We start from the raw sequence: 54,990 nt of genomic DNA, 5'->3' as shown, positions 1-54,990 counted from the left end.
CCCGATGATCTTGAAGTAGGTGAAGTCGGTCTGCCACATCTCGTTCGGCCGCGTGGTTTTCGTGTGGAACTGATCGGCAGCCTTGATCACGACATAGGCCGGGCTGGTGATCAGGTCGTGGGCCTTCAACAGGCGGTAAACCGTGGATTCCGACACGAAGTAGCGCTGCCCTTCGGTGAAGCGCACGGCCAGTTCCCGGGGGCTCAGCTCAGACTGTTCCAGCGCCAGCTCGATGATCTGGTCGTGGATGCCCGCCGGGATGCGGTTCCACACCCGGCTCGGCGCCGATGGCCGATCTTCCAACGCCTCCGGCCCGCCTTCGAGGTAGCGATCATACCAGCGGTAGAATGTCCGACGAGGGATGCCGAGTTGGTCCAGCGTGCGCTTGGCCGACAGGTGCGACTGCTCGACGGTTCTGATGATCTCGAGCTTCTCGGATGCGGGATATCTCATTCGTCGTTGCCCCCATCCGCGACCATGCTTTTTTTGAGCAGACGGTTTTCCAGTGTCAGATCGGCCACGCATTCCTTCAGGGCCCGGGCTTCGCGGCGCAGGTCCTGGACCTCTCCGGTGGTCGCGGCACGGGCGGTGTCGCCGGCCAGGCGGCGCTTGCCAGCTTCCATGAACTCCTTCGACCAGGTGTAATACAGGCTCTGGGCAATGCCTTCCTTGCGGCATAGCTCGGCGATCGAGGGTTCGAATCCCTTCGCCCGCTCCAGTTTTCCTAGTAATTCCAGCCACTTACGCCAAAAGGCGGCGTAATATGCCGCGTTACGTCGAGCCGCATTTCGTCTCGCGTAATAAGGACGTAATATGATGACGGCGAGCCGACGGGTGTGTCTAGGAAAGGATTGGCGCTTAGCGTGCTGCAACTACCGGATCGGGGCCCAAGCGCGCAGTAGAATGAGTCGGTCCCTCCGATCGGCTGGGTTGCGTCAAAATTGCTGGAGTGGAACGCCAACGGCGTGACCCCTTCGGAAACGGCTGCCCGGCCGAGGCGGAAGAGGACGTTGTCATGTTCTCCGGCAGCGATTTCCACCCACTCCAGCCAAGCGGTTGCGGAGCAGATAGATGTTCAAATCGGTATAGATACGCCGAACCGGGCGGAATATCTAACGCACGGGGAAATCGGACAGGTCTAGCGCGCGTCTGCGATGATCGACTCGCTTCCACCGACGATGTCGGCGGAAGCGTGAAGATGCCCGCGGTTTACGACTCTGCTCGTCCCGGCTCGTTGGGCGCTTCCGGTGACGAGCACCTCATCCGTTCCGGGCTGGACCTGGATCCAGATTTTTAGAATTCTGATCCCTTACGATGTGAATCGCCGGGCAATGTGGCAACCTGTTCACGAAGTCGTCGAGAATCGGCGCCCGGGCGCCAGCGAGCAGCATGGTCGCCCGCCGGTTCAACAGAACCGCAGCCTTGCGTGCCGCGCGTCTTGTCGTGCTGATCATTAGGGGGTGCTCGCAGATAGGCTGTCGTCGTACTGCAAATGATCTTCCCGCAGGTCGGCTTCCCGGCTGCCATAGCGGGCATAGAGGGTCGGAAGTACGAAGAGCGTGAGCAGGGTCGCCGAGATCAGTCCCCCAATCACCACCGTCGCGAGCGGCTTCTGCACTTCGGCGCCCGCGCCGGTCGCGAGCGCCATCGGCACGAACCCGAGGCTGGCGACGAGCGCGGTCATCACGACGGGGCGAAGGCGCATGAGCGCGCCTTGCCTTGCGGCTTCGGCCCGCGCCATGCCCGAGCGCATCAGTTCCTGGATCGACGACACCATCACGAGGCCGTTGAGCACCGCGATACCCGAGAGCGCGATGAACCCGACTGCTGCCGAGATGGAGAAGTCCATCCCGCGCAGGAACAGTGCTAGCACGCCGCCGATCAGTGCCAGCGGAACCCCGGTGAACACGATCGCCGCATCGCGCGACGATCGAAGCGCGCCATAGAGCAGCAGCAGGATCAGGATGAAGCAGGCCGGGACGACGAGCTGAAGCCGGTCGCGTGCGGAGGCGAGATTCTCGAACTGGCCGCCCCATTCAAGGTAGCTGCCGGCGGGGAGGCGAACATCCTTAGCGATGCCGGCCTTGGCGTCGGCCACGACGTCGGAGATCGCGCGGCCGCGGACGTTGGCCTGGACGACGACGCGCCTCTTCCCGTTTTCGCGGCTGATCTGGTTCGGTCCCTCGACGATACGGATATCGGCGACGCTCGCAAGCGGCACGAAGGCGCCGCCCGCCACCGGGACCTGTACCTGTTCGAGCACCGACAGGTCAGCGCGCTGCGCGTCGGACAGCCGGATGACGATCGGGAAGCGCCGGTCGCCTTCGAAGATCGTGCCGGCCTCGCGGCCGCCGATCGTTGCGGTGACGACATCCTGCACGTCACGCGCGCTGACGCCGAGCCGCGCCATCGCGTCGCGGTTCGCCCGAATGTCGAGCATCGAGAGACCTTCGGTTTCTTCGACGCGCACGTCGCTCGCGCCTTCGGTCTTCCGCAAGATTGCGGCGACTTGCTGCGCGGTCGCGTTCATCGCGTCGAAGTCGTCGCCATAGACCTTGATCGCAATGTCACCGCGCACGCCCGCAATCAGCTCGTTGAAGCGCATCTGGATCGGCTGAGTGATCTCATAGGCATTGCCCGGGATCTTGTTCAGTTCCTTCTCCAGCCGCTCGACGAGTTCGGCCTTGGGGAGGCTTGGGTCGGGCCATTCTTTGCGAGGCTTGAGGATCACGAAATTGTCGGTCGCGTTGGGCGGCATCGGATCGGACGCGAGGTCCGCCGTGCCGGTCTTCGAGAAGACGATCGCGACCTCGGGCTGCCTTGCGAGCATCCGCTCGATCGGCACTTGCATGGCCTGGCTCTGTTCGACGGACGTCGAGGGCACGCGAAACGCCTGGATCAGGAGATCTCCCTCGTCGAGCTGCGGCAGGAAGACCTGGCCGAGTGAGAAGAAGGCGAGGATCGCGATGACGAACCCCCCGATGCCCGCGCCGAGGGTGATCTTGGGCTTGCTAATCGCGCGGTCGAGACCCGGCTCGTAGCGTTGCTTCAGCCACGCCATGATGCGGCCCTCTTTTTCTTCGACCCGCTTCGAAAGCCAGATCGCGATCGCGGCGGGGACGAATGTGAGCGAGAGGATGAAGGCGAAAGCGAGCGCGATGATCACGGTCAGCGCCATCGGGATGAAGGTCTTGCCCTCGACCCCGCTCAAGGTGAGCAAGGGCACATAGACGAGGATGATGATCGCCTGCCCGTAGACAGACGGTCGCACCATCTCGCGCGCGGCCGATGCAACGGTCGCGAGACGTTCCTGGACGGTCAGGATGCGGCCGTGGCGATGCTGGAGGTCGGCCATGCGCCGCAGCGCATTCTCGACGATGATGACGGCGCCATCGACGATGAGGCCGAAGTCGAGTGCGCCGAGGCTCATCAGGTTCGCCGAGACGCCGGCGCGCAGCATGCCGAAGCTGGTGAGCAGCATCGTGATCGGGATGACGAGCGCCGCGATCAGCGCTGCGCGGAAATTGCCGAGCAGCAGGAAAAGCACGACAATGACGAGCAGCGCACCCTCGGTCAGGTTCTTGCCGACCGTCCAGATCGTCGAATTGACGAGCTTGGTACGATCGAGCGCCGGCTCGATAACGACATCGGGCGGCAGCGAGGCGTTTACCTCCTTCAGCCGGTCTGCGACCGCGGTCGCGACCGTCCGGCTGTTCTCGCCGATGCGCATGACCGCGGTGCCGACGACGACTTCGGTGCCATTTTCAGAGGCTGAACCCATGCGAACCGCCTGTCCGGTGCGGACCGTCGCCACCTGGTCGAGCGTGATCGGAACGCCCGCGCGCGTTGCGACGACGGTGCGTGCCAGCTCGGCGGTGTCGCGGACCAACGCGTCCGAACGAACGGCGAGCCCTTCGCCATTGCGCTCGACGACGCCGCCGCCGACCGCACTATTGTTGCGTTCGAGGGCTTCGGCGAGCTCGGTGAGGCTGAGGTCGAGCGCGGCGAGGCGCTGCACGTCGGGAACGACCAGATACTGCTTCGAATAGCCGCCGATCGCATCGACGCCCGCGACGCCGGGAACCGTCCGGACGAGCGGCGTGACGATCCAGTCCTGCGTCGTGCGAAGATAGGTCGACTTGTCGGCCTCGGTGACGAGCCGTTCGCCTTCGGGGGTCACATAGCTGCCGTCAGGCTGGAGGCCGGGCTCGCCGGCCTTGTGCGCATCGTCTTTGCGGTGCGCGAGGCGGACCGTCCACATATAGACGTCGCCGAGACCCGTCGCGATCGGCCCCATCTCCGGGCGAACCCCGTCGGGTATATTCTCGGTTGCCTCGTTGAGGCGTTCGCCGACCTGCTGGCGCGCGAAATAAATGTCGGTCGAATCGTCGAAGACCGCGGTGACCTGCGCGAAGCCGTTGCGGCTCAGCGACCTTGTGTGATCGAGGCCGGGGATCCCCGCGAGCGCGGTCTCGATCGGGAAGGCGACCTGCTTCTCGACGAGTTCGGGCGAGAGCGCGGGGGCGCGGACGTTGATCTGGATCTGGTTGTTGGTGATGTCGGGAACCGCGTCGATCGGCAGGCGCGACAATGCTGTCGCCCCGATTATGGCGGCGATGGCGGTGAGCAGGACGACAAGCCAGCGCTTTTCGACCGCCCAGGTAACGATACGAGCGATCATGGCTTAGTCCTCATCGCCTGCTTCGCCCTTGCCGATCTCGGCCTTGAGCGAAAAGCTGTTGGTGATGGCGATCTGCTCGGTGCCCTTGAGCCCGGAGCGGACGATGACATTGGCTCCCGCGCGGTCGCCGAGCACCACGGGGACAGCCTCGAACCCGTCCTTGGTACGCACGAACACGACGCTCTTGCCCTCGACGGTCTGGATCGCGGTCGCGGGAACGCTGATCGAGCCGACGCCGCCGCTCGCAGCCAGCGCGACCGAGGCGGTCACGGCTTCGCCGACGCGCCATTGGCCGGCGCGATTGTCGAGGATCGCGATTGCGGGCACGAGCTTCGTGGCCGGATCGAGCGCGGGCGAGACGAAGCTGATCTTGCCGGTCGCCTGGCGTCCAGGCGCGCTCACCGAGACGACGGCGCCGGGCCGGATACGACCGGCGTCGGCGGGCTGGAGGTTCAGCGAGAGCGAAACGCTCGAGAGGTTGGCGATGCGATAGAGTTCTGCATCGGCGGGAACCGTCTGACCGAGCACCACGCTGCGCGCGATTACCTGGCCCGAAATCGGCGCGGTAATGGCAATCCGGTTGAGCTGGCCGCCGCCGCCCCCTGCGGCGGATACCTGCTGCTGCGCGAGTTGATAGGCGATCCTGGCTTCGGTCGCGGCCGTGCGTGCCGCAATCACATCCTGCTCGGGCGACACGCGCTGTGCGAACAGCCGCTCCTCGCGTGCGAGATTGGAGTTGGCAAGCGCTAATCGGGCACGCGTGGCCTGCACCTCGCCCTGGAGCTGCGCGGCCTCGCGGCTCTCGACAATCGCAAGCGTCTGCCCACGGCCGACGCTCTGTCCGAGATTGCGGTTGAGCGCGACGATCCGCCCGCCGATCGCGGCCGACACGGCCTGCGTTCCTTGCGGATCGCCTTCGATCGTTGCGGGCAATTGCAGCGCGCCGGCGCTGCCGATGGTCGGGCTGCCGAGCGCGATCCCCGCGATCTTGATCTGCTCGTTGGTGAGGGTGATCTTGCCCTCGTCGGCATGGCCGGCCTCTTCCTCGCCATGCTCGTCGGCGGGTTTGGCGGTCTCGCCGCCACCGCAGGCGGCGAGGAACAGCGGCAGCGTCGCGGCGAGCAGCAGCTTTCGGTTGATAGTGATAGTCATCGGGTCAATTTCCTTCGAGCGGCGCGGGAGCCGTCAGGCGTTCCAACCGGGCCTTGGCGAGTTGATAGGAGGCGAGGGCTTCGATCGACGCGGAGCGCATCTCGGTCAGCGTCCGTTCGGCATCGAGCAGTTCGAGCTGTCCGAACTTGCCCTCGCGGTAGCCGATGCGCGCAATGCGCGCGGCTTCCATGGCCGAGGACAGAGCGGGGCCGCTCGCGACGCGCGCCGCCGCGGCCGCATTGGCAGCCTCGACTTCGGCGTCGCTGATCTTCTGCTCGATATCGAGCGCGGTGACGCGGCGCTGCGCGTCGGCACGCCGCCGTTCGGCATTCGCCTGGTCGACCGCGGCGCGTCCGTTGTTGAACAGCGGCAGCGGCACCGAGACGCTGAACACCGCAGCGACATCGTTGGTGGCTTCGAGCCGGCGAACGCCCGGCCCGACGGTAAGATCGGGCACGCGCTGCGAACGCGCCAGTTCGACGCCGGCATCCGCGGTGGCGAGGTCGGCATCGGCCGCCGCCAGCGCGAGCGTGCCAGCCGCCGATACAGGGCGGGGCGGACCCATGGTGCCGCTTCCGGGGCCGCCGAGTACCGCGACATCGAGCGGGCCGGTGACCGGGCGGCCAATGCGGCGCGCGAGACTGGCGCGCGCGGCATCGGCGAGGCGGCGCGCTTTCTCGGCCTCGGTTTCGGCGGTCAGGCGCGCGACTTCGGCGCGTTCTTGTTCGAGCGGCGAGGCGCGCCCCGCTTGCACTCTTATGGTCGCGGCGCGCGCCGTGTCGCCGGCGATACGATATTGGTCCTCGGCAATCGCGACACGCACTTCGGCGGCCGAGGCCTGGATATAGAGTTCGGTGACCTGGAACCGGATATCGGCCTGCGCAATCGCCTGCGCGATTTGCGCGCGGTGCGCCGCCGCATCGGCAACCGCGATCCGGGCCTGCCGCTTGCCGCCGAGTTCGAGCGGGATCGCGACGCTTGCCGTGATATCGGCGCCATTGACGCCATTATAGGGCCCGGTGCCGACGAAATTCTCGACTTCGACCGAAAGCGCTGGGTTGGGGCGCAGCCCCGCGACTCGGCGGGCTGCGCTTGCGGCATCAACGTCCGCCGCTGCGGCTTCCGCCGCGGGCGCGCTGCCGCCCGCGAGCGCAACCGCCTCGTCGAGCGTCAGGAGCGGTCCTGATATCTGCCGGCTTTCGGTGCCGACCTCCTGTGCCTGCGCTATCGCAACGCACGATGTGGCTGCCACGAGGGCAACAACGATCCTGTACATAATTCCATCCTCGATTGAGCCGATAGATCGCCGCGCGAATGCGCGAGCGCGTCAAGACGTCAGGCGAGGGGCGGGTCGAGAAGGGGCGGCAGGACGCGCGATGGTCGCTGCACGACCGGCGCGGCAAATAGTGGCCCACGCGCCGGGGCCAGCGGGGCTTCGCTGACCGTCTGATGCTGGTCCGGCGCCATGGGGCAATGATGATGGCCGCTATGGGCGAATTTCTTTGCCGGTTCGCCCGGCACTTGCTTGCCGCCGTCCCTGTCCAGCGAATAGGCGGTGCCTTGATCGGCAATATGCGCGGACGCGGGCTCACAGAATTGCAGGGTGCAAAGCAGCACGCCCACAATCACCAGCAGTCGCATCATCGCACCAGCCATAAAGCCCCCTATCGACCCGTCATCTGTTTGTCGCGGCGTGACATCGCGGCGGCCAGATCGGATGGAATCGCCATGGGTTGGAACGCGCTGACCCGCGCCCGCCCACTATTGCCTGCCGGGATCCGGCCCGTCAGCGATCCCAGAGGGACGAGGGCCAGCCGGAAAATCTGCCCCGCCGCTTCGCGCCAGTCGCCGAGCGCCATCGCGAAACCGAGCATGTGGCCATGCGACGACAGGTGAATGCCGAAGAAGGGCTGCGCAACGATGTGCGCGCGCTCGAGCGCGCGCCAGGCCGCGGGATAATCGCCGGCCCGCCGCGCGGCCCGGTAATGCGTCATCTCGGCGGCGATCAGGCCGGCAGCTTGACGTCGATCCAGCATGCTCGCGACATTTCCCTTTGCGTCGATTCGCCGGCCTTATGCACCCTGTAGCAACTACAGGGTCAAGCCTGACCACGAATCCCTTGTTCCGACAGTTGGCGCAGCTCGGTCCGCGCGCTGCGAAGAATTTCATAGGCCGAATGCAGGAAGAGCGCTGCAATGATGGCGGCCACTGCAAGGTCGGGCCAGGCCTGGCCGGTCCATGCGACGAGACCCGCAGCGATGATTACCGCGACATTGGCGACCGCGTCATTGCGGCTGAACAGCCAAACAGCGCGGACATTGGCGTCGCCTTCGCGAAACCGCGAGAGGACCGCCGCCGAGGTGAGATTGACGAGCAGTGCAACGAAGCCGATGCCGCCCATGAGCTCGGCTTCGGGCGGAACCGCTGTCAGGGCGCGCCACAGCGCGACGCCGATGACGCCGAGCCCGAGCGTCAGCAGGAACAGGCCTTGGGCAAGAGCGATGCGGGTGCGGGCGAGCGCCGTCCAGCCGATCGCGACGAGGCCGGCCAGCGTGATGGTGCCGTCGCCGATGAAGTCGAGCGAGTCGGCCTTCAGCGCCTGGCTGTTGGCGATGAATCCGCCGACGATCTCGATAGCGCCGAAGCCGAGATTTAGGATAACCACGATCCAAAGAGCACGGCGATAGGCCGGGTCCTTTTCCGCGCGCACCGGGTCTCCCGTGCAGCCGCAGCCGTCGCCGTTCTCGGATCCCTCCGCCATCGCGTCTTCACTCCATGGTGGTGGCGCGCTCTTCGCTTTGCCGCCTTCAACTTCGGACGAGGACCGCCTATACATCCTCCAGTCACTGGAGGATCAAGCATAATATGACCAAGCGGCTCGCGATCGGCGACCTTGCCCGGGAGACCGGGACCAAGGTCAACACCATCCGCTTCTATGAAGAGATCGGGCTGCTGCCCGAAGCCCTGCGCACCGCTTCGGGACGGCGAAGCTATGATGCGGCCGACCTTCGGCGGCTCGCCTTCGTCCGCCACGGCCGGCAGCTCGGTTTTTCGATCCCCGAAATCCGCTCGCTGCTGGCGCTTTCGGATCAGCCCGACCGCGATTGCGGCGAGGCTGCGGCGATCGCGCGCGCGCATCTTGCCGATATCGGCATCCGCATCGCGCGGCTCGAAACCTTGCGCTCGGCGCTGACCGAGGTCGCGACCTCCTGCGAGGGCGGCCGGGCCGCCGAATGCCGGGTGATCGAGGCGATCGCGGGCACCGAACTCGCGCTCCAGACCGATTGATCGATCCGACCGGACGCATCCGGGTTCGGGGAAGGAAGGGGCTGGCGCGCGCGACGACTGGCTTCGCCGCGCGCGCCGGCGGATATTATGGCGCCTTGTCGAGCTTGGTGATCGTCCCGGCCTTACCGTTCCAGTCGAGCTCGAACGCGACCTTGTCGCCGACCTTGATGTCCTTCAGCAGCTCGGGCTTTGCGGCGAAGCCCATCGTCATCGGCGGCCATTCGAGTTCGGCGATCGCGCCATGATCGAGCGTGACCTGTCCCTTCGCGCTATCGATTGCGGTCACGGTCGCCGTGCCCTTGCCATGTTTGGTTTCGGCGGGCATCGCCATGGTTCCGGCGTCATCGGCCATCGCGGCCTTTTCTTCGGTCTTCGGCGCTTCGCCCTGCTTGCCGCAGCCGGCAAGTCCTGCGCTGAGCGCGATGCCCAGTGCGATGGCGGTCAAATTCTTCATGTCATTTCTCCTTCGGGTTGAACGGGATGGGCCGCGCGCCTGCGCATCAGCAGATAGGCGGCGGGAATGATGAGCATCGAGAGCAGCGGCGCGGTCAGCATGCCGCCGATCATCGGCGCGGCGATGCGGCTCATCACTTCGGAGCCGGTGCCGGTCCCGACGAGGATCGGGAACAGGCCCGCGAGGATCACCGCGACGGTCATCGCCTTCGGCCGGACGCGAAGCAGCGCGCCCTCGCGAACCGCGGCCAATATGTCGCCATCGCCGCGATCGGCGAGCGCATGCTTGAGGTAGATGAGCATGACGACCCCGAACTCGGCGGCGACGCCGGCGAGCGCGATGAACCCGACCGCGCTCGCGACCGACTGGTTGTAACCGAGCAGATAGAGCAGCCAGAGCCCGCCGGTGAGTGCAAAGGGCAAGGTCGCCATGATGAGCAGCGCCTCGTCCCAGCGGCGGAAGGTGAGGTAGAGCAGGATGAAGATGATCGCGAGCGTGACCGGCACGACCACCTTCATCCGCTCGGTCGCACGAACGAGGAACTCGAACTGCCCGGTGTAGGAGATGCTGACGCCGGGGGGCAGCTCGACATCGCGCGCGATCGCCCGCTGGATGTCGTGCACCAGACCCTGCAAATCGCGGCCGCGGCTGTCGACATAGATCCAGGTCACCGGGCGGCCATTCTCGCTGCGCAGCATCGGCGGCCCGTCGCTGACCTTGACGCTCGCCACCGTCCCGAGCGTGATCTGCTGGCGCGACGGCGTCAGGATCGGAAGGGCCGCGAGCTCGCCGATGCTGTCGCGCATCTCGCGTGGATAGCGGACGCTGATCGGATAGCGCGCGAGCCCCTCGACCGTCTGGCCGATCGTCTCGCCGCCGATCGCGCCCGCGACGATCGCCTGCACGTCGGCGACGTTGAGACCATAGCGCCCCGCGGCGGCGCGATCGATGTCGACGTCGATATAACGGCCGCCAGTCAGGCGCTCGGCCAGCGCCGAGGCGACGCCGGGGACGGTCCTGACTACGCCCTCGATGCGCTTCGCGGTGCGGTCGATCTCGGCAAGATCCGAGCCCGCGACCTTGATGCCGACCGGGCTTTTGATCCCGGTCGCGAGCATGTCGATGCGGTTGCGGATCGGCGGGATCCAGAAATTGGCGAGCCCAGGGACCCGGACCCGCGCGTCGAGCTCCTCGATCAATTTCTCCTCGGTCATGCCGGGGCGCCACTGGTCCTTCGGCTTGAAGCGGATCGTCGTCTCGAACATCTCGAGCGGCGCGGGGTCGGTGGCGCTGTCGGCGCGGCCCGCCTTGCCGAACACGCTTTCGACCTCTGGCACCGTCTTGATCAGCCGATCGGTCTGCTGGAGCAGGCTCGACGCCCGCGCTGCTGAGATGCCGGGAAGCGCTGAGGGCATGTAGAGGAGATCGCCCTCATGCATCTGCGGCATGAACTCGCCGCCGATCTGGGTCATCGGCCAGAGGCTGGTGGCGAAGACGAGGCCGGCGATGAGGAGCGCCTTTTTCGGCCGTTCGAGCACCCAGTCGAGTGCCGGGCGATAGGCGCGGGTCAGCCAGCGGTTGACCGGATTGGCCTGTTCGGCCGGGATCTTTCCGCGGATCAGCCAGCCCATCAGCACCGGGATGAGCGTGATCGAGAGGATCGCAGCGGCCGCCATCGCATAGGTCTTGGTGAAGGCGAGCGGCGCGAAGAGCCGCCCTTCCTGGCCTTCGAGCGTGAAGATCGGCAAGAAGGAGAAGGTGATAATGAGAAGGCTGAGGAACAGCGCCGGGCCGACCTCGGCGGCGGCATCGGTGATGACGCGCCAGCGCTCGGCGCCCTTCAATTCCTCGCCCGGATGATCGCGCTCCCAATGTTCGAGATGCTTGTGGGCATTTTCGATCATCACCACCGCCGCATCGACCATCGCGCCGACCGCGATCGCGATGCCGCCGAGCGACAGGATATTGGCGTTGAGCCCCTGCAGCCGCATGACGATGAAGGCGATGAGGATGCCGAGCGGCAGGGTCAGGATGGCGACCAGCGCCGACCGGGCGTGCCACAGGAACAGCGCGCAGACGAGCCCGACGATGATGAATTCTTCGACGAGCTTCGAGGTGAGATTGTCGACCGCACGATCGATCAGCCCCGAACGGTCGTAGGTGGTGACGATCTCGACCCCCGGCGGCAGGCTGCGCTTGAGCTCGGCGAGCTTGGCGCGCACGCCGTCGATGACCTCGCGGGCATTCTTGCCCTCGCGCATGACGATCACGCCGCCCGCGACCTCGCCCTCGCCATTGAGTTCGGCGATGCCGCGCCGCGTGTCGGGGCCGATCTGGACCGTCGCAACATCGCCGACCGTCACCGGGATGCCGCCGCCGGCGGTGCGGATCGGGACGCTGCGGAAATCGTCGAGCGATTTCAGATAGCCGCCCGCGCGCACGATATATTCGGCCTCGGCGAGTTCGAGGCTGCCGCCGCCGCTTTCCTGGTTTGCGCGCTTGAGGGCGTCTGCCACGTCGGTTGCGGTCACGCCGAAGGCGGCAAGCTTCTGCGGATCGACGATGATCTGATATTGGCGCACCATGCCGCCGATGCTCGCGACCTCGGCGACGCCCGGCACTGACTTCAGTTCGAAGCGCAGGAACCAGTCCTGGAGGCTGCGGAGCTCGGCAAGATCGTGGCGGCCGCTCTTGTCGACGAGCGCATATTCATAGATCCACCCGACCCCGGTCGCGTCGGGGCCGAGGCTCGCCCGCGCGCCGTCGGGGAGCCGGCTCTGCACCTGGCTCAGATATTCGAGCACGCGGCTGCGCGCCCAATAGGGATCGGTGCCGTCGTCGAAGAGCACATAGACGAAGCTGTCGCCGACGAAGCTGTAGCCGCGCACGACGCGCGCGCCGGGCACCGAGAGCATTGTCGTCGTGATCGGATAGGTGACCTGATCCTCGACGATCCGCGGCGCCTGACCCGCATAGGTGGTGCGGATGATGACCTGGACGTCGGAGAGATCGGGCAGGGCATCGACCGGCGTCGTGCGCACCGCGGCGATCCCGAGCAGGGTCAGGATCAGCGCCGCCGCGACGACGAGCCCGCGCGCCGCGACCGAAGCGCGAATGATCTTCGCGATCATTGCGCGGGCTCCAGCGGACGGACGGTGAGGCCGGTCAGGCTCGCCTCGGAATCGAGCAGGAACTGGCCCGACGCGACGACCTTTTCGCCGGGAGCGAGCCCCTGCAATATCTCGGTCTTGCCACCACCTTCGCGTCCAGTGATCACTTCGGCGGGATGGTAGCGCCCGTCGCCCTTCTCGAGCATCACGATGCTGCGCGTGCCGGTGCGGATCACCGCTTCGCTCGGCACCAGCAGCGCCGGTTTGGCATCGCCCCCGAGCGCCACCACCGCGAACATGCCGGGGCGGAGACGCCCGCCGCGATTGGCGAGTTCGACGCGCACCGTCAGCGTCCGGCTGTCGGCCGATGCAGTGGGCAGGATCGCAATGATCCTGCCGGTGAATGCTTCGCCGGGAAAGGCGGTGAGCGTCGCGGTCGCGCGCTGGCCGACCTGTACGAGTCCCGCCTGCGCTTCGGGGAGCGCGGCGTTGAGCCACACCGTGCCGAGCCCCGAGATTTCGGCGAGCGTCTGCCCCGCGGCAAGCGTCACGCCCGCACGCGCGCCCAGCGTCTGGACTACGCCGCCGATCGGCGCGCGGACGGTCATCCGGCCGCCGGTGCGTCCGGTCCGGTCGACTTCGACAATCACGCCTTCGGGCATGCCCATCAACCGCAGCCGCTGCCGCGCCGCCGCAGTGAGGTCGGGACGTCCGAGTTTCTTGACGCTCAGATATTCGGTCTGCGCGCCGCCCCATTCGGGCAATTGCAGGTCGGCGATCGGCGTGCCGGCGCCGATGACGTCGCCGGGCGCGAGGCGATAGACGCGCTCGACGAATCCGCCCGAGCGCGCCTGGACGATCGTGACGTCGCGCTGGTTGAAATCGATGCTGCCGTTGACGTCGAAGGTCGCCGCGAGGCTGCCCATTTCGGCCACGACCACCCTTATGCCGAGGCTCTGCCGCGCGGCAGGATCGACCGACACGCCCGGTGCCGCGCCGCTGCCCTCGTCGGCATATTTGGGCTCGAGCTGCATGTCCATGAAGGGCGACTTGCCGGGCTTGTCGAATTTCTGGTTCGGGAACATCGGATCATAATAATAGAGGATCTTGCGCCCGCCGCTGCCTGCCGCTTCGCTTGGCGCATCGCTCTGACCGCTCTGTCCCAGCCAGTAACCGCTGCCGCCCGCGATCAGCACCGCGGCCAATATTCCGGCGCGCCAACGCGCCGCTGATGTTGCATCGGTCATCGACCTGCCTCCCCATAAATAGTGTTGATCCGGATCGCGTCGCGCGCGACCTCGGCTTCGCGAGCGAGCGCATCGACTTCGGCCTCGGCGAGCGCGAGTGTCGACAGGAGTGCGGTCCCGAGATCGAGCTTTCCGGCGGCGTAGCTGGCGAGATCGAGCTCGGCGCGCTTCTTCGCGAGCGGCACGAGCCGCGTGCGCGCATTGGCGAGTTGTTCATGATGCATGCGGTGATCGGCGAGATCGGCGTCGAGCCCCGCCGCGATGTCGCGCTTGGCGGCCTCACGGTCGAGCCGGGCGCGCGTCGCCTCGCTGGCGCGCGCGGCGATCTTGGGATCCTGCCGCCTTTTCGAGAAGAAGGGCAGATCTACGGTGACGCCAACCGTGACGAGGTCGCCAAAATTGGGCTCGCGCCGCCCATAGGCCGCGTTGACGCTCCAGTCGGGGCGCTTGTCTGCGCGGGCGAGACCGGTCTCGGCATCGGCGGCGAGGGCGCGGGCATCGAGCGCGCGCAGCCTTGGCAGGGCGTCGATTCCGGAGCGCAATCCTTGCTCGTCGATCATTTGCGGCGGCAAGTCTCCCAGCGTGTCGGCGGCTGCGTCGCCGGTAAAGCGCGCGAGCTGCGCGCGGGCGCGGGCAATCTCGGCGGCGAGTGCGCTGCGGCGATCATTGATCGCGGCGCGAAGCTGATCGGGTTCAAGCGCCTGTGCCGGGCGCGCAGCGCCGCTGGCCAGCCGCGCGGTCACCGTCGCTTGAAGGTCTTCAAGACCAGAATCGAGCAGGTCGAGTTCCTTGAGACGCTTCTTGGCGTAGTAAAGGTCGACCCAGGCAAGCGCGGTCGCGAGCCTGATATCCTGCGCGGTGACCGCCTCGTCGGCGCGGGCGATTCCGATGTCGGCCTGCGCACGCGTTGCGCGCGCGCGGCGCTTGGCGGGGTTCGGGAACTCCTGGCTGACGCCGACGACCTGCATCGTGAAGTCGTCGCGATTGAACCGGCCCGCGTCGGGCCCGGTCACCGGGAAATCCTGCAGGACGATATTGAGTTTCGGGTCGGGCAGCCGGTCGGCGGCGATCGCCGCCGATTGGGCAGCATCGATGCCGGCTTCGCGACCCTGCAATTCGGGCGCCTCTGATGCCGCGCGGTCGAGCGCCGTATCGAGCGTCATCGGCTCGGCATGTAGCGCCGCGGGCGTCGGGATAAGCAAAACTGCCGCAAGATATATGCGCATATGTCCCCCTCTTTCGAGTCAGGCGGAAATGTCCCCCGGCACGTCGGCCGGGGGACGGAAGCCGTCAGCCCTTGGAGGGCGACATGCGATGTCCGGGCATGTCGTGCATGCAGCCCGCTGCGTCGGTCTTCATCATGGTGCAGTCGCAGGCCGCCATATTCATTGATGCGTCTTTGACCCACACGCGAACGCGCGGGTTGATATTGGACTTGTTCGGTCCCGGCACCTGGCGGGTCTGCCATTCATAATGACCGCCGCTCGCGTCCTGCGCGGACACGGGAGCGGCAAGGGTTGCGGCCGCGAGCGCGGCAACGACAAAAATCGTCTTCATGGTGAAATTCCTCGGTTGAAAAGCTGGGAGACACGCGCCGGGGAGACCGGCGCGCATCGCGCGTTTCAGCCGCGGAATAGAGGCGGTTCGGGCTCGGGACCGACGATTCGGCCCGTCAAGCGAACGGCAGGCCGCGCGTCTACCGGCGCCGGCCGATAGGCGGCCGCCTCCAGCGAGGCGGCGGGCGCCGCGACCGCCAGCGGCAGCGCGCAGCCCATCTTGGCGATGCAATCGAGGGTCAGGCCCTTGCAGGGTGCGCTATCTTGGGACTTGTCGATTCCCATCATCTCGGCGCATTCGTCGCTCATCGCCGCGGTAGTCGTAGTTGCGGCTGCCGGGATCGCCGGCGCGGAGGCGAACGCGGCTTCCTGTGCCAGGAGGCCGAGGACGGCTCCGACAAGAAGCAGGAAGGTGAGCCAGCGTTTCACGGTAAAAGCATGATCCTTGTCAAACTTGGCGTCAATTCGAAACTGGAGGAAGATCCCGCCGACCTGTTCGCCGGCGGTCCCCTCACGGTTACACCGGGCCCGGTTAATTATGGCCCATCGTCATGGCAGCGGGCGCGAGCAGCATCCACAGCGCCATGGCGATCATCATCAGATTCTCGGTCAGCGATATGAAGCCCAGCGGCACATTGCTGTCGCCGCCGACGCAGGCGCATTTAAGTTCGCGCTTGTCGATATAGACCGCCTTGAAGACAGAGACGGCGCCGATGCTCCCTATGAAGAGCGCGACCGGGATCGAAATCCAGCTCAGCGCGCCGGAAATCATCAGGATGCCCGCGAGCGCCTCGGCGAACGGATAGATGGTGGCGTAGGGCACCCACCGCTTGGCGAGCAGGTCATAGTTCAGGAACATGCTCGAGAAGCTCTCGATGTCGCGGAGCTTGAGGAAGGCAAGCAACGCCATGCTGAACCCGATAAACCATTCGGCGGCACGGATTGTGAAGGGCGTGCCCGACACCGCTTGGCTGGCGGCCAGCGCCATCAGCGCGGTGATAGAGAAGAGCGCGATGACGGGCTTATAGGTAAGCGCCTTAGGATCGCGGACTTTCAGACCGAGATGGCGCCTCAGATCGTCAAGACCGCCGATCCGCTCGCCTTCGATGAAGGTCTGCGGCGTCGTCGCGACGCCATGTTTCGCCTTGAAGGCGTCGGTTTCCTCGCGGGTCGTCAGCCAGACATCCTCGACGTCATAGCCGCGGCTGCGCAACAGATGCAGCGCCTTCAGGCCATAGGGGCAGATATGCTGCTCCATCACCATGCGATAGATGGTCGCCCGCGGCTTGCCCGAAACCGCCGCACCAGTGTGCGCTGGCGCGCTTTCGTTCGCGCGCTGAACCTGCATATTCATCGATTCGCCTTTCTTGATTCCCGATCGCTTCCCGCTATATAGGCTCCGTACCATAGTACGGAGTCAAGGCCTTGCGTGACATGACCATCGGCCAGCTTGCCCGGCAGGGCGGCGTCAATGTCGAGACGATCCGCTATTACCAACGCCGCGGCCTGTTGCCCGTTCCGCCTCAGTCGGCCAGCGCCCCGTCGGAAGGCCGAGTCCGGCGTTACGACGAGGCGGTTCTGCGCCGTCTGCGCTTCATCAAATCGGCACAGGCAGCGGGATTTACGCTCACCGAGATCGCCGAACTGCTCGAACTCGACGCGTCGAGCGATCGCGCGCGAGCGCGCGAACTGGCCGACGCGCGCATCGCGGCGATCGAAAAGACGATCGCCGAACTCGATGTGGCGCGGCGCGCGCTCATGGGCCTGTCGCGCCAATGCGCTGCCGCCGACACGCTCCACTGCCCGATCATAGCGGCGTTCGAGCAGATCTAGCCCGACTGGTCTTGGGGGCGGATGGTGCTGACGGCCCGTCTCACCTCCCTCAAACTGGTGTCAATCGGTCGCAAATGGTTCCAGCATCCCGGCTACAAGCGATGGGATGGTAACTCCGGCTGCGACATCGAGCTGAAGGCTAGCGCGGATCGCAGCCGCAGTGTCTCGCCGCTGCCGCGTCCGGAGTTGCGACGGCCGTCCGAAGTGCCTGGGTCAGGCGCCATCGAATCTCCGCGGCTAGGACCGGCATCAGAGCGAACAAATAGGCTTCCACGAGGAGGACCTGACCATAGGGTCAGGCGAGTGATTGCGTCACGTGCACGGCGCCGACCAAGGCTCCGATGAGGAGCAGAGCGAAAAGCGCCGCTTCTGGATGAACGTAGGAGCCTTGGGGCGTTCCGGATCAACTTCATCTTGGCGATCTGAACAAATCGGGGAGCCCAATTCCGTCGGTTTTACGTCCCCCGAACCATTTTTGAGGGATGAGTCGTTCTGGTGCGTATTCAATGTCAGTAGGGGATGTTGGGTGCTTGAACCCGGAAGCCGTAAGCAGCGGTTTCCGGGCATGCATATTTTTGTCCTCGACTTCCCCGAAACTCATTTGGGCTGCGCGAAAGGGCAGCTCTTCGAAACAGGGGAAGCATAATGAACAAATTATACTGTTATTCGTCGACGAAGCGCGCAATGCAGCGAAGCTCGATGGCGGCGATTGCGATGGCGGTCGCGTTTCCCGTGCAGGCTCAGGAAGCCCAGTCGGACGGCCTCGCCGAGATCATCGTAACGGCCGAGAAGCGCGAGGAAAATCTGCAGTCCGTTCCCGTCTCGGTGACAGCCATGACCGGCGAGGCGCTTACGGCAACGGGCATATCAAACGTCGAAGACCTGCAATTTTTCGTGCCCGGAGTGTCGATCACCAACGATTCCATGGCGATCATCAATATTCGTGGAATTGGCACCTCGGCGTTCGGCGTTGCGACCGACCCCAGCACGACAGTCCATTATGACGGCGTCTACATCTCGCGCCCGACCACAAGCTATCAGGATTTGTTCGACGTCGAACGCATCGAGGTCCTGCGCGGACCGCAAGGCGTTCTCTTCGGTCGCAACTCCGCCGGCGGCACACTCAACATCATTTCCAAAATGCCTACGGAGGATTTGACTGGCGCGCTGGGACTCACAGTCGGAAATTACGAGAAGCGCTCGCTGAGCGGCACGATTTCTGGACCGCTTGGAGCGGGCGTCCGAGGCCGCCTCACTCTGCTTGCCAACCAGCGTGACGGCATCTACCGCGACGTCGTCTCGGGACGGCGATACCAAAACGAAGATAATCTCGCTGGACGACTGACGCTTGCGATTGACGCGAGCGACCGTCTTGAGATCGTGTTGCGGGCGGATGCTAGCCGTGATCGCGAGACCGGCGCGCGGTCTGTCCGGCCCTTTTATCCGCAAGGCTTCATCGATGCGGGTGCGACGATCCCGGCCAACGACAAAGAGGCCGCACTCGACCGTCTGCCGCGTTACGATGTCGATGCCTGGGGCGTGTCTTCGACCATGAACTGGGACGGCGGCCCGGTCACGCTTCGCTCGATCACGGCGTTGCGCAAGAGCAAGGTCGTCCAGGCGCTCGACGTTGACTCGACTGACCTCTTCCTCCGCGATATCGAATTTTACGAACGTTCCCGCAGTTTCACGCAGGAGTTCCAACTTCTCAACAACGATGCGGACAAGCTGCGCTGGATCGTCGGAGCATTCTATCTGAATGAAAAGGGCAACGACGAAATACGGATCATCGAACCGGGTCGTCGGCTCGCGATCCCGGAAAACAATACGACGAATGCATTCGCGCTCTTTGGACAAGCAAGCTACGAACTCATCGACCGCCTGCGATTGACCGGAGGGCTCCGATATTCTTACGAAAAGAAGGATTTCGGATATCGTGTCCTGCTGAACGGAAATCAGGTCGATGCCGGTCAGCCCAAATCATCCTGGATCGCCTGGACTCCGAAAATTGGGATCGATTACGACATTGCCGATGACGTCATGGCTTATGCGTCGGCAACCCGCGGGTTCAAATCGGGTGGATTCCAGCTGGGAGACGGGCGGCCTTTCCTCCCGGAGTATGTCTGGAGCTACGAAGTCGGCCTGAAGTCGACGCTCCTCGATCGCCGGCTTCGAGCTAATTTTTCGGCCTTCTATTATGATTACACCAATCTTCAGGTGGTCGAGTATAATAATGGCGTTGCCAGTACCACCAACGCCGGCAAGGCGACGATCAAGGGCGTTGAAGCGGAACTGATGGCACGGCCATTCGATCGCCTGACGCTTACATCCACGATCGCTTATCTCGATGCGCGCTACGATGTCTATTTTGACGACGTCGGCGCCAGCCTCAAGGGCAAGCGGCTGCCGAACGCGCCGAAGTGGAACATCACTCTCGGCGGAGAATATAAGGCCTCCCTGGGCGGCGGAATGCTGACATTACGGACCGATATCTCCTGGCGCGACAGCGTCTTTTTCAAGCCCAGCAACAATCCGCTTTTTTCCGGAAACGCCACGACCCTTATAAATGGGCGTGTCGCATGGCAGCCGGCGAGCGAAGCGTGGGAAATTGCGCTTTATGGCCGAAATCTCACCAACGAGCGCTATGTGAGCTATAGTACGATCGGGACGGACGCGACGGGTGTCTCGAACCCTACTCTTCCGCTCTACATCTACGGCGAGCCGCGCCAGTACGGATTGCAGCTGCGCTACTTTTTCTGAGGTTCCTCGTCCTGCGAGGTCCCCCGGCGACTCCCCTACGGTCGTCGGTCCCCCTGGGCGCTTGCGCCCGGGGGGAATACTTCCTCTGAACGCAGGACATGATATGTCCCTGTTCTCACCGGCGCCGTTACTTGAACGGCCCTGCTGATGGCACGATGAGCCGGACAGTAAGATGGCACGAACAGATACGGGCTAGTCCCATCCTGAACGTCGGTAGCGCGCGCGATTTCGATGCCCGGCTTTCCCTGTGACGCCGCGAGGATGCAAAGACCAACTGCTTTCGGAGGCCTACGCGTCGTCGGCTGCCTCACGGCAATGGATGGGAGATCGCCTTGATCGCCTTCAGGCCCGTACCGAAGCGGGCAATGGCGACCCTGTTCTGTTCGAGCTCGGCGTAGGGCAGGTAGGAAATGTCGAGATCACCGATCCGGCTGAAAGCCGGGCGTCGGAGCTGAGCGCGGACATCGGCTTCTCGCGCATCGGGTGCAACCAGGAAAAGTGGCGTCGACAAATGAAGATTCTCGCTGCTCAGCGCGAGATCAAGCATGCGGACAATTCCGGAATAAATGGATGTCGAATGCTCGACTTCGAATGCCGCCGCGACCGTAGCCGTCGATTGCTCGAGCCATAAGATGTCGATCAGTCTTATGGCATCGCTTCCTTGAGCGGTTGCGATGGCATGCGGCAAGCTATCGAGGCATCGAGACCCGAGCGGTACACCCTCATGAAGGCGCCCCCGGTCATTTGCCGCTACCCAGACGTCATATCCAAGTGCAAGGCCGAGGTCCCGAAGCCAGGATTGGACTTCGCTATGCGTCCGGTCGCTCTCTTTCTGATTTGCAAGCCCCTTATCGAACTTGTCGGACTGTGAGCGCGTTTCATTCAGCAAGGCCATCCAATCGCGAGCATTTTCGCTCGAACCGCTGAGCGGTGGGGCTGGAAACCGTCCCGATCCGATATCGAACAGCAGCCCTCCTATCGCGCCCAAATCGTTGGAGAGAAGATCCCGGTAGCAATCGTTGAGATCCAGAATGCCCGCGCGCATCGCGAGAAAATGCTCCCAGCTGCCAAGCTTCACATTCGCACCCGTCAGCGCGTTGTAGCCCTTTACGATTGCCGTATTGAACGGAGGCACAAGGGTGGGATGCAGAAAATAGAGAATGTTGGCTACCGCAGGACCCAACCCCTTGATCTTCTGTCTGTCGATTGCGAGGATCCCGGCGACGACCTCCTCGGCGGTATCGCAACAGGAGCAATGGTGAAGAAGTCTGCCAAAAGCTCGTTGATTGTCGGCGTTCTCGTAGATGTCCGGGATTCGGAGTTTGGGCTTCCACAAGAAAGCATGATCCGCACCTTTGAAAATCTGTCGTTGCTCGGCGATTGAATGAACAATGATCTCCAATGACGAGCCCCGATATGCCGCTCCGAAGGTGCCGGCCTCAATTTCGGCGACGACCTGCGAGATTCCTCTTCTGATCGACCGAAAATTCTTCAGTCGTTCCTCCCACAGGAACCAGCTTTGATAGGTCGAGCCGGAATCGCCGCGCCAGCGCTCGATCAGTTCGCGAACAAGATCGCGCTTCATGTTTATAGCCCCCGCTTGATCCATTCCGAATTGCTGTTTTCCACCTGCGGCTTGCCGGCCAAGACAGTTCGCTCGATCCGGCCCTTAGCGAAAGGCGAAACCTTCCGTCCCACCGGCAAGGTGGGCGGGAATGGAAGGTCGAAACGAGCCCGTTCACGCCCGGCGCTGCATAATTGTCGACGACCTCAGTGCCCTGCGTGTTCGCCCGCTCCGCTTGGTTTCTGACTCGCGCCTTCCGCCTCTGTCATGCCCTTCATCATCGCGTCATGGTCCATTGGCGCATTCTGCGTAATAGCCTGATATTGTGCCGGCGACAGGCCAGGGAGTTTTCGGACAAACGCGACCATATCCCAGATGAGACGATCATCATGCGTTTTCCCCCAGGCCGGCATGGCGGTCATCTTGATGCCATGCTTGATGATCCAGAATTGCTCCGCAGCCGAACGTTCCGAACCTTTGAACAAGACGGGCGCTTGCGGATACAGCCCTTGACTCATTTCGGTCTTTTCCATCCCGGGCGCGAGATGGCAGCCGCTGCACATCTCGGTATAGAGACCTGCGCCCGACGCGATCCGCGCCGGAGCCGCCAAATCTGCCGGCACCGCGATCGATCCGGATCGCGCTGCGATGGACTTCTCCCTGAATGTTTCGATGACGCTGTAAGTCAGCCGGTTATGGGGGGCATCGGCCGCTATATTATATAGGCCGAGATAGACGGTGATCGCACCCGCGCCCGCTATCAGGGCAACCGCCAGCAGCGTGAACGTCACGCTCGGCATATGCTTTCGGAAATCGAAAGTTCGAAATCGCTCCATTATCTATCTCCCGCATAACAGGCCTTGAGCTTTGCAGCCGAACGCAATGCGGCGGCTGTGCAACAGATGATACGCACCCCAACAGCTTTGCCCTTGTCACAGACGAGGCAGGCGTTTCCGTACTTGCCGCGACGAGCCATTTCAGGGTGCCCACACCCGCTCGGGCTCATGCGTCCTGCTAGGTGTGGGTTCGGAGAGATCGTGAGGACTAGCCCCTTTTTTGCCCGCTCAGATGCCACCCGCCGGCCGCACCTTCGGCTTGCGTGAGGAGCTGTGGAGATTGAAGATCTGCCACTTTCCGTTGTCCTGTTTGAGGACACTCGTAGCGACGCCATCCCGTTCGATGGTCTCGCCGCTCGCGAGCACAATCGAGAAGCTGTAGGTCTCGGTTGCGATCGCGATATTTCCTTCGCCGCGAACCGAAATCTTGTAATTGCGGAAGGTGAAGGATTTGAATTCCTTGAGTTCGGGACCCATGTGATGGTCGCGATAGTGGGCGAAGTTCCCTTCAACGCCGCCGGACTCGAATATCTGGGCGTCTGGCGAAAAGAGGGCCTCGACGCCGGTCAGGTCCAGTTTCTCCATCGCCGATTTATACTGCGCGAGCGCTGCCGCCGCGCCCTGATAATCCGCAGGCTCGGTCGCCTGAGCCGGGACGGCCACCAGCATGGCCAATGCGATTGCTGTAATCGTCAGTCGTCTCATATCATTTCCCCTTGTTGTGCCGACACTTCACGAGTGCCTCCGGTGGTTTCGATCAGATTCTGGCAAAGCGCAGCCGCAAAGAATTGGCGATGACGCTGACCGAGGAAAGCGCCATCGCGGCGGCGGCGATGATCGGCGACAGCAATAGCCCGAAGATCGGGTAGAGCACGCCCGCCGCTACCGGAATGCCCGCCACATTATAGGCGAAAGCGAAGAAGAGATTCTGACGGATGTTCGCCATCGTCGCATGGCTGAGATGCCGCGCCCGCACGATGCCCAGAAGGTCGCCGCGCAGTAGCGTCACACCCGCGCTTTCGATGGCGACATCGGTTCCCGAACCCATCGCGATGCCGACGTCGGCGGCGGCGAGCGCGGGGGCGTCGTTTACCCCGTCGCCGGCCATGGCGACGATCCGGCCCTCTTCGCGCAGCCGCTGCACGACCGCACTCTTCTGGTCGGGGAGGACATCGGCCTCGACGTCGTCGATGCCGAGGCGCCGCGCGATCGCCTCGGCGGTGACGCGATTGTCGCCGGTTAGCATGATGACCTTGATTCCGGCTTCGCGCAGCGCCGCGAGTGCGTCGCCCGTCGTCTCCTTGACCGGATCGGCGATGGCGATGACGCCGGCCGCCTTGCCGCTGACCGCGATGTAGATCGCCGTTGCACCGTCTGTACGAAGCCGGTCAGCCGCCTCGGCGAGTGCGCCCAGATCGACGTCATATTCTTCGAGAAAGTTCGCATTGCCGAGGACGATCGCCTTGTCGTCGACGACCCCGACGATGCCCTTGCCGACCGGCTGGTCGACTCCCGATGGCTCGACGAGCGCGAGGGCGCGGTCTTCCGCCGCTTTGACGATTGCGGCGGCCAATGGATGTTCGCTGCTGCGCTCAAGGCTCGCGGCAATCCGGAGGAGGTCGTTTTCCTCGAACCCTTCGGCGACTTCGATGGCGACGACCGAGGGTCTGCCTTCTGTCAGCGTCCCGGTCTTATCGACGACGAGCGTGTCGACCTTCTCCATCCGCTCAAGCGCCTCGGCATTTTTGATCAGCACGCCAACTTCGGCGCCGCGCCCCACGCCGACCATGATGGACATTGGCGTCGCGAGGCCGAGCGCGCAGGGACAGGCGATGATGAGCACCGAGACGGCGGCGATAAGGCCATAGGCCATGGCGGGCACGGGGCCCAGAAGCGACCAGACAACGAAAGCGGCAATGGCGACGACGATGACGCCGGGCACGAACCAGCCCGAAACGGCATCGGCGAGACGCTGGATCGGCGCGCGGCTGCGCTGCGCATCGGCGACCATCTGTACGATTCGCGCGAGCATCGTGTCGCGCCCGACCTTCTCGCTGCGCATGAGCAGGCCGCCCGTTTGATTGATCGTTCCGCCGACCAGCGCCGCCCCGGCCGCCTTGGTCACCGGCATCGATTCGCCCGTGACCATCGATTCGTCGACCGTGCCGCGGCCTTCTACGACGATGCCATCGACGGGGACTTTTTCGCCCGGACGGATGCGTAGCATGTCACCGACCGCGACGTCCTCGAGCGCGACCTCCTCGTCGCTTCCATCGCTGCGGACGCGCCGGGCGAGCTTCGGTGTGAGGTCAAGGAGCGCGCGGATCGCGCCGCTCGTCGTTTCGCGGGCCCTGAGTTCGAGCACCTGCCCGAGTAGCACCAGCACCGTGATGACCGCCGCCGCCTCGAAATAGACCGCGACCGAGCCATCATCGGCGCGGAACGCAGCCGGAAAGATTTGGGGGACGATCGCCGCGATCATGCTGTAGCCCCACGCGACCCCGGTCCCCATCGCGATGAGGGTGAACATGTTGAGGCTTTTGTTGCGGATTGAGAGCCACGCGCGCTCGAAGAAGGGCCAGCCCGCCCATAGAACGACGGGAGTCGCGAGCAACATCTGGGTCCAGTTGTTCGTCTGGCGACCGACAAATTGATGAAGGCCTGTCAGATGGCCGCCCATTTCGAGCGCAACCACCGGGAGTGCGAGAAGGAGCCCGATCCAGAAGCGCCGCCGCATATCGCGATATTCTTCGCTGGGGCCGCCCGATGCTGTCGGCATGACGGGCTCGAGTGCCATGCCGCAGATCGGGCAGCTTCCGGGGCCGGCGCGCTGGATCTCGGGATGCATCGGGCAGGTCCAGATGGCGCCTTCGGGTGCATCGGCTGCGGCCGGCTCGCGTTTTGCGGCATAAAGATCGGGATCGGCCTCGAATTTGGCGAGGCAGCCTGCGCTGCAGAAATAGTGATGCTTGCCGCTATGCGTCGCGATATGAGGTGTGGTGGCCGGATCGACCATCATGCCGCAGACCGGATCAGTCGTGCTCCCGCTGCCTTTTTCTGCGCCCTGATGATCGTGCATCGCCGCCGCTCCCGTATGTGTCGGATGCCCGCCTCGCGGCGGGGCGGTCCGAACGCCGCCGACCGTGTTCGCCGCTGGCGTCTTTCCTGGCGGCTCCAGAATGGAGCCGCTCCTATCGATACGCAAGAAAGGCGATTATCCCTCGGATTTTCTTTGCCCCGCGCCGTCAGGTCCCGGGCTTGCCGGCCTCGATGATGGCGATCGCACCGGTTGGCGTGCTAAATGTCTCGAGCTCGCGAACATCGCGAAAGCCGGCGTCTTTCATCAGCACCGGGAGCACTCCATCGGCGTTGGGCTGGGTGTCCTGGACGCCATCGAGCTGCTGGATCGTGAGGCGGAACAACAGCCGCATGAGGCGGCTGCGCTGTTTCCCATAGTCGGCCACATAGAGTTTGCCGCCCGGCGCGAGCACCTGCCAGGCTTCGCGTAGCAGACGTGCCTTTTCCTCAAGCCCGACCTGATGGAGGACGAGGCAGATCGCAATCTTGGCAGGCGGGGGCCAGTCATCGATCGCGGAAGCCGCAAAAAAGCCAACGCGAAACTCCGGTGGTGGAACAATCCGCGCGGTCTTGGTTCGGGCAATTCGCGTCGCGGCCTCGTCGGGGTCGATACCAAGATAGCGGACGCCTCGGCTGTGGCGGGCGATCGCCAGCGCGAGATTGCCCGTACCCGAACCGATGTCGAGAATGACCTCTCCTTCGGCGAGCGCCATATGGTGAACGAGACGGTCGCGCCACACGCGCTCGCGCGTCGTCACCGCGACGCCGAAATCATAAAAGGGCGTCAGGAAGTGATAGCCTGCCGCTGGCGTGTAGGAACTCGCTACGGGTGTCGGGTCGGGCATGACCGTCTCCTTTCGACGCTTTGGCTTGCGCTGGATTGCGACCACGCGCCGGTCTCGACGAGACGCTTAGGGGCAAGCAGGCGCGCCAGTCTTGAATGTTTCGCCGGAGCTAGGCGCGTCCGGCTCAGGGCACGATTTCGAAAGCGAAGGCGCTAAGGCCAGCCGAAGGTGTCACGCCAAGCCATTGGGCGCAGCGGCGCGTGAAATGCGACTGATCGGCAAAGCCTCCAGCCGCCGCGGCGTCGGCGAGACCTCCGCCGCCGACCATCGCCCGCACCGCGCGTTGAAGCTGAAGCCATTGCAGCAATTTGGCCGGAGGCACGCCGAAGTCGCGGCTGACGATTTCGCGGAGGCGCGAGGGCGAAAGGCAGGCGACGTCGGCTAGAGCGCGCGCGGTCGACAAATCGTCAGGGGCCGCGAGCGCTTCGGACAGGCGGGCATCCACCGGACGCGCCTGCGAGCGGTCGAGATAGTCGGACGCCCAGCGCTTCGCGTCCGCGCCGCTTGCGATGTCGCCTAGTCCGGCTGTCTCTACCGGCGTCAACAGGACAGGCGCCGATCCGGCGGACAGGCGTGCGTCGGCAAGAAAAAGCGGGTCGAGATAAAATGACCGCACGAGGGCGCCCGGCGGCCCGAGGCGGTGCCGCACCTGCGACGCTATCGCAATGGCGTGTCCGGCGGGAACTATCGTGTCGGCATCACTGGAAATTTCGAGGTCGCGTTCGATGGCGAGGCTGATCTGGTGCGCCACATGGTTGTGGGGACGGCTGCTCCCGATGCGCGCGTCAATGAGCGCCCAGCCGGTCCCGAGCATGATCGAACCCGACCAGGAGGCGGTGCTTGGGGTCAAACCGGATCGGCGTTGACGAAGGGTTCGAGCGTACCGAACCAGGCAACCAGCGCGAGTATAGCGAGTGCGGCCGACGCTTCGATGATCAGGCTCCTGCGCATGGCGGCGAGCGCTGCGTCCGGATCGGCGTCAGTGCTATCGACATCGGAGCTTGCGACGAGTGCCGCGAGCGCAGGCGTCAGTCGCCAGCGGTTGGCGGCCGCGAGCGCCAGCATCATTCCGAACAGCAGGAGCTTGGCAAGGAGCAATTGTCCATAAGTCGACCCGAGAGACCGGCCGAGATTCTCGGCGCCGACGATCATCTGGCTATTGATGAGACCGGTGGCGGCAATGACGAGGACGCAGATCGTGCCGACGCGCGAAAATTGATCGAGGCTCCGCGCCGCAATTTGGAGTCCGCCCGGCCATTCGCGGAGGCGTTGTGGTGCGATCAGCAGCAGGAAAGCGCCGATCGCGCCGATCCAGACCGCCGCTGCAATCAGGTGCAATATGTCACTGACCCGGTGCACGGTCCCCGCAGTGCCCTCGGTCGCGCCCGCATGGCCCGACCAGACCAAGGTCGCGACGGCGACCGAACCGGCAAGGGCGAGTATGGCGGCTGCGATTGTCGGTCGGCGCGTCATCCAGACTGCCGCCGCCAACGCAAGGAGCAGAGCGGCGCTCCGATAGATCCACGCCGTGCCGACGTCGGTTTCGCGAACCAGATCCCAAAAGGGTTGGAACTCCAGGGAGAGGATGCCCACGCCCTGCATTGAGGCCGCGAGCACGCCCATTCCGAGGGTGGAGACGAGCAGCCCGATGGCGCAGAGCCACCGTTCTGCGCGCCAGATCGCGGCCATCATCGGTTGCGGCTCATGGCGTTCGCTCCGTGTCAGCGCAAAAAGCGGGAACGCAGCAAGGCCAGCGATGAGCATCAGGTCCGCATAAAGTGCGAACCTGATGCCGATCAGAACGGGGTCCCCCACCGTCTTTTACTTTACGGTGAAGCTGAATTCGCTGCCCATGCGGTGGGTATCAGCGCCCGCCGCCGACCATGTGACCTTGTAGGTTCCAGCTGTCAGCGGCCGCTTGAGCATCAGCATCGCCGACTTGCCCTCTTTGCCCATCATCGACGAGTAAGGCACCTTCATCGGGGCATGATTGGCCATGCCGGGCATGCCGGTCATGACAAGCTCGGTCTTGAGGGTCGAGGCGACGATCTTTTCGTTGAACTGAAGATTGACCGACGTGACCTTCGAAACGGTCGAATTGGCGGCGGGCGTCGAGCTGACGAGCTTGGTGTGCGCGCTTGCCGTGGCCGGCATGAGAAGCAGAGCGAAAGCCGCCGCTGCAGAGGGGAGAAGAGACTTGAACATGAACACCTCCAAATGCGTGTCTGTCCTGCTAATACGCAGGATATCGGCATGACCCTCAAATATTCCGGAATAATGTTCTGGTGTGAGGGGTGAGGCGCTTCGGCGCGTATGTACAATGATGGAAAGGTTTGAAGAGACGATCGATGGATAAGGAGCTTCGCATTTTGAACAGGATCGATCTGCCCGCAGCGCTCGATGCGCTCGATGATCGCATCATGGGCGCATTGGCGATCCGCCGGCGCGAAGCGGTAGCGATGCGCCGCCTGATGGCGCTCGCGGCCTTTGTCTCGCTCGGCGGCGGTGTTTTTGCGGGGAGTGCGATTTCCCAGCCGGCGGTCGCGGCAAGTCCCCTGACCCCATTCGGCCCGCCTAGCGCATTGGTGCCTTCCACCTTGCTGGATGCACAGTAGCAATGCCGTCGCGCCGTCTTCTTCTCTTGGGGCTCATTGCCTTCGCCGCGGCGATTGCCGGCGTGTTCATCGGCCGTCTGGTGGCCGATGCGCCCAGAGCCAGCGAAACCGAACTTCATGCGCTTCTTCACGGTCAACTCGACCTGACCCCGGAGCAGGAAAGGAAACTCGAGCGGATCGAAGCCGACTTTGCCGGTCGCCGCCAGGCGCTCGAACTCGAGATGCGCGCCGCCAACGTCCGGCTCGCGCAGGCGATCGAAGCCGAGCATGGCTATGGACCGCGCGTCACCGAGGCGATCGACGAGACGCATGAGGTGATGGGGACATTGCAGAAGGAAACGCTCCAGCATCTCTTCGCGATGCGCGGGGTTCTGAGCCCCGATCAAGCGGAAATGTTCGACAAAAGCGTGGTCAAGGCGCTGACCGCCGATGCGCGGTGAGCGCCGACCTATCGCAATGTAGCGACCAGGATCTGGCGGCCTTTGCGCGCGCGCACCGCGAAGACGCCTATCGCGAGTTGCTGCGCCGTTACAAAACGGGCGTCTACCGGCTCATCGTAAAGCAGATCGGCGATGCCGACGAGGCGATGGATTTGACGCAGGAGACGTTCGTCTCCGGCTTTTCGGCGCTCGATCGTTATGATGGCGAACGCCCCTTCCGCACATGGATCGCCCGTATCGCGATCAACAAATGTCGCGACTGGGCACGACGGCGAAAGGTGCGCGCCTTTTTCTCCCGCGCGCTCCCGCTCGAAAATGCGCATCACGTAGCAAGCGATGGTCCTGGGCCCGATTCCGCGGCGACCGACAGGCGAGAGCTCGCCAAGGTTCGCGGGGCGATCGATCAGCTGCCGCAGAATTTGCGCGAAGTGTTGCTCCTCCGCGGTGTCGACGAGGTCAGCCAGGCCGAAACAGCGGTCATTTTGCGCGTCAGCGAGAAAACAGTCGAAACGCGCCTCTATCGAGCGCGGACCAGGCTCCGGGAATTGCTCGCGGGAACATCTGCGAGCGCCGAGGGTTGAGGGTTCGACCGCTCGTTCAGGCGGCATCTCCTCATCGTCCGGCATTTTTATTGAGGGGCAGGCGTGCCGCCTGCGTATAGCTTTAGGAACAGTCAGTAACGGTCGGAAAGAATATGCAGATGGAAAGGCGTCGGTTCGTCAGTGGAGCTTTGGGTGGAGGGGCTGCTGCGGCGATGGCCGCATGGTTCCCGGCCTGGGCCCAGCCGGTGTCGTCCGGCATCACCGCGCCGCTTCCGACCGTATCCGGCAATGACATAACGCTGCGCATCGCGCGCCAGACGATGCGCATCGACGGCAAGGTCAGCCGCGCGATCGGGATCAACGGCACCGTGCCCGCGCCGCTCGTCCGGCTGAAGGAGGGACAAAACGCGCGCCTCACCGTCGTCAACGATCTCGACGAGGACAGCTCGATTCACTGGCACGGCCTGATCCTGCCGTTCCAGATGGACGGCGTGCCCGGCGTCAGCTTCCCCGGGATCAAGCCGCGCTCGAAGTTTGTCTATGAATTCCCGGTCGTTCAATCGGGGACCTATTGGTATCACAGCCATTCGGGGCTTCAGGAACAGCTCGGCCATTATGGCCCGATCGTCATCGATCCCGCGGGCGCCGACCCGATCGGCTACGACCGCGAGCATGTCGTCGTCCTGTCCGACCACAGTCAATTGTCGCCCGAGGCGATCTTCCGCAAGCTCAAGGTCAATCCCGGCCATTTCAACATGCAGCGCCAGACGCTGGCGGGCCTGCTTGCCGGCAAGGATCAACCGCTCAAGGAGCGGATCGATTGGGGCAAGATGCGGATGGACCCGACCGACGTCGCCGACGTCAATGGTTCGACCTACACCTTCCTCGTCAACGGCCATGGTCCGCGCGACAACTGGACCGCGCTCTTCAGCCCCGGCGAGCGGGTACGCCTGCGCATCGTCAATGCGTCGGCGATGACGATCTTCAACGTCCGTATCCCGGGCCTCAGGATGACCGTCGTCCAGGCTGATGGGCTCAATGTCGTGCCGACCGAAATCGACGAGTTCCAGATCGCGGTCGCCGAAACCTATGACGTCATCGTGACCCCGGTCGAGGACCGTGCTTATACGCTCGTTGCCGAGGCCAATGACCGCTCGGGCATGGGACGCGCGACGCTCGCACCGCGCGCTGGCATGGTCGCCGAGGTGCCGCCGCTCCGCGAACGGCCGCTCGCGACCATGAAGGACATGGGCATGGGCGACATGTCGGGCGGCGCGATGGCGGGTATGGACCATTCGGGCGGCGATATGGGCGCCATGCCCATGCCGGCGAGCGACCCTTCTTGTCCTCCCGAACATGCCAAGATGGGCCATTGTACGCCAGCGGGGGAAAGCGGCGCGATGGCGGGCATGGATCATGGATCTGGCGGAGGCATGCAGCACAGCATGCGCGACTTCAGTGTCGCGCCGCAGGTCAAGCGCGATCCCAGCGTTCAGACGATCTCGCCGATGCCGATGGATCGCATGGGCGAGCCGGGGCAGGGACTGGAGAATGTCGGGCACAAGGTGCTGACCTACCATGACCTTGTCGCGCTCGAGCGCAACCCCGATACCCGCGCCGCCTCGCGCTCGCTCGACATCCATCTGACCGGCAATATGGAACGCTTCATGTGGTCGTTCGACGGCATCAAGATGTCCGACTATCACGAGCCCATCCCCTTCATCGAGGGAGAGCGCGTGCGGATCAACCTCATCAACGATTCGATGATGAGCCACCCCATCCACCTCCACGGCCATTTTTTCGAACTGGTGACGGGCAAGGGCGACCGGTCACCGCGCAAGCATACGGTGCTTGTCCAGCCGGGCGGCATCGCGAGCTTCGATTTCACCGCCGACGCGCTCGGCGACTGGGCGTTCCATTGCCACCTTCTCTATCACATGCACGCGGGGATGATGCGCGTCGTCAGCGTCCGTCCGAAGGGAGACGGCGAATGACCCGGGTCGCGCTTCTCCTCGCGGGTATCGCCCCGCTGGCCTTTGCTGTGCCCGCCGCGGCGCAGTCGATGGATCATTCGATGCATGGTGCGGCGCCCGCGCCGACACCCGCTCCCTCGCCAACGCCAGCACCCGTAGCGCAGTCCGCGCCCGAAGCGCCCGCCGAAGGGTCGATGGAGCAGATGGACCATGGGAACATGCAGGGCATGGACATGGAACCCGAGGCTTCAAGCTGCCCGCCCGAACATGCGGCGATGGGTCATTGTACGCCTGAGGCGGAAGCTCCAGGCAAGGGCGCTTCGGACATGGGTGCGATGGATCATGGCGCACCGCAGCCGTCCGATCCCGATTGCCCGCCCGAACATGCCAAAATGGGCCATTGCACCCCGAAGGGCGGATCTGCGGACGCGATGGCGGGAATGGAAGGCATGGCGACCACGAGCAGCGCTAGCGGCACCGATTTGCCGCCGGGCGATGCTACCGCGCCTGCGCCTCCCGGCGACTGGTATGCCGATCGCATTTATCCCCAAGCCGAAATGGAGCATTCGCGCCACGACATGATGAAAGAGAATGGTGCGCAGACTATCGCTTTCATCAGCTTCAACCTCGCCGAATATCAGGCGCGCAAAGGCCGCGACGGCTTCCGCTGGGACGGTGAGGCCTGGTATGGTGGCGACATCAACCGGCTGACGCTCAAGAGCGAAGGCGAGGGCGTGTTCGGCGAAGGCATCGAGAGCGCCGAGGTACAGGCGCTCTACAGCCGGGCGATCGGACCCTATTTCAACGCGCAGGCGGGTATCAGGCAGGATCTTGGGCTCGGCCCCGACCGCACCTATGCGACGATCGGCTTCGAGGGGCTCGCCCCCTATTGGTTCGAAGTCGAGGGCGCGCTGTTTCTTTCGAACAAGGGTGACCTGCTCGCCCGGCTCGAAGGCTATTACGACCAGCGCATCACCCAGAAACTGATCCTCCAGCCGATGGCGGAGGTCAATTTTGCGCTCCAGGATGTCCCCGAGACCGGCGTTGGTTCGGGGCTTTCAGATTTCGAGCTCGGGCTTCGCCTGCGTTATGAGGTCGTGAAGGAATTCGCGCCTTATGTCGGCGTCGAATGGGCGCGCAAGGTCGGCGATACCGCGCGTTTTGCCCGCGCCGCGGGCGAGGATGCGAGCGGCGTCAGCTTCGTGATGGGGGTGCGGGCCTGGTTCTAGAAGTTTCGCGGGGTGGCGACACGTCGAGGAGAAATGCCGTGAAACCAGCCTATCGCAGCCTCGCGCTGCAGACGATCGTCAGCGGCGTCATCATGTATCTGGTGATGTTCGTCATGATCGACCGCCTCTCGAGCTTCTACAATAATCTCAACATGCTCTACATGACGCTGATGATGGTCTCGCCGATGGTCGTGCTGATGATCGTCGCAATGCCGGGCATGTTCCCGTCGAAACGTCTCAATACGTTCCTGCTGCTGGGATCGGCAGTTGCCTTCTTCGGGAGCTTCGGGCTCATCCGGACACAGACGACGATCGGCGACACGGCCTTCTTGCGTTCGATGATCCCGCATCACTCGGGCGCGATCCTCATGTGTGAACAGGCTTCTCTCAAAGATGCCGAGATACGCGAACTCTGCCGCGGCATCATCGCGGGGCAGGCGGCCGAAATCGAACAGATGAAATCCATTCTCGCGAGGAAATGACATGAAAAATCTGATGACGCGCCGTCATCTTTTCGGCCTGATTGCGGTCGGATCGGGGATGGCGCTTGCGGCATGCAATTCTGCCTCGGGCCCGGCGGCGACCAGCGATAAGAATGGCGCGGCGCCCGCGCCGGGCGCCGAGACGTCCAGCCCCAAGCGAATGCTCGTTTATCGCGATCCCGAATGCGGCTGCTGCGAAGCTTGGGCGGATATCGCACGCAAGGCCGGTTATGATGTGACTGTCGAGAACCGCGCTGACATGGCCGCCGTAAAGACGCGATATGGTGTGCCTGGCCAGCTGGCGTCGTGCCACACGGCCGTGATCGGCGGCTATGCGATCGAGGGTCATGTGCCGATGCGGCATGTTGCGAGACTCCTCCACGACAAGCCACGCGACATTCGCGGAATCGCCGTGCCCGGCATGCCGCGCGGTTCTCCGGGAATGGAAATGCCGGACGGAAGCGCGGACGCATTCGAAGTGATGGCATTCGGCAGCGACGGCAAGGTTTCTGAATTCCGCGCATGACCTGCCGACACGAAGAGGAGACAGATATGACGAGATTCATTCCCCTAGCGAGCGCCGCCGCGCTGATATTTGCTCTGGCAGGATGCGGCACTGAGCCCGCGCAGCAGAGCGACGTCACACCGGAACAGAGTGAGGTCACTGCCGGTGAGCCGCCCGCAATGGTCGAGACCATGCCCGTAGCGGACGAGCCGCCCGCCGCGTCTGCCCCGGCGGCGCCGACCGAAGAAGCGATGCCTCCGGAGAAATCCCGCCCCAAGCAAGAACCCGCCGCGAAGGCCGCTGTGCCGCCGCGGGCAAAGGCCGCGCCGGAAGCGCCGAAACCTGTCGAACCCGAACCCGATCCTCATGCCGGGCACGATATGGACAAAAAATAAGGAGCATGTGCCGACGCGGCATGTCGCCCGGGCGGTCGAGGACAAGCTGCGCGAAGTGTCCGGCATCGCCGCGCCCGGCATGCCGCGCGGTCGGGCGCTGCTCGATGCCGCAGCGAGAGATATAACCATATGGAATAACCATCTCGTTTATAGCGATGAGTGGTGATTATTTCTGGTCATGCCAAGGCCGCGAAGATAGCTCGGTGGCGAAGCCGAGAGCTTTCGCAAATGGGAGGGGACCATGAGAAAATTGCTTCGCACGAGTGGCTCGATTATCGCCGTCCTGGCAGGCATGTCGGCCGCCGCCGCCTTCGCGCAGGATAACGCCAAAGAGGCGCCGGGGCCAGGCGCGTCGCAGGGCGAAATCGTCGTGACGGGTACGCGGCGGAACGATCTCAAGGCGGCCGATTCCGCTCAGCCGATCGACATCATCACCGGTGCCGAACTGCTCGAAAAGGGCACGGCCGACATGAATGATCTCCTGCGCACCGAGGTCCCGTCGCTCAATGTCCAGCGCCTCGTCAGCAACGACGGCGCCGTTTTTACCCGGCCCTTCTCGCTGCGCGGCCTGCCGCCGGACCAGACGCTGGTGCTCGTGAATGGCAAGCGGCGCCATCGCGGCGCGACGGTCCAGTTCACCAATGTTCCCTATATCCGGGGATCGCAGGGACCCGATCTTTCGGCGATCCCGTCGATCGCGATCGGCCAGCTCGAGGTTCTGCGTGACGGCGCGTCGGCGCTCTATGGATCGGATGCGATCGCCGGCGTCCTCAATTTCGGTCTGCGCCGCGACCGCGAAGGCGGATTGCTGATCGCCCGCTATGGCCAATTCTATAAGGGCGACGGCGAGGATTTCCTCGTCCAGGGCAATGTCGGGCTTCCCTTCACCGACGCCGGTTTCGTCAACATCAGCGGCGAATATGTGAACGCCAGCACGACGTCGCGCGGCATTCAGCGTCCCGACGCGCAGGCGCTCATCGATGCCGGCGTTCAGGATGTCCCGGTCCCGGCGCAGCGCTGGGGAAATCCCGAATCCGAGGCGGCGCGCATCTTCGTCAATGCCGGCATCGAACTGTCGGACGAGATGGAATTCTACACCTTCGGCAACTATAGCTGGAGCCGCGGCACGACGGCCTTCTTTTACCGCAACCCCGATGCCAGCTTCATTTCCACCTCGATTCCGCTCACCAATACGCCCGGAGGACAGCGGTTCAGCTTCCGCCAGCTCTTTCCCGGCGGTTTCACCCCGGATTTCGGTGCCACGGTGACCGATGCGGCGCTGGCGGCCGGCCTCAAGGGCGAATTCTCCTCGGGCCTGACCTATGACCTCAGCGCTTCCTATGGTCAGAACCATGCTTCCTACCGGATCGAAAATACGGTCAATCCGTCGCTTGGCCTCGCGTCGCCGACCTCCTTCAAGCCGGGGCAGCTCGAGCAGCGCGAACTCGCTTTCAATCTCGATCTCACTTACCCCATCGCGATCGGCACCTCCGATCCGCTGACGCTTGCAGGCGGTCTCGAGTATCGGCGCGAGACATATGAGATCACGGCCGGCGACATCGCATCATGGCAGGTTGGTCCTTTCGCGTCGGTCATCGATCCCGATACCGGAAACCGCGTCGGACTGCCGGTCGGCTCGAACGGCTTCCCGGGCTTCAGTCCCATCCAGGCGGGCGAGTTCGCGCGCAGCAACTGGGCCGCCTATACGTCGCTCGAAGGCAATCTCACCGACGCGCTCCAGTTCGGCCTTGCCGGCCGCTACGAGAATTACTCGGACTTCGGCTCGAAATTCACCTGGAAGATCAACGGGCGATATGATTTCTCGGACGTCTTCGCGGTGCGCGGATCGGTCAACACCGGCTTTCGGGCGCCGACGCCGGGCCAGTCGAACGCCTCGCAGGTCCAGACCAACATCGACTCGATAACCGGGGCGCCGCTGACCGCAGGCATTATCGCGCCCAACAATCCGGTGGCGCAATTCTTCGGCGCGACGCCGCTTCGGCCCGAGAATTCGTTCAACGTCGCCGGCGGCATCGTGGTGAAGCCCTCCAATCGCATCACCTTCACGCTCGACTATTTCAACATCAAGGTCGAAGACCGGATCGCCGTATCGGGCAATTTCAATCTCACCCCGGCGCAGCGTGCGCAGCTCGCGGCGCTTGGCATTCCCGGTGGGGATTCCTTCCAGCAGGTGAGCTTCTTCACCAATTCCTTCGACAGCCGCACCCAGGGCGTCGATGCGGTGCTCACCGTGGGCTTCGACCTCGGCGACGGCAAGGCCACGCTCGGCCTCAACGGCAACTATACCAAAACCGATGTCATCAAGGCCTCGCCGGTGATCACTGCGGACCGCGAGCGGCTGCTCGAACTCGAGGGCTTCGTTCCGAAGTGGAAGGGCAATGCGTCCTTCACTTATGCGGGCGAGCGCTTCGGCTTCGTCGCGCGCGCGAACTATTATGGCAAATGGACCGACTATGGCGCCGCACCGGCTGCCGACCAGACGGGCGGCGCCGAACTGCTGGTCGATCTCGAGCTGTCCTACAAGGTTAGCGACATGCTCAAGCTCGCGGTCGGCGGCGAGAATATCTTCGACAATTACCCCGACGTCGAGGCGCGGCAATCCCAGATCAACAACGGGATCCGATATCTCCGCTTCGCGCCGACGGGGTTCAACGGGGGCTTCTGGTACGTCCGCGCGACCGCCTCCTTCTGATCGGTGGCCGTGAGGGCCGTGCGGCGTCTTGTGTCTTCAGCTGGCGTCGGAGCCGAACATCGCGTCGCGGTGGGATTCGAGCACCGCGATAAAGGCCGCAGCGACTTGGGACATCGGCCTCAACTTCGGCGTGAAGAGCATATATTCGAAATGGACCTCCGGCGCGAAATCACGGACCGTAAGGCCCCGCTCGGCATAATCCGCTGCGGTCACGGGGTTGAGAATCGAACATCCGACCCCCTGCATGACAAACGCGCAGATGGTCATCGCATATTGGGTTTCGATGACCATCTCGCGGTGGACGCCCGCGTCCTCGAAAATGCGGTCGATGCGGTGACGCACGCCGTCCTCGAGCGCGAGCGAAATGAAGGGCTCGCCCTCGAGATCGGCCGGCCGGATGACGTCCTTGACGGCCAAGCGGTGGCCGGCAGGGAGAACGCAGGCGCCGGGGCAGCGCAGGAAGCGCTCCATCCTTATGCCGGGCAATTCGCGCGCCGGCGTCGCGAGCCCGATGTCGAACTGCTGGTTCGCCATCCATTGCCGCACCGTCGAGGAACTGCGGGTCTGGAGCTGAACGGTGACGCCGGGATGTGTCTCGCGAAAGGCCGCGATCACACGCGGCAGGAAACTGACCGCGAGCGCCGGAAGGGCGGCGATCCGGAGCGTGCCGGTCGCCATGTTGCGGATGTCTTCCGCTACCCGCTTCAGGGCCGCAATGCCCGAGAAGCTCCGCTCGACTTCGTAGAAAAAGGCGTCGGCTTCGGGCGTCACGGTGAGCGCGCTGCCGCGCGAACGCAGGAAGAGCTGAAAGCCCAGCTGATGCTCGAGCTCGGCAAGCATCTTGCTCACCGCGGGTTGCGACAGGTTGAGCGACTGCGCGGCCTGGGTGACCGATCCCGAGAGCATCACGGCCCTGAAGGCTTCGAGGTGACGCAGGTTCATCGGACATCGCTCCCTATAGCTATTTCTTATGGCGCTAGCATTGAAAGCCTCGTTTATGAATAGGTCGCACGCATCGCGCCGCTGGTTACCGGCGCTGCTCGCCGCAGGCGCCCTGTTACTCGGCGGCTGCGGCCGCGAGCCCGCCGGCACCGGTGGGCATGAAATCGCCGCGGCGAAGGGATCGACGCTTGCGCGGATTCGCGCGCGCGGAACGCTCAATTGCGCAATTCATACGGGGCAGCTCGGCATGTCCTATCTCGACAAACGCGGACGCTGGCAGGGCTTCTTCGTCGATTACTGCCGGGCGCTCGCCGCTGCGGTCCTCGGCGATGCCCGCAAGGTCCGGTTCATGCCGGTCGCCTCGAACAAGCGCTTCACGATCGTGCAGACGGGCGAGGCCGACGTCCTGTCGCGGACGACGACATGGACGCTGACGCGCGACACCGACCTCGGGGTGAATTTCGTCGGCACCATGTATTATGACGGGCAGAGCTTCCTGGTGCCCCGGCGATCGGGTGTGCGGCTTCCGACGGATCTCGATGGCGCATCGATCTGCATCACCAAGGGGACGACCTCCGAACTCAACACCGCCGAATATTTCGAGCGCAAGGGGCTGCGTTTCCAGTCCGTCGTGTTCGAGAATCCCGAGGAAGCCAAGCTCGCCTTCTTTGCCGGGCGGTGCGACGCAATGACCACCGATGCCTTCACGCTGACGGTGATCCGCCTGGCCGACACCGCGCATCCCGACGATTATGTGGTGCTGCCCGAGCGGCTCACCAAAGAACCGGTCGGCCCAGTCGTGCGCAGCGACGACGAGCAATGGTACGAGATCAACAAATGGGTGCTGAACGCGCTCTTCGCTGCCGAGGAAATGGGGGTCACCCGCGCGAATGCCGCGCGCATGCGGATGGCCTCGCGCGACCCTGAAGTGCGCAAGATGCTCGGCGGCTTGCCCGGATTCGGCAAGTCGCTCGGCCTTGACGATGACTGGGCGTACCGGGCAATCGAGGCGACCGGCAATTATGGCGAAATCTTCGACCGGCACATTACGCCGCTCGGCGTCGAACGCGGACAGAATAAGCTCTATCGGGACGGCGGGCTGATCTACCCGTTGCCGATGCGATGACTCATAAACACAGGCGGCTTGCCATCGCTGCGTTACCCTGGCTGCTGATCGCGGGCGGGCTTGTGGTCGCCTACGGCCTGTTTGCGACATTGGCGGACAATCTCGCGGACCGAAACATCCGGACGGGGTTCGGTTTCCTGTTCGACCGGGCGGGTTTCGCGATTGGCGAAACGCTGATTGCTTACGCGCCGGGCGATTCCTATGCCGCGGCGCTGGCGGTGGGTCTTCTCAACACGCTCCTGATATCGGCGCTCGGCATCATCTTCTCGACCTTGCTCGGCCTCGCGGTCTGCATGGCGCGCCTGTCGTCCAACTGGCTGCTTGCGAGGCTCTCCGGCCTTTATATCGAGCTGGTTCGCAATATTCCGCTGCTGCTCCAGATGTTCGTCTGGTACGCCGCGCTGCTGTTCGGTCTGCCCGGACCCGGCCCGGGCGCCGTCGGACCGTTCGACCTCGATAATCGGGGATTGCACCTCCCCGCGCTCTCCTTGGCCGATCCGGGACGGCCGGTCTTTCTCATCGCGATCGTCGCCTGTGCGATCCTGCTGGGTGCCGTGCGGCGAGGAGCCGTTCGCACGCGCACTGCGCTGGCCTTCGCCGGCATCTCCCTGGTGCCGCTCTTGCTGTGGGGCGGGATCGATCTGCCGCGGGCGGGGCGCTTCGGAACCGTCGGCGGATTGTCGCTCTCCACGGAGTTTCTGACGCTGGTCGCCAGCCTTTCGGTCTATGCCTCGGCCTATCTGGCCGAGATATTCCGCGGCGCGATCCTCGCCGTTCCCGCAGGGCAGAGCGAGGCCGCCAAAGCGCTCGGCCTGTCGCCCGCGCAAACAATGGGACGGATCGTGATGCCGCAAGCGCTGCGCATCGCCATACCGCCGATGACGAGCTGGCATCTCAACACGATCAAGAACAGCTCCCTGGGGGTCGCGATCGGATATCCCGAATTTGTCTCGGTGGTCGATACCGTCATCAGTCAGACAGGGCAGGCGATCGAGGGCGTCGGCCTGATCGTCGCGACCTTCCTGCTGCTTTCGCTATCCTTGTCGTTCGTCACCGGCCTCTATGCCCGCCAGTTGGGCTGGAGCGTCGCCGGGCAGCCCGGCCGGAGCATCCAGTCGGCGCCCCTCGAACCCTTTCCGCTGCGCTCGGCGACCGCCTGGCCGTCGTGGATACGGCGCAATCTGTTCAGAGGAGGACGCCAGTCGATACTCACCATCGCGATCCTCGCCATGACCGCGGCTTTCGCCGGCAAGGGGCTCTCGTGGCTGCTGTTCGACGCGACCTTCGCCGGGGGCGCGGCCGATTGCCGTTTGGCCAGCGGTGCTTGCTGGCCATTCCTCCGCGAAAATGCGCGGCTGATATTGTTTGGCACCTATCCCGAAGCCGAGCAGTGGCGGTCCGCAGCAGCGGCGGCCGCGCTGCTTTCATGCCTTGCCTTCTCCTTCGTCCCGCGATTCTGGCGCAGCCGCCTCGGGCTTGTCTGGCTCGGCGCAATCGCCGTGGCGGTACTTCTGCTACGAGGAGGATTCGCGGGCCTTTCCTATGTCCCGATGGAGAAGTGGAGCGGCCTGCCGGTCACATTGCTGCTCGCGAGCCTTGCGGTGGTCGGCGCTTTTCCATTGGCTATACTCCTCGCGTTCGGCCGCAGGTCGGCGCGGCGCGGCATTCGCTGGCCGAGCGTCGCCTTCATCGAGCTGGTTCGCGGAACGCCGCTGATCGGAGTGCTCTTCCTCGCTGCGGTCCTGTTCCCGCTGTTCGTGCCCTCCTATCTCTCGATCGACAGCCTGCCGCGCGTCCAGCTCGCGCTCATATTCTTCACTGCCGCCTATATGGCCGAGGTCATCCGGGGCGGCCTGCTGGCGGTTCCCGTCGGGCAAGCCGAGGCCGCGCATGCTCTTGGCCTCACCAAATGGCAGGCGCGGCGCCATATCCTGTTGCCGCAGGCGCTGAAAGTCAGCGTGCCGGGGCTGGTCAACACTTCGATCAGCGAGGTCAAGAACACGACGCTCGTCCTCATCGTCGGCGTCTTCGATTTGTTGCAGACGACCCGCCTCTCCTACGTCGAGGCGCAATGGCGACCCTATTTCGCCGAAGCCTATCTTTTTACCGGGACAATCTTTTTCCTCCTCTGTTTCTCCCTGTCCCGGCTCAGCATGAAGATCGAACGGAAACTAAACTATGCAGGATAATCACGACAGAAAATGGCCCGGGGAGCCGGCAAGCCCGAAAGGGCGCGCCTGGCAGGATCCGACGCGTGCCGTGCACGGCGGTCCCCGTCCGTGCGATCAGCGGGGCCTCATCAATCCGCCCGTCGACCGGGCCTCCACCATTATCTACGACAGCGTCGAGGCCTATATGGACCGGCACCAGGGTCTCTACGATGAGGTCATCTATGGCCTGTACGGAACGCGAACGACCTTTGCGCTCGCCGAGGCTGTCAGCGAACTTGAAGGCGGCTGCGCGACCGTCATCACCTCGTCCGGAACCAGCGCAATCGCGCTAGCCCTCACGGCTTTCGTGGCCGGGGGCGACCATCTGCTCGTCGCGGACTGCGTCTATGGGCCGACCCGCAAGTTTCTGACCGACGTTCTCGCGCGTTTCGGGGTCGAGGTGGAATATTTCCGGCCCGATATCGGAGCGGAGATTGCCGGGCTGTGCCGCAGCAACACCCGGCTCATCTATATGGAGACCCCGGGCTCGCAGACATTCGATATGATCGACGTCCCCGCGATCACGGCGGTTGCGCGCAGCCGGGGCATATTGACCGCTCTCGACAACACCTGGGCCACGCCGCTCTTCTTCAAGCCCTTGGCCCATGGCGTCGACATCTCGCTTGCTTCGGCAACCAAATATCTCTCGGGGCACTCCGACTGTCTGCTCGGCACGATGACGGCGGCCAGCGATGCCGTCTACCGCCAGCTCAAGGACGCGGCGGCGCGCTGGGGCAACTGCGCGAGTCCCGACAATTGCTATCTGGTCCACCGGGGCATCAGGACGCTCGATGCGCGCCTTGAACGCCACCAGCGCACCGCAGCGACGCTGATCGAATGGTTCGCCCAGCAACCCGAAGTGGTTGCGGTCCGCTATCCGGCTCATCCCGCCGACCCCGGCCATGCAATCTGGAAGCGGGATTTCACCGGTGCTTCCGGATTGTTCGGTGTTCAGCTCGATGGCCTGACCCCGCCCGAAACCAGCGCCTTTTTCAACGAATTCTCGCTATTCCAGCTCGGTTCGAGCTGGGGCGGCTTCGAAAGTCTCGCGGTTCCGGCGTGGCCCGCTCCGATCCGCGATTTTCCCAATGGCGAGGCAGATGGGGCGCTGATCCGCATTCACGCCGGCCTCGAAGCGCCGCAGGATCTGATCGCCGACCTCGCCGCAGCCTTCGCGCGGGTACGAGCGCTCCGCGGCCGGGGGCAGGCGTCATGACCGACGCCTCGGGCCACGCGGCCGTCAGCTTGCGGCAGGTCGACAAATATTATGGCGCCTATCATGCCCTCCGCTCGATCGACCTCGAAATCGCCCCGCGCGAGCGGATCGTGATTTGCGGCCCTTCAGGCTCCGGCAAATCGACGCTCATTCGCTGCATGAACAGGCTCGAGGTGCCCGACTCCGGTGCCGTCCTGATCGAGGGAACCAGGATAACCGACGCGTCGCGGGAGGCCGTTGCGGCGCTCCGCGCCGTCGGCATGGTCTTTCAACAGTTCAATCTGTTCCCGCACAAGACGGTGCTGGAGAATTGCACCCTCGCGCCCGTCCTGCTCGGCGGCTTGTCTCTTCCGGAGGCGGAGGCGCGCGCCATATCCTATTTGGACAAGGTGAGGATTGGCGACCAGGCGGGCAAATATCCGGGGCAGCTCTCGGGAGGGCAGCAACAGCGGGCCGCAATAGCTCGCGCTCTGGCGATGGAGCCCCGGATTCTTCTCTTCGACGAGCCGACATCGGCGCTCGATCCCGAGATGATCAAGGAGGTACTCGATGTGATGACGTCCCTTGCCGGCGAAGGACGGACGATGGTGTGCGTGACGCACGAAATGGGATTCGCGCGCGAGGCGGCCGATCGCATGCTTTTCATGGATCAGGGCCAGATCATCGAAGACGCAAGGCCGGCAGATTTTTTCGCCGCGCCGAAAAGCGAGCGCGCACGGACCTTTCTCGAACAGATACTTTCGCATTGAGCGGCTCAAGTCGGTCGCGCCCCCAAGCTGTGCCGACCCACTTAATCATGTCATTTCATAAGCAAGCCGAGGGAGGGGCCCGCCGGCTCCTTGCGCGAAAAGGCTCAGGCCGGAAAAAATTTCAAAATTGATGAGGGGTAGAGCTTTGGGGTGCGTATCTAGTAAGTATCGTGCGCCCGGAATTTACTTCATAACCAATTGATATGATTCAATAAATTCTTATTGACCTGTATATACATTTGATGCTCTCTGAGGGGAATCAGCCAACCATCAGGGGGTTTCGCTATGATGACCAGGACAATTTTGCTCGCCAGCGCCGCAGCGGTCGCGACCTTTGCAACGCCAGCGCTCGCGCAGAGCGATGCTGCGACGCAGTCACCCGCCGCGGAGGATGCTCCGAACGGATCGGACATCGTCGTGACCGGCTCGCGCATTCGTCGCCAGGATCTCGCGGGCGTCGGCCCCGCGACCGTCGTGTCGGCCGAGCAGATCGAGAACACCGGCGTCGTCAATATCGAGACGGTGCTGCAGCGCCTTCCCGCCAACGCCGGCTTCGCAGGCAACCAGACCTCCGCCTATTGGGCGAACAATGGATATGGCACGGCGCAGGTGAACCTGCGCGGTCTCGGCATCAAGCGCACGCTTGTTCTGCTCAACGGCCGCCGCCTCGTCGCGGGCGGCACCGGCGCCAATTCGTCGCCCGACCTCAACATGATCCCGGTGGTGGCGCTCGCGCGCACCGATGTGCTCAAGGACGGCGCTTCGGCGATCTATGGCGCCGACGCGATGGCGGGGGTCGTCAACCTCGTGACGCGCACTGACTATGAAGGGCTCGGGGTCAGCCTGCGCCAGGGAATCACCGAAAAGGGCGACGGTTCGGATTTCACCGCCGACCTGATCTGGGGGATCCGCAACGACCGCGGCGGCGTGATGGCGGCGGTGACTTACCAGAAGACCCGCGCGGTCAATATGGCAACGCGCGCGCCTTGCTCGCTTGCCGAAACCACGCCCGGCATGCTGAGCTGCGTGAACAGCGCCTCGACGATCGGCGGCCGCGCGGTGCTGCCGAACGGCCAGCAGATCAACTTCAATCAGGTGCTGGGCGGTAACGGCAACTTCTTCGAGCCGTACAGCGCTGCCAAGCACAACTTCAACTCGAACCCGTTCCTCAACGCGGTGAGCCCGGTCGAGCGCGTGAGCACGGCGTTTTTCGCCGACTATGACATCACTGACAATATCGAGGCGTTCGGCGAATTCCTTTACACCTTCCGCAAGTCGAATCAGATCGCGACGCCCGGAACGCTGCGCAACCTCTCGATCGCGGCGAGCAATCCCACCAATCCGACGGGGCAGAATATCGTCCTCATCCAGCGCCGCCTCGCCGAGCCCGGCCCGCGCCAATTCTTCCAGGAAACCGATACCTGGCAGGGTACGTTTGGCCTCCGCGGCAAGCTCTCGAACGATTGGGGATGGGAAATCGCGGGCGCCTTCGGCCGCAACACCGCGGTCGATGGTTCGACCAACATCGCCAATCTCGAGCGAGTGGCGAATTCCCTCGATACGACCAAGTGCAGTCTTGCTGCCGGTGCCACGATCCCCTGCGCCGACTATCTCGGGTTCGGCGACCTGACCCCGGAGGTTCTCGACTATATCCTGTTCACGTCGCGCGACCGCGGCGGCAACGAGCTTGCGACGGTCACCGCCGATATCAACGGCGATCTCTTCAAGCTGCCCGCAGGCCCCGTCTCCTTCGCGGCGGGTGTCGTCTATCGCAAGGAAAAGGGTTGGCGCGATCCCGATCCGCTGACGGTGCTCGGTATTGCCAACACCAACCAGCAGGATCCGATCTCCGGAACGAGCACGGCGAAGGAAGCCTATCTCGAACTGTCGGTGCCCGTTCTGGCCGACACACCCTTCTTCCAGTCGCTTACCCTCGACGGCGCGGTTCGCTACTCGAACTACGACCTGTTCGGCAGCGACTGGAACTACAAGGGGAGCGTCGACTGGGTCATCAATGACAGCTTCCGCCTGCGCGGCACCTACGGCACCGGCTTTCGCATTCCGAACGTCCCCGAATTGTTCGGCGGCGTCTCCGAGGGCAATCTGACGACCACCGACCCCTGCTCGCGCTATTCGACCAGCGGCAATGCGACACTGATCGCCAATTGTCAGGCGTCGGGCGTGCCGGCCAATTATGTTCAGCTCGGTACAACGATCCTGACAACGGTCGGCGGCAACGAGAATCTGAAACCCGAAAGCTCGACGACCTGGACCGTCGGGACGGTGATTTCACCGAAGGGACTGGTTCCGGGACTCTCGCTCACTGCCGACTGGTTCGACATCAAGATCAAGGATGCGATCCGTGCTATTCCGGGCTCGACAAAGCTCAGCATTTGTTATGCGAGCCAGAATCTTTCGCATCCCTTCTGCGAAGATTTTACCCGCAGCCCGTTGACCGGCGAGGTTACCTTCCTCTCCGCGCAACCGATCAACACGGGCCGCGAAGAAATGAACGGCCTCGATCTGGGTCTCGTTTACAACAATGACATCGGCAGCGTGAACGTCTCGCTCGACGTCAACGTGACCTATCTCAACAAATATGTGGTCCTGCCTTTCCCCGGCGGCGCGCCGATCGACTTCGACGGCTTTATCGGCGGCGGCAATGGCGGCTATCCGAAATGGCGCGGCTATGGCGTGCTGACCGCTGAAAAGGACGGGGTCAGCGCGACCTGGTCGACCCAGTGGATCGGCAAGGCGACCGACTTCAATGCGGCCCCCGGCGACATCGGCTACAGCACGCCGAATGTCTTCTACCACAATCTCCAGGTCGCTTTCGAAATCGACGAGAAGACCCGGTTCCAGGTCGGTGTCGACAATCTTTTCGATCGCAAGGCGCCCTATATCCAGAGCTTCACCGATGCGAACACCGACACGATGACCTATGACCTGCTCGGACGGCGTTTCTACGTCGGCTTCCGCACCGCGTTCTGAGGGTAATCGATATGGCGATCCGTTGGCCGCTGCTCGTCCGGCGAACGCATAAATGGCTGGCCTTGGTGGTCGGCGTCCAGGCGCTGCTCTGGACGCTGACCGGCTTCTACATGGTGGTCGTGCATATCGACACCATCCATGGCGACCATCTCGTGCGCGCGCCGATGGTTCAGCCCTTCGACCTCGCGGGCCTCGCGCCGCCGTCGCGGATCGTTGCGGCCGCGCCCGGTGCGTCCGAGGTTCGCTTGCAGCGGTTCTTCGATCGCCCCGTCTGGCGCGCTGAAACTCCCGAAGGGGCGCGGCTGTTCGATGCCCGCTCGGGTGCGCCGCTGCCTGCGCTTACCGAGTCCCAGGTCCGCGAGCAGGCGCGGCGCATCTACACCGGCGACGGCAAGATCGTGTCGGTGCGGCTGTTGACCGAAGCGCCACAGGAAATGCAGTCGCGCAAGCCGCCCTATTGGCAGGTCGAGTTCGAGGGCTGGAACCGCCCGACGCTCTATCTGTCGCCGACGACCGGTGAGCTTATCTCGCGCCGCCACGCATTGTGGCGCGTGTTCGACTTCGCGTGGATGCTCCACATCATGGACTATGATGAGCGGACCGACGTCAACAACCCGTTGCTCCGCGTCGCGACCTGGAGCGTCTTCGCGATGGCGATCAGCGGGGCGTGGTTGCTGATCTGGTCCTTCAAACGCCGCAAGAGGAAGCAGGCATGAAACGCATCCGACTGACGCCGCTCTTCTTCCGGCGCATCCACAAATGGGTCGGGCTGATCCTGGGTCTCCAGTTCCTGCTCTGGGCGCTCAGCGGATCGGTGATGGCGCTGCTCGACAAGGATAAGGTCGGCGGGCACGGCGGCGGGATGTCGCATGCGCATCCACTGCCACCGGGGGAATATTTCGACGTGGCGGCCCTGCCGCGCGGCGAACCTGTCACGGGCGTGATCCTTCGCGATCTCGGAACCCGGCCGGTCTATGAAGTGCGCTCCGCAAAAGGCGTCCGTCTCGTCGACGCGACAAGCGGCGAGCACATCCGGGTCGACGAGGCCATGGCGCGCGAAGTCGCCTCCATGATGAACGAGGCGCCGATCCGAGAGGTGAGCGTAATCGCCAAGCCGAACCTCGAATCGCGCGATCATGAGGGGGCGATGTGGCGCGTCGATTTCGCGGACGACGAGAACAGCAGCGCCTATGTCTCGCTCGACACCGCGCGCTTCCTCGTCATGCGCGGCGACACCTGGCGGACGTGGGACTTCTTCTGGATGCTCCACAACATGGATTACATCAACCGGAAGAGCTTCAACCACCCGCTCATCATTTTCGTCGCCTTTGGCGCGCTCTGGCTCTCGGGCACCGGCTTCTATCTGCTGTTCAAGAGCTTCAGCCGCGCCGATTTCCGCTGGCTGCGCCGGCGCCGCAAACCGGTGGTCGTCACGCGCACCAGCTGAGCGGCGTCAATCGTCGATCGAGAAGGCCGCCGACAGCTCGAATCGCGATCCGGGATGCGTCAGCCAGGCATGGCTGACGAGGCGCGAATGGCTCCACGTCCGCCGCGTCATCCGCAACACGGGTTCGCCGTCCGAGAGCCCCAGCATGCTGTGGGTGTGCGCGTCGGGCATCTCGGCGCGAACCCGATGTTCGACGCGCTCGAGCGGCGCCGTCCGCGTCAGATATTCGTTCGGCGTCATCTGGGTGAAGTCGATCTTCCCATAATCGGGAGCCGCCGACGCGAGCACGAAACGCTCCTCGAGCTGGATCGGGAACTCGGCTTCGTGATGAACGATGATCGAGTGGAAAAGCCTCGTGCCGACCGGAACCTCCAGTAGCGCCGCAAGGTCCGCATTGGCGCGTATCTCGTCATTCTGCACGACGCGGGCCCGATAGATGTGACCGCGCTCGCGGATCTCTTCGGCGATATTGCGAATTTCGATCATCTGGCCGATCGGCTTGGGCTCGGCGATGAACGATCCGCTACCCGCGCGGCGTACAAGAACGCCTGCCGCCTGTAGTTCGCGAAGCGCCCGATTGGCGGTCATCCGTGACACGTCGAATTGTTGGACTAGCTCTGCTTCCGATGGAACCCGGTCGCCCGGCTTAAGAAGTCCGTCGCGAACGGCATCGCAAATGCTCTGCTTGATGGCGGCATAGCGAGGCGGAGACTTGTCATTTTCGTCATCGGAGTTGCCGGGCCGGGCGGCCGCAGATCCATTCGAGAGTTTTGATCCGCGTCCGGGGGTGCGAGTGGTAACATCCATAACCCGTCTATACAGGTTGCTGCTCGCAGAAGCCAAGCATGCTGTTTGCGACCTGCGCCGGTTTCAGAAGCTGATGGTGGCATTGAAGGAATTATACAGCGTGTTGCCCCCGGCCGGTGCATTGGGCGCGTTTCGGAGAAACCGGCCCTTGCCGAGAAACAGGCCGCTCCATTCGAGGCGGAGGCGCTTCGGTACGAGCCAGTAGCGCAGGCGCGCTTCGACCTGGTGTCCCGCGAAGCGGCCGGAGGCGCCGGATGGATCGCGAACGCCGGTCGTCGAAAAACTGTCGAACCGCGAGGCCAGCCAGAGCGGCCGGTAGGCCGCAAAGGCATCGAGGCGCCTTGACGGTATTGTTTCGATACGGATCGCCGGGGACAGAAGATTGGCCCGTCCGACCGCATTATAGAGGCCCGCTGGCGCGAGTTCCGCGCGGCGCATGCCGAACAAGGTATCGAAGCGGCCGAAATCGCCTCCCCGGCCGTCGCCGCTCGCATAGTCGAATTCGAGCGATAGGCGCGGCGACCAAGGGTGGCGGAAGCTGTAACCCGCCTCGAGATGCGTGAACCACGCCGACACATCGGACTTGGCTGCCGAGGGAGCGAGGCTGCTGCTGATCGTACCGAACTGGTAGAAAGTCTCGCTCTCATAATCGAACCGGCCCGGCGCGGGATCGCGATAGGCGCGCAGTCCGATCGTTTCGAGCGAACGGTCGCGCGTCGGCCGCTGCGGCGCGTCGCGCTCGCCGAGATGGAAGTAGGAAATCTCGACCGAGCCGCGCGACCCGCCGAGCTTCTTCGTCGCGAGGCCGCCCCAGAGTTGCAGGTCAAAGCTCTCCTTGTCGAACTTGACCCGGTTGGCGTCGAGCGACGCGCGGTCGTCGGGCAGCCGCACCTGCGGAAGCGTATAGATAAAGGTCGCCGCGACACCTCCGCGCAGCGCCAGGTCGGCGCGGAGACCCGTATAGCCGCTGGTCGTATTGCGATAATCGTCCGCGGCCACCAGCCGCCGCGATCCCAGGTTCAGCGTGAAGCGGCCGGCCTGGAGATCGAGCTTCGTGCCTGCACCGAAGGCATCGCGCGCCTCATAGCCGACATAGGCCTGGACCAGTTCGAACGCGTTGACTTCGCCCGTCGTCACCGGGGTTCCCGCCTCGCTCCCATAGACGCGGCTGTCGTAGAGTTCGGCGCCCAAGCGAAATCCGTCGCTGCGATATTCGCCGCCGACGATCGTGCGGACATTGAGCAGGTCGTCCTTCTCGTCGAATCCCGTCCGCGCCTGTCCTTGGATCATTTCATAGCGCAGGCGCATGCTGCCCGTGATGGTCAGGCCATCTTCGGCGAGAGCGGGTGCGGGCAGGGCGAGTAAAGTCGCGGCAAGATACAGCCTCAAGCAAACCTCCTGATCCCCGAAATCGAGGACGAACAGGCAACGCTTGAGCGCCGGGACGCTTTACCGGGAGGTTGCGCGGCCCCGGTAATCCGCCTCTAGATCGGAGGCGCCCCTGGTGCAAGATCGCTTCGGTGCCGACCTGGGCTGGACGTGGTCCCGGGCTCAGGCTCCCGGCAGCCCCGCCAATCGCGCCGGCGTCACGACGGGTTCGGCGCGGTCCTTGCGTTCCGAATAGCGGTCGACAAGCTGCGTGGCATGGCCGCGCGTCAGCACGGTGAAGCACACAAGTTCCTCCGCAACGTCGACGATCCGGTCGTAATAGCTCGACGGGAGCATCCGGCCCGCCTCGTCGAACTCGGCATAAGCCTTGGCGACGCTCGACTGGTTGGGGATGGTGATCATCCGCATCCAGCGGCCGAGGATGCGGAGCGTATTGACGCTGTTGAACGATTGCGACCCCGCCGACACCTGCATCACCGCGAGGGTGCGGCCCTGTGTCGGGCGTAGCCCTTTGTATGCGAGCGGCAGGTGATCGACCTGCGCCTTCATGATGCCGGTGATCTGGCCATGCCGTTCGGGGCTGCACCAGACCTGGCCCTCGGACCAGAGCGAATGCTGGCGCAGTTCCTCGACGGCCGGGTGGTCGTCGTCGGCGATCAAATCGGGCAGCGGCAGGTCCGACGGATCGAAGATGCGCGTCTCGCAGCCGAAGAGCTGGAGCAGGCGCGCGGTCTCTTCGACGACGAGCCGCGAATAGGAGCGTTCGCGCAAGCTGCCGTAGAGCAGCAGGATGCGCGGCGCTGGGTCGAGCGGGCCGAGGCCGAGCGCGGGCTGCGAGCGGATATATTCCGCGCTGAGCGCCGGAAGATGGGTGGGATCGGCGAGCGCGCGCAGGCGCGAAAAGGTGGGGGAAGCCATGACAATCAGTCTTTCGCGGGGGTGGATGCCGGGAACCAGCGGCGTCCGAACCAGAAGGCGACGCTCACCAGCAGGATGAGCACGGGAACTTCGACGAGCGGGCCGATGACGGCGGCGAAGGCGACCGGCGAGGCGAGCCCGAAGGCGGCAATCGCAACCGCGATCGCAAGCTCGAAATTATTTCCGGCGGCGGTGAAGGCGACCGCGGTCGTGCGCGGATAATCGGCCTCGATCAGCTTGCCCATCCAGAAGCTGATGACGAACTGCACGACGAAATAGATGGTCAGCGGGACGGCGATGCGCACGACGTCGCCGGGAATGGTGACGATCTCACCGCCCTTGAGGCTGAACATTGCGACGATCGTGAAGAGCAGCGCGACAAGCGTGATCGGCGCGATGCGCGGGAGGAAGCGCGTCTCATACCATTCGTTGCCCTTGGCGTCTGCGAGCCACTTGCGAGTGAGATAGCCCGCCGCAAAGGGAACGCCGAGATAAATGAGGACGGCTTCGGCGACGGTCCAGAAGCTTACGTCGATAACGCTGCCTTCGAGACCGAACAGCGGCGGCAATATCGTCAGGAAGAACCAGGCATAGATGCTGAAGAACAGGATCTGGAAGATCGAGTTGAACGCCACCAGTGCCGCGACATATTGATTGTCGCCCTTCGCGAGCTGGTTCCAGACGATCACCATCGCGATGCAGCGCGCGAGGCCGATCAGGATCAGCCCGGTCATATATTCGGGCTTGTCTGACAGGAAGATCACCGCGAGCGCGAACATCAGCACGGGACCGATGATCCAGTTCTGGATGAGCGAGATGGCGAGCACCCTTTTGTCCTCGAACACGCGCGGCAATTCCTCGTAGCGGACGCGCGCGAGCGGCGGATACATCATCAGGATAAGGCCGATCGCGATCGGGATGTTGGTCGAGCCCCACGAGAGGGCATCGATCGCGGCGGGCAGGCCGGTGAACACCGAACCGAGCAACACGCCGAGCGCCATCGCGAGGAAGATCCAGAGGGTGAGATAGCGATCGAGGAACGACAGCCGTTCCCGCTTGGGTTCTGTCATCGGCTTGGCTCAGGCGCCGACGCGGTTGCCAGCGGCGTCGATTACCTGTTCGCCGTCTTCCTTGGCGAAGGCGCCGCGTTGCCCCGCAGGGATGAGGTCGAGTACCGTTTCGGAGGGACGGCAGAGCTTCACGCCGAGCGGCGAGACCACCAACGGGCGGTTGATCAGGGCGGGATGCGCCATCATCGCGTCGATCAGCGCTTCGTCGCCAAGGGCCATGTCTCCGAGCCCCAGCTCCGCATAGGGCGTGCCTTTCTCTCGCAGGAGTTCGCGAGCCGTGATGCCGGCGCGGACGATCAACTGTTCGAGCAGCGCACGCGACGGCGGCGTCTTCAGATACTCGACGACATGCGGTTCGATCCCGGCATTGCGAATCATCGCGAGGGTGTTGCGGGAGGTCCCGCAGGCGGGGTTATGGTAGATGACGATGTCGGTCATAGCGCGCGTTCCTTCAGCAGCAGGCGAGTTCTGCGAGCAGCGGCTCGCACAGCTCCGCCCGGCCTTGGCAGCAGTCCTTCGCCAGGAAGAGCATCAGGCCGCGAAGCGCGTCGATATCCGCGCGCTGGATAATTTGACGCCCGCGCTTCTCGGATATCACGAGGCCGGCTTTGGCGAGCACCGCGAGATGGGTGGAGAAGGTACTCTGGGTGAGTCCCGACGCTTCGACAAGTTGACCCGTCGACAGGCCGTCGGGCTCATGTTTGACGAGCAGGCGAAAGGCATCGAGGCGTGTCGGGTGTCCCAGCGCGGCGAGAATGGACAAGGCGGAATCGGTTTGCATGCATCGGAATTATCCGATGGAATCGCATCCGTCAATTCCAATCGGGAATATCCGATTAGTTGGTCCGCTTGCGCGATCGGGCTATAGCCTCGTCATGGGTCGCGAACAGCAGAGCGAGATCGCCTTTCGGATCGTCATCGAACAGCCGGTGCCTGGCGTGCTTCACAGCTTGCAAGGCAAGGACGACGGGCCGCTCGATCCCAAAGCGTCCCGCATGGGTGAAGCCTTGGCCTTCGATTTCTCCGTGCGCGTCGGCCCGGGTCCCAAATTCTTCGGCGACCAGGTGCGGCGCGAGGGGCCGGAGCGCCGGTTCGTCTATATTCGTGTCGGGCAAATGGTGGGTGACGCGGCTTCGCCTTGGTCGCGGCGGATGAAGATCGACATACATGATATCGATCAGGAGCTGCTCGACGCGGCCGCGAAGGATATGCGGCCCATCGAGATTGCGATCATTGGCACGGGTAAGGATGGCACGCCCGCGTGCGCGACGGTGCGTCCGACGATGCGGCGCATCGCCTAGCAGAGCTCGTATCCTGTTCCGTCCCGTCAAGCGGCGTGTCGCATGGTCCCGAGCTTGGCCGCGCCGCTCGCCAGCAGCCGCTCGATTTCGTCCGAGGTCCGCCGGACAGCGAGTTTCAGCGCTTCATCGATGTGGACATAATCCTGGGTCACATTCTGCGAAGCATGTCCGAGCATTGCACGGATCGTGAGTTCCGAGAATCCCAAATCTCCCGCGACGCTTCCGAAGGTGTGGCGAAGCGTATGGGGCGTCACACCCTCTATACCTGCCAAAACGCACACGCGCCGGAGGCACTCGCTAACCGCCGTGAAGGGACCGTCGCCGATGGTCGAGGGAAACAGGTGCGGATTGCCCGCAATCTCTGCCTGGTCTTGCAGAACCCGCACCGCGGCCGGACCGATCGCTCGAATCTGTGCGCCGCCCTTCGTGTCGGGAAAAGCAACATAGCCGGCATCGGGATGAAGCCAGCTGCGGCGCATCGCTTGCCCTTCTTCCCGGCGATAGCCCGTCAGCAGCAAGGTGCGCAGGACGCCGAGAGCGACCGGATTCTCGCCGCTCGCCTCGGCATGAGCGATGGCCTTCCCCATCATCTCGATTTCAGCGACGCTGAGGCGCCGCGTCTTCTTTTTGCTCGCGAGCTTCTTGGCCCCGAGGGTCGGGTGCACTTCGAGCAGACCCTTGTGCTTCGCGTGACCGATGATCGCCTGAAGCGTGCCGAGGCAGCGGCCCGCCACGCCGGGCCCGCCCGTTGCCATGCCGCCTCGCCCTCCCGTTCGGGGTTTGGCCGTCTTCCCGTTCTTTACGTCGGATTGCATCTGCTCGACGTCGGCGATCCGGAGATGCTTCACGATGCGATTGCCAAGCAGGGGTACGATGTGGGTTCGAACCCGGCTCTCGTCCATATCGAGCGACGACGTTTTGATGGGAAGATTCTTGCGGCCTAGGATATTCCCGGCGCGAGCTTCCTCCAAATACCAGTCGCACATCTCCGCTACGGTCATTCCCTTGCGGACCTGCCTGACCTTGTCGGCGGGATCCTCGCCGACGATGACCTCGGCCAACTTGAGCTTTGCAAGATCGCGGGCCGTATCGACCGTCAGCACGCCGAACCGGCCGAGGTTCATCCGGCGTTTGATACCCTCGGCATTGCGATATTGAACGACGAAAGTCTTGAGCCCCGAAGGGAGCACCCTCAGGCCGAAGCCCTTCACTTCGCTATCCCAATAGATGAGCTGCTTGCTGTCTGGCACGGCAAGCGCGTCGATCGCCCGTTTGGTCAGCTTGCCCGTCGGCATCATGTCTCTCCTGCTGGAGACAAAACCAAAACCGAGCGGCTTTGTCTCCAAATTGTCTCCTGCAACCGTCAAACTGGAGACAAAATTAGGATACGAGAGGGCAGAAAGAAAATCAAGAAATATAGGAAATATAGGGTTTTAGGATAGCATAGGAAGCTCTAGGAAAGCCCGAAGGTCAAGTTGCCAAGGTTGGGGTCGAGGGTTCGAATCCCTTCGCCCGCTCCAGTTTTC

The 54,990-nt window shown here is 63.8% G+C and carries 49 protein-coding genes and 1 pseudogene; 20 read left to right on the top strand and 30 right to left on the bottom strand.

The window, feature by feature from the left end:
• The 7 genes and pseudogenes from HUW43_RS01265 to HUW43_RS01235 form a co-directional block, all read right to left on the bottom strand.
• Positions 1 to 698 (bottom strand): annotated as a pseudogene (locus HUW43_RS01265) (helix-turn-helix domain-containing protein); the annotation flags it as partial.
• Positions 699 to 1,453: 755 nt separating this feature from the next.
• Positions 1,454 to 4,681 carry an efflux RND transporter permease subunit gene (locus HUW43_RS01260; protein ID WP_011542721.1) on the bottom strand — a complete coding sequence of 1,076 codons (3,228 nt, stop codon included), beginning with the start codon at positions 4,679 to 4,681 and terminating at the stop codon, positions 1,454 to 1,456.
• Positions 4,682 to 4,684: 3 nt separating this feature from the next.
• On the bottom strand, positions 4,685 to 5,833 hold the full coding sequence (locus HUW43_RS01255) for an efflux RND transporter periplasmic adaptor subunit (RefSeq protein WP_011542720.1): 1,149 nt from the start codon (positions 5,831 to 5,833) through the stop codon (positions 4,685 to 4,687).
• A 4-nt stretch (positions 5,834 to 5,837) separates the two neighbouring features.
• Positions 5,838 to 7,109: a TolC family protein gene (locus HUW43_RS01250; RefSeq protein ID WP_011542719.1), complete on the bottom strand. Its 1,272-nt coding sequence runs from the start codon at positions 7,107 to 7,109 to the stop codon at positions 5,838 to 5,840.
• Between the two features lie 59 nt (positions 7,110 to 7,168).
• Positions 7,169 to 7,477, bottom strand: coding sequence for a hypothetical protein (locus HUW43_RS01245; RefSeq protein ID WP_041383326.1), 309 nt, complete (start codon positions 7,475 to 7,477; stop codon positions 7,169 to 7,171).
• 20 nt (positions 7,478 to 7,497) lie between these two features.
• Positions 7,498 to 7,869 carry a DUF3703 domain-containing protein gene (locus tag HUW43_RS01240; RefSeq protein ID WP_011542717.1) on the bottom strand — a complete coding sequence of 124 codons (372 nt, stop codon included), beginning with the start codon at positions 7,867 to 7,869 and terminating at the stop codon, positions 7,498 to 7,500.
• 62 nt (positions 7,870 to 7,931) lie between these two features.
• A complete protein-coding gene (locus HUW43_RS01235; protein ID WP_041383325.1) occupies positions 7,932 to 8,594 on the bottom strand; it encodes a cation transporter in 663 nt (220 codons plus the stop codon).
• A 104-nt stretch (positions 8,595 to 8,698) separates the two neighbouring features.
• On the opposite strand from HUW43_RS01235, the gene HUW43_RS01230 reads away from it, so the two are divergent.
• Entirely contained in the window at positions 8,699 to 9,121 is a 423-nt protein-coding gene (locus tag HUW43_RS01230) for a MerR family transcriptional regulator (RefSeq protein ID WP_011542715.1), read from the top strand.
• Between the two features lie 85 nt (positions 9,122 to 9,206).
• Here HUW43_RS01230 and HUW43_RS01225 read toward each other — a convergent pair whose 3' ends face one another.
• From HUW43_RS01225 to HUW43_RS01195, 7 genes are all read right to left on the bottom strand, one after another.
• Complete coding sequence (locus HUW43_RS01225) at positions 9,207 to 9,575, bottom strand: copper-binding protein (protein WP_011542714.1); 369 nt, start codon at positions 9,573 to 9,575, stop codon at positions 9,207 to 9,209.
• Complete coding sequence (locus HUW43_RS01220; protein ID WP_058455290.1) at positions 9,572 to 12,706, bottom strand: efflux RND transporter permease subunit; 3,135 nt, start codon at positions 12,704 to 12,706, stop codon at positions 9,572 to 9,574. The genes HUW43_RS01225 and HUW43_RS01220 overlap by 4 nt, the downstream gene beginning before the upstream one ends.
• Positions 12,703 to 13,932, bottom strand: a complete 1,230-nt coding sequence (locus tag HUW43_RS01215) for an efflux RND transporter periplasmic adaptor subunit (protein WP_058455289.1) — start codon at positions 13,930 to 13,932, stop codon at positions 12,703 to 12,705. The genes HUW43_RS01220 and HUW43_RS01215 overlap by 4 nt, the downstream gene beginning before the upstream one ends.
• Entirely contained in the window at positions 13,929 to 15,158 is a 1,230-nt protein-coding gene (locus tag HUW43_RS01210; RefSeq protein WP_188235735.1) for a TolC family protein, read from the bottom strand. Before HUW43_RS01210 ends, HUW43_RS01215 begins: the two co-directional genes overlap by 4 nt.
• A gap of 64 nt (positions 15,159 to 15,222) precedes the next feature.
• Complete coding sequence (locus tag HUW43_RS01205; RefSeq protein WP_223181177.1) at positions 15,223 to 15,546, bottom strand: hypothetical protein; 324 nt, start codon at positions 15,544 to 15,546, stop codon at positions 15,223 to 15,225.
• Between the two features lie 8 nt (positions 15,547 to 15,554).
• Positions 15,555 to 15,917 (bottom strand): hypothetical protein, encoded by a 363-nt coding sequence (locus HUW43_RS01200; protein WP_058455287.1) that lies wholly within the window; start codon positions 15,915 to 15,917, stop codon positions 15,555 to 15,557.
• Between the two features lie 103 nt (positions 15,918 to 16,020).
• Positions 16,021 to 16,842 (bottom strand): MauE/DoxX family redox-associated membrane protein, encoded by an 822-nt coding sequence (locus tag HUW43_RS01195; protein WP_276203603.1) that lies wholly within the window; start codon positions 16,840 to 16,842, stop codon positions 16,021 to 16,023.
• An 80-nt stretch (positions 16,843 to 16,922) separates the two neighbouring features.
• On the opposite strand from HUW43_RS01195, the gene HUW43_RS01190 reads away from it, so the two are divergent.
• Positions 16,923 to 17,321, top strand: a complete 399-nt coding sequence (locus HUW43_RS01190) for a MerR family transcriptional regulator (RefSeq protein WP_039578962.1) — start codon at positions 16,923 to 16,925, stop codon at positions 17,319 to 17,321.
• A 645-nt stretch (positions 17,322 to 17,966) separates the two neighbouring features.
• Positions 17,967 to 20,081, top strand: a complete 2,115-nt coding sequence (locus tag HUW43_RS01185) for a TonB-dependent receptor (RefSeq protein ID WP_188235734.1) — start codon at positions 17,967 to 17,969, stop codon at positions 20,079 to 20,081.
• A gap of 307 nt (positions 20,082 to 20,388) precedes the next feature.
• Here the strand turns inward: HUW43_RS01185 and HUW43_RS01180 are convergent, their stop codons facing one another.
• The 8 genes from HUW43_RS01180 to copC all read right to left on the bottom strand — a co-directional run bounded on the left by HUW43_RS01180 (position 20,389) and on the right by copC (position 28,615).
• Complete coding sequence (locus HUW43_RS01180) at positions 20,389 to 21,666, bottom strand: hypothetical protein (RefSeq protein WP_011542709.1); 1,278 nt, start codon at positions 21,664 to 21,666, stop codon at positions 20,389 to 20,391.
• A 185-nt stretch (positions 21,667 to 21,851) separates the two neighbouring features.
• Positions 21,852 to 22,445, bottom strand: coding sequence for a c-type cytochrome (locus HUW43_RS01175; protein ID WP_223181176.1), 594 nt, complete (start codon positions 22,443 to 22,445; stop codon positions 21,852 to 21,854).
• Between the two features lie 264 nt (positions 22,446 to 22,709).
• The gene (locus HUW43_RS01170) at positions 22,710 to 23,186 is read right to left on the bottom strand and encodes a YybH family protein (protein WP_011542707.1); all 477 of its coding nucleotides are present in this window, start codon (positions 23,184 to 23,186) and stop codon (positions 22,710 to 22,712) included.
• A gap of 52 nt (positions 23,187 to 23,238) precedes the next feature.
• Positions 23,239 to 25,560, bottom strand: coding sequence for a heavy metal translocating P-type ATPase (locus tag HUW43_RS01165; RefSeq protein WP_188235733.1), 2,322 nt, complete (start codon positions 25,558 to 25,560; stop codon positions 23,239 to 23,241).
• Positions 25,561 to 25,726: 166 nt separating this feature from the next.
• Entirely contained in the window at positions 25,727 to 26,404 is a 678-nt protein-coding gene (locus tag HUW43_RS01160) for a class I SAM-dependent methyltransferase (protein ID WP_188235732.1), read from the bottom strand.
• Positions 26,405 to 26,528: 124 nt separating this feature from the next.
• Positions 26,529 to 27,218, bottom strand: a complete 690-nt coding sequence (locus tag HUW43_RS01155; RefSeq protein ID WP_188235731.1) for a helix-turn-helix domain-containing protein — start codon at positions 27,216 to 27,218, stop codon at positions 26,529 to 26,531.
• 32 nt (positions 27,219 to 27,250) lie between these two features.
• Positions 27,251 to 28,219 (bottom strand): copper homeostasis membrane protein CopD, encoded by a 969-nt coding sequence (copD, locus tag HUW43_RS01150; RefSeq protein WP_188235730.1) that lies wholly within the window; start codon positions 28,217 to 28,219, stop codon positions 27,251 to 27,253.
• A gap of 6 nt (positions 28,220 to 28,225) precedes the next feature.
• Positions 28,226 to 28,615: a copper homeostasis periplasmic binding protein CopC gene (copC, locus tag HUW43_RS01145; protein WP_232003687.1), complete on the bottom strand. Its 390-nt coding sequence runs from the start codon at positions 28,613 to 28,615 to the stop codon at positions 28,226 to 28,228.
• Positions 28,616 to 28,773: 158 nt separating this feature from the next.
• On the opposite strand from copC, the gene HUW43_RS01140 reads away from it, so the two are divergent.
• The 9 genes from HUW43_RS01140 (at position 28,774) to HUW43_RS01095 (ending at position 37,298) form a co-directional block, all read left to right on the top strand.
• Entirely contained in the window at positions 28,774 to 29,019 is a 246-nt protein-coding gene (locus HUW43_RS01140; RefSeq protein WP_188235729.1) for a hypothetical protein, read from the top strand.
• Positions 29,020 to 29,021: 2 nt separating this feature from the next.
• Positions 29,022 to 29,459, top strand: coding sequence for a periplasmic heavy metal sensor (locus HUW43_RS01135; protein WP_188235728.1), 438 nt, complete (start codon positions 29,022 to 29,024; stop codon positions 29,457 to 29,459).
• Positions 29,456 to 30,040, top strand: coding sequence for an RNA polymerase sigma factor (locus HUW43_RS01130; RefSeq protein ID WP_188235727.1), 585 nt, complete (start codon positions 29,456 to 29,458; stop codon positions 30,038 to 30,040). The genes HUW43_RS01135 and HUW43_RS01130 overlap by 4 nt, the downstream gene beginning before the upstream one ends.
• A gap of 119 nt (positions 30,041 to 30,159) precedes the next feature.
• The gene (locus HUW43_RS01125) at positions 30,160 to 31,995 is read left to right on the top strand and encodes a copper resistance system multicopper oxidase (RefSeq protein WP_374046507.1); all 1,836 of its coding nucleotides are present in this window, start codon (positions 30,160 to 30,162) and stop codon (positions 31,993 to 31,995) included.
• Positions 31,992 to 33,203, top strand: coding sequence for a copper resistance protein B (locus HUW43_RS01120; RefSeq protein WP_188235726.1), 1,212 nt, complete (start codon positions 31,992 to 31,994; stop codon positions 33,201 to 33,203). Before HUW43_RS01125 ends, HUW43_RS01120 begins: the two co-directional genes overlap by 4 nt.
• 92 nt (positions 33,204 to 33,295) lie before the next feature.
• The gene (locus HUW43_RS01115) at positions 33,296 to 33,685 is read left to right on the top strand and encodes a DUF305 domain-containing protein (RefSeq protein WP_223181178.1); all 390 of its coding nucleotides are present in this window, start codon (positions 33,296 to 33,298) and stop codon (positions 33,683 to 33,685) included.
• 58 nt (positions 33,686 to 33,743) lie between these two features.
• Positions 33,744 to 34,211 (top strand): DUF411 domain-containing protein, encoded by a 468-nt coding sequence (locus HUW43_RS01110; protein ID WP_223181175.1) that lies wholly within the window; start codon positions 33,744 to 33,746, stop codon positions 34,209 to 34,211.
• Positions 34,212 to 34,237: 26 nt separating this feature from the next.
• Positions 34,238 to 34,585 (top strand): hypothetical protein, encoded by a 348-nt coding sequence (locus HUW43_RS01105; protein WP_003046382.1) that lies wholly within the window; start codon positions 34,238 to 34,240, stop codon positions 34,583 to 34,585.
• Positions 34,586 to 34,826: 241 nt separating this feature from the next.
• A complete protein-coding gene (locus HUW43_RS01095) occupies positions 34,827 to 37,298 on the top strand; it encodes a TonB-dependent receptor plug domain-containing protein (RefSeq protein ID WP_003046379.1) in 2,472 nt (823 codons plus the stop codon).
• Between the two features lie 36 nt (positions 37,299 to 37,334).
• Here the strand turns inward: HUW43_RS01095 and HUW43_RS01090 are convergent, their stop codons facing one another.
• The gene (locus HUW43_RS01090) at positions 37,335 to 38,240 is read right to left on the bottom strand and encodes a LysR substrate-binding domain-containing protein (protein WP_188235725.1); all 906 of its coding nucleotides are present in this window, start codon (positions 38,238 to 38,240) and stop codon (positions 37,335 to 37,337) included.
• A 55-nt stretch (positions 38,241 to 38,295) separates the two neighbouring features.
• Here HUW43_RS01090 and HUW43_RS01085 point away from each other — a divergent pair, with 55 nt between their 5' ends.
• The 7 genes from HUW43_RS01085 to HUW43_RS01055 all read left to right on the top strand — a co-directional run bounded on the left by HUW43_RS01085 (position 38,296) and on the right by HUW43_RS01055 (position 47,979).
• Complete coding sequence (locus HUW43_RS01085; protein WP_003046368.1) at positions 38,296 to 39,366, top strand: amino acid ABC transporter substrate-binding protein; 1,071 nt, start codon at positions 38,296 to 38,298, stop codon at positions 39,364 to 39,366.
• Positions 39,363 to 41,555, top strand: a complete 2,193-nt coding sequence (locus tag HUW43_RS01080) for an ABC transporter permease subunit (protein WP_223181174.1) — start codon at positions 39,363 to 39,365, stop codon at positions 41,553 to 41,555. The genes HUW43_RS01085 and HUW43_RS01080 overlap by 4 nt, the downstream gene beginning before the upstream one ends.
• 70 nt (positions 41,556 to 41,625) lie before the next feature.
• The gene (metC, locus tag HUW43_RS01075; protein WP_232003384.1) at positions 41,626 to 42,792 is read left to right on the top strand and encodes a cystathionine beta-lyase; all 1,167 of its coding nucleotides are present in this window, start codon (positions 41,626 to 41,628) and stop codon (positions 42,790 to 42,792) included.
• Entirely contained in the window at positions 42,789 to 43,541 is a 753-nt protein-coding gene (locus HUW43_RS01070; RefSeq protein WP_039578994.1) for an amino acid ABC transporter ATP-binding protein, read from the top strand. Before metC ends, HUW43_RS01070 begins: the two co-directional genes overlap by 4 nt.
• A 285-nt stretch (positions 43,542 to 43,826) precedes the next feature.
• Positions 43,827 to 46,532 carry a TonB-dependent receptor domain-containing protein gene (locus HUW43_RS01065; protein WP_188235724.1) on the top strand — a complete coding sequence of 902 codons (2,706 nt, stop codon included), beginning with the start codon at positions 43,827 to 43,829 and terminating at the stop codon, positions 46,530 to 46,532.
• A gap of 11 nt (positions 46,533 to 46,543) precedes the next feature.
• Complete coding sequence (locus tag HUW43_RS01060) at positions 46,544 to 47,248, top strand: PepSY domain-containing protein (RefSeq protein ID WP_011542692.1); 705 nt, start codon at positions 46,544 to 46,546, stop codon at positions 47,246 to 47,248.
• Complete coding sequence (locus tag HUW43_RS01055; RefSeq protein WP_011542691.1) at positions 47,245 to 47,979, top strand: PepSY domain-containing protein; 735 nt, start codon at positions 47,245 to 47,247, stop codon at positions 47,977 to 47,979. The genes HUW43_RS01060 and HUW43_RS01055 overlap by 4 nt, the downstream gene beginning before the upstream one ends.
• Before the next feature lie 6 nt (positions 47,980 to 47,985).
• Here the strand turns inward: HUW43_RS01055 and hutC are convergent, their stop codons facing one another.
• The 6 genes from hutC to HUW43_RS01025 all read right to left on the bottom strand — a co-directional run bounded on the left by hutC (position 47,986) and on the right by HUW43_RS01025 (position 52,944).
• Positions 47,986 to 48,786: a histidine utilization repressor gene (gene hutC, locus HUW43_RS01050; protein ID WP_011542690.1), complete on the bottom strand. Its 801-nt coding sequence runs from the start codon at positions 48,784 to 48,786 to the stop codon at positions 47,986 to 47,988.
• A gap of 63 nt (positions 48,787 to 48,849) precedes the next feature.
• Positions 48,850 to 50,175 carry an alginate export family protein gene (locus tag HUW43_RS01045; protein ID WP_011542689.1) on the bottom strand — a complete coding sequence of 442 codons (1,326 nt, stop codon included), beginning with the start codon at positions 50,173 to 50,175 and terminating at the stop codon, positions 48,850 to 48,852.
• A 162-nt stretch (positions 50,176 to 50,337) separates the two neighbouring features.
• Entirely contained in the window at positions 50,338 to 51,093 is a 756-nt protein-coding gene (arsH, locus tag HUW43_RS01040) for an arsenical resistance protein ArsH (RefSeq protein ID WP_011542688.1), read from the bottom strand.
• Positions 51,094 to 51,098: 5 nt separating this feature from the next.
• The gene (arsB, locus tag HUW43_RS01035) at positions 51,099 to 52,163 is read right to left on the bottom strand and encodes an ACR3 family arsenite efflux transporter (RefSeq protein ID WP_011542687.1); all 1,065 of its coding nucleotides are present in this window, start codon (positions 52,161 to 52,163) and stop codon (positions 51,099 to 51,101) included.
• A gap of 9 nt (positions 52,164 to 52,172) precedes the next feature.
• Complete coding sequence (arsC, locus tag HUW43_RS01030; protein WP_011542686.1) at positions 52,173 to 52,601, bottom strand: arsenate reductase (glutaredoxin); 429 nt, start codon at positions 52,599 to 52,601, stop codon at positions 52,173 to 52,175.
• Between the two features lie 13 nt (positions 52,602 to 52,614).
• On the bottom strand, positions 52,615 to 52,944 hold the full coding sequence (locus tag HUW43_RS01025; protein WP_011542685.1) for an ArsR/SmtB family transcription factor: 330 nt from the start codon (positions 52,942 to 52,944) through the stop codon (positions 52,615 to 52,617).
• On the opposite strand from HUW43_RS01025, the gene HUW43_RS01020 reads away from it, so the two are divergent.
• Positions 52,919 to 53,464 carry a DUF5990 family protein gene (locus tag HUW43_RS01020; RefSeq protein ID WP_223181172.1) on the top strand — a complete coding sequence of 182 codons (546 nt, stop codon included), beginning with the start codon at positions 52,919 to 52,921 and terminating at the stop codon, positions 53,462 to 53,464. The genes HUW43_RS01025 and HUW43_RS01020 overlap by 26 nt on opposite strands.
• Positions 53,465 to 53,490: 26 nt before the next feature.
• Here HUW43_RS01020 and HUW43_RS01015 read toward each other — a convergent pair whose 3' ends face one another.
• On the bottom strand, positions 53,491 to 54,759 hold the full coding sequence (locus HUW43_RS01015) for a tyrosine-type recombinase/integrase (RefSeq protein WP_120222408.1): 1,269 nt from the start codon (positions 54,757 to 54,759) through the stop codon (positions 53,491 to 53,493).
• Positions 54,760 to 54,990: the final 231 nt, after the last annotated feature.

Origin of the sequence: Sphingopyxis sp. LK2115, assembly GCF_014595975.1 — a bacterium.
Taxonomy (GTDB): domain Bacteria; phylum Pseudomonadota; class Alphaproteobacteria; order Sphingomonadales; family Sphingomonadaceae; genus Sphingopyxis.
The sequence above is the reverse complement of the archived record's forward strand: the minus strand, read 5'-3'. Positions and strand labels throughout refer to the sequence as shown.

Bases quoted from the DNA above. Each gene is read 5' to 3' on its own strand.
- HUW43_RS01135 (WP_188235728.1), top strand. From the start codon at position 29,022: ATGCCGTCGCGCCGTCTTCTTCTCTTGGGGCTCATTGCCTTCGCCGCG.
- HUW43_RS01210 (WP_188235735.1), bottom strand. From the start codon at position 15,158: ATGCGCATATATCTTGCGGCAGTTTTGCTTATCCCGACGCCCGCGGCG.
- HUW43_RS01115 (WP_223181178.1), top strand. From the start codon at position 33,296: ATGTATCTGGTGATGTTCGTCATGATCGACCGCCTCTCGAGCTTCTAC.
- HUW43_RS01090 (WP_188235725.1), bottom strand. From the start codon at position 38,240: ATGAACCTGCGTCACCTCGAAGCCTTCAGGGCCGTGATGCTCTCGGGA.
- HUW43_RS01205 (WP_223181177.1), bottom strand. From the start codon at position 15,546: ATGCGCGCCGGTCTCCCCGGCGCGTGTCTCCCAGCTTTTCAACCGAGG.
- HUW43_RS01015 (WP_120222408.1), bottom strand. From the start codon at position 54,759: ATGCCGACGGGCAAGCTGACCAAACGGGCGATCGACGCGCTTGCCGTG.
- HUW43_RS01240 (WP_011542717.1), bottom strand. From the start codon at position 7,869: ATGCTGGATCGACGTCAAGCTGCCGGCCTGATCGCCGCCGAGATGACG.
- HUW43_RS01070 (WP_039578994.1), top strand. From the start codon at position 42,789: ATGACCGACGCCTCGGGCCACGCGGCCGTCAGCTTGCGGCAGGTCGAC.
- HUW43_RS01165 (WP_188235733.1), bottom strand. From the start codon at position 25,560: ATGCACGATCATCAGGGCGCAGAAAAAGGCAGCGGGAGCACGACTGAT.
- HUW43_RS01025 (WP_011542685.1), bottom strand. From the start codon at position 52,944: ATGCAAACCGATTCCGCCTTGTCCATTCTCGCCGCGCTGGGACACCCG.
- HUW43_RS01105 (WP_003046382.1), top strand. From the start codon at position 34,238: ATGACGAGATTCATTCCCCTAGCGAGCGCCGCCGCGCTGATATTTGCT.
- HUW43_RS01085 (WP_003046368.1), top strand. From the start codon at position 38,296: ATGAATAGGTCGCACGCATCGCGCCGCTGGTTACCGGCGCTGCTCGCC.
- HUW43_RS01120 (WP_188235726.1), top strand. From the start codon at position 31,992: ATGACCCGGGTCGCGCTTCTCCTCGCGGGTATCGCCCCGCTGGCCTTT.
- HUW43_RS01155 (WP_188235731.1), bottom strand. From the start codon at position 27,218: ATGCTCGGGACCGGCTGGGCGCTCATTGACGCGCGCATCGGGAGCAGC.
- HUW43_RS01245 (WP_041383326.1), bottom strand. From the start codon at position 7,477: ATGATGCGACTGCTGGTGATTGTGGGCGTGCTGCTTTGCACCCTGCAA.
- HUW43_RS01170 (WP_011542707.1), bottom strand. From the start codon at position 23,186: ATGAGACGACTGACGATTACAGCAATCGCATTGGCCATGCTGGTGGCC.
- HUW43_RS01065 (WP_188235724.1), top strand. From the start codon at position 43,827: ATGATGACCAGGACAATTTTGCTCGCCAGCGCCGCAGCGGTCGCGACC.
- arsC (WP_011542686.1), bottom strand. From the start codon at position 52,601: ATGACCGACATCGTCATCTACCATAACCCCGCCTGCGGGACCTCCCGC.
- HUW43_RS01230 (WP_011542715.1), top strand. From the start codon at position 8,699: ATGACCAAGCGGCTCGCGATCGGCGACCTTGCCCGGGAGACCGGGACC.
- arsB (WP_011542687.1), bottom strand. From the start codon at position 52,163: ATGACAGAACCCAAGCGGGAACGGCTGTCGTTCCTCGATCGCTATCTC.
- HUW43_RS01175 (WP_223181176.1), bottom strand. From the start codon at position 22,445: ATGCCGAGCGTGACGTTCACGCTGCTGGCGGTTGCCCTGATAGCGGGC.
- hutC (WP_011542690.1), bottom strand. From the start codon at position 48,786: ATGGATGTTACCACTCGCACCCCCGGACGCGGATCAAAACTCTCGAAT.
- HUW43_RS01185 (WP_188235734.1), top strand. From the start codon at position 17,967: ATGAACAAATTATACTGTTATTCGTCGACGAAGCGCGCAATGCAGCGA.
- HUW43_RS01180 (WP_011542709.1), bottom strand. From the start codon at position 21,666: ATGAAGCGCGATCTTGTTCGCGAACTGATCGAGCGCTGGCGCGGCGAT.
- HUW43_RS01220 (WP_058455290.1), bottom strand. From the start codon at position 12,706: ATGATCGCGAAGATCATTCGCGCTTCGGTCGCGGCGCGCGGGCTCGTC.
- HUW43_RS01235 (WP_041383325.1), bottom strand. From the start codon at position 8,594: ATGGCGGAGGGATCCGAGAACGGCGACGGCTGCGGCTGCACGGGAGAC.
- HUW43_RS01080 (WP_223181174.1), top strand. From the start codon at position 39,363: ATGACTCATAAACACAGGCGGCTTGCCATCGCTGCGTTACCCTGGCTG.
- HUW43_RS01255 (WP_011542720.1), bottom strand. From the start codon at position 5,833: ATGACTATCACTATCAACCGAAAGCTGCTGCTCGCCGCGACGCTGCCG.
- HUW43_RS01260 (WP_011542721.1), bottom strand. From the start codon at position 4,681: ATGATCGCTCGTATCGTTACCTGGGCGGTCGAAAAGCGCTGGCTTGTC.
- HUW43_RS01215 (WP_058455289.1), bottom strand. From the start codon at position 13,932: ATGACCGATGCAACATCAGCGGCGCGTTGGCGCGCCGGAATATTGGCC.
- arsH (WP_011542688.1), bottom strand. From the start codon at position 51,093: ATGGCTTCCCCCACCTTTTCGCGCCTGCGCGCGCTCGCCGATCCCACC.
- HUW43_RS01060 (WP_011542692.1), top strand. From the start codon at position 46,544: ATGGCGATCCGTTGGCCGCTGCTCGTCCGGCGAACGCATAAATGGCTG.
- HUW43_RS01020 (WP_223181172.1), top strand. From the start codon at position 52,919: ATGGACAAGGCGGAATCGGTTTGCATGCATCGGAATTATCCGATGGAA.
- HUW43_RS01250 (WP_011542719.1), bottom strand. From the start codon at position 7,109: ATGTACAGGATCGTTGTTGCCCTCGTGGCAGCCACATCGTGCGTTGCG.
- HUW43_RS01125 (WP_374046507.1), top strand. From the start codon at position 30,160: ATGGAAAGGCGTCGGTTCGTCAGTGGAGCTTTGGGTGGAGGGGCTGCT.
- HUW43_RS01225 (WP_011542714.1), bottom strand. From the start codon at position 9,575: ATGAAGAATTTGACCGCCATCGCACTGGGCATCGCGCTCAGCGCAGGA.
- HUW43_RS01195 (WP_276203603.1), bottom strand. From the start codon at position 16,842: ATGAATATGCAGGTTCAGCGCGCGAACGAAAGCGCGCCAGCGCACACT.
- HUW43_RS01110 (WP_223181175.1), top strand. From the start codon at position 33,744: ATGGCGCTTGCGGCATGCAATTCTGCCTCGGGCCCGGCGGCGACCAGC.
- HUW43_RS01190 (WP_039578962.1), top strand. From the start codon at position 16,923: ATGACCATCGGCCAGCTTGCCCGGCAGGGCGGCGTCAATGTCGAGACG.
- HUW43_RS01160 (WP_188235732.1), bottom strand. From the start codon at position 26,404: ATGCCCGACCCGACACCCGTAGCGAGTTCCTACACGCCAGCGGCAGGC.
- HUW43_RS01095 (WP_003046379.1), top strand. From the start codon at position 34,827: ATGAGAAAATTGCTTCGCACGAGTGGCTCGATTATCGCCGTCCTGGCA.
- HUW43_RS01055 (WP_011542691.1), top strand. From the start codon at position 47,245: ATGAAACGCATCCGACTGACGCCGCTCTTCTTCCGGCGCATCCACAAA.